Below are 49805 nucleotides of genomic sequence, written 5' to 3' on the forward strand. Positions count from 1 at the left end.
TGAGAGTATGGCTGCGGCAACTACGGCATCAACACTCGCTCAGGCTGCGGCAGCACAAACAGCATGGGCACCTGCGGCATTAAGTGCGTCTATAGCGACATTAGGGGCGGCAGTAGCGACGGGAACCTCATCATATGCGGCGGCTATGGCGGCAAGTAAGACTATGGGTCTTGCTGGTGCTAGATATAACGGTGGTCCTGTAAATGCTGGCTCTATGTATCGCGTCGGCGAAAATGGCAAGCCAGAAATATTCAAAGCATCTAATGGTAATCAATACATGATACCGGGTGATAATGGTCGAGTTATCAGTAATCGACAAATGGGTAAAGGTGGTAACGGTGTCAGCATGGGTGATATGCACTTTACATTCCAAGTTCAGGCACCAAATGGCATCACTCAAAAGGAAGCACAACAAATACAGCAAATGGTGAGAGGTACGGTTTATGACGTACTTGGCACCGAAATGCGTAGTGGCGGTGCTTTGGAAAAATCAAGAAGTTGGTAATTAAGAGAGGTAGTTATGAGCAATCAAAACTTAGAAGTGTTAGTTAGTACATTGTCAGCACAAGTAGTAAAGCAAGAGCATCAAATAGCAGAGTTACAAAAACAGCTCGCGGATATGCAAAAGGCAACGAGCTGTTATTTTCAAATAAAAAATAATGAGATTTTCATCAAAGAGGCAGTGATTAGCGAACCTTTATTGAGTTCATTAGACCAATCATAGCCTCTTTTTGCTCTTGTAAAAATTCCTTAGAAAATTGCTTATCATCAGTATCATATAGATTGATTATATTTTCAATAGCATCTCTATTTAATGCTCCGGTAGCAATTAATGCGGAAAATATAGAGCCTAGCATTTCTAATCTAATGGTTTGAATTTTATCATTATTGCTTAATCCAGCAACAGCGACCTTTAGCTCATTAACCGAGTTTGCTAGTTCTTTCACAGAAAATGATTCTGACATTTCAAATCCTCACACCGAAGTAAATCAGCCATTCCTTCGGTAAGTTTCTCTGGGCTGAATATATAAAATAACCTAATGGATATTTATTAATATCCTGATATTTGATCAGGCGGCTTTGTGTCGCCTTTTTTATTGGAGTAACCAATGGAAGAGTTTAAATGGCGACCTGAAACAGCTTATCAGGTGGGTAATGAGCCTAAAGTGAAGGTGGCCAAGTTTGGTAACGGTTATGAGCAAAGAGTCAAAGACGGGATCAACAACCAACTAAAGACTTATCAACTCTCATTTGTTAAGCGTACTGATATTGGGAAACAGATTGATGAGTTTCTTAAGGCTCGAGGTGCAGTTGAATCATTCTTATGGCTAACCAGTGATGATAACTCTAAACGTAAATTTGTTTGCCGAGGCTGGCAGGTGACACCGAGAACATCAGTATGGCAGATAGATTGTACATTTGAGGAGGTTGTTGCATGAGAGATATACCTCAAGAGATGCGCATAGACGTTGCAGACTTACAGCAAAATTCAATGTTAGATCTATATGAGGTCGATTTAAGTCGTTTTGGGGGAGGTGTTTACCGGTTTCATGACGGCATGAATGGATTATTAAAACCTATTATCTGGCAGGGATTGCGCTATGAGCCTTACCCAGTTCATGTTACCGGTTTTAGCGTAACAGCACAGGGTGCGTCAGATAGACCCAAAATGACATTTGCCAATTTTGACGGAATGCTAACCGCCATTAACAACGACTACGATGATGCGCTAGGCGCTGTCGTTACTCGCAGGCAGGTTTTAGAGCAATATCTCGATGCTGTTAATTTTCCCAAAGGAAACCCGCAAGCAGATCCAACAAGAGAGGTTGTTCAAAAATACGTTATCGAACAACGAGAAAGTTCAGACTCTGATTTTGTGACGTATATATTAGCGCTTCCAACAGAAACAGATAACGCCTTGATACCTAGACGGGTTATTCAGGCTGATATCTGCTCGTGGCGATACCGAGGATTTGATTGTGGTTATGATGGACCACCTGTTGCAGATGAAAAAGACCAGCCAACAACCGATCCTGTTAAAGATAGGTGCTCTCATAAATACAGTGGGTGCAAACTCAGATTTAAATCAGTCATGCCATTTGGCGGGTATTTAGGCTCAAACAAATTAGGTTAACTCATGATTGAGAAAGACATTATCGCTCACGCGAAAGCGGAAGGAGTGAGGGAGTCTTGTGGCTTAATTTCGGGTGACAGGTATTTCCCTTGCAGAAACATACATCCCGATCCGCAAAACTATTTTGAAATTAACCCAGGCGATTGGATGACGGCAGAGTGCTATTCAGAAATCAAAGCTATTGTTCATAGTCACCCTGACGGAAAGCCTTTCCTGAGCTCTGGCGACAGAACAATACAAAGGAAAACAAATCTGCCTTGGTGGTTGGTATGTGATGGGGTGATCCATAAGTTCAGACCAATAGCGCCACTGTTAGGTAGAGAGTTTAAGCATGGTGAGCAGGATTGTTATTCCATTATACGTGATGCCTATCATCTGTCAGGCATTCAGCTAGATGATTTTATTCGTCCCGATGAATGGTGGTACACAGAACAAAATCTCTATCTTGATAACACGGATAAGCAGGGATTTTATCAAGTAGAAGAGGCTCAAGCAGGCGATATGATATTGATTTGCTTAGGAACATCAAAACCTTGTCACGCTGCATTGTACTTAGGTAATCAAGAGATATTGCATCACAGGCCAGACAGATTGAGCAAGCGAGATACTTACGGTGGTTACTGGTTTAAATACACTCACAGCATTTGGAGGCATAAACAATGGTCAAATTACAGTTTGCAGGCTATTTACGCAGATTTGGACGCAGGTTCGAGCTTGAGGTAAGTAATGCAGGTGAGGCCTTACGCTGTCTTTGCTATCAAATTGATGGGTTGAAAAAAGAGATTAATCAAGGTCAGTTTCGTGTTCGCATTGCAGGTAATGATATGACCGAGGATGGTATTTCTGCGGGATTAAATACGCCATTAAATGAAGGTGATGTTATTACGATCGTCCCTGTTATTGGTGGTGCCAAATCTGGTGGATGGTTAGGCATTATTGGTGGAGCAGCTTTAATTGGTGCGTCGTTTTTAATACCGGGCGGATTTTTGGCAACGATGACATCGACAGCATTATTTGCAGCTGGTGTGGGTGTGGCTGCGGCGGGATTGGCAACCATGTTAACTAAAACACCGCCAGCGCCAAGCATAGAGGGGCGAAACTCAGAAAGTAACCAGTATTTCAGTTCGTTATCAAATAGAGTCGGGCAAGGTTATCCAGTTCCTATTTGTTATGGCGAGATGGTTGTGGGTTCAAATGTAATATCACAAGGCTTGGAGACTGTTTAATGGGTAAAGGTGGCGGTGGAGGCAGCACTCCAAGATTGCTCGATGACAACTTAAAAAATAAACAATTTCTTAATGTCATCGATTTAGTTTCAGAAGGGCCAATAGAAGGCCCTGTAGGTGGTATGTCAGGTTTTCTATTGAATGGAACGCCTGTTGTAGATGAAGATGGCAATCCAAATATTCATGGTGTTGAGGTTCAGTGGCGATCAGGAACGCCGACACAAGAGCCATTAGAGGACTTTCCCTTTGTAGAAAAAGAAATTCCTGTCAATGTAGAGGTGAAAAAGAGTACACCAATCTTACGCACCATTTCAGATCAGGAAACTGACCGAGTTCGGTTTACTTTGGGTGTTTCTGCTCTTGTTAGTCAAGATGACAAGGGAAATCAGCACGATGCTACGGTAGAAATGCTTATTGAAGTTAATGATGGTTCTGGTTGGATGCATGCGGAAAAGGTAACAATAGGACCAGGTAAAATAAGTGGTCAATATCTTGAGTCTCACATCATCGATGCGCCTAAAAAAAAGCCATTCCAAATCAGAGTTTCCCGTATAACTGAAGATAGTAAAAGTGATTTGCTGAAAAACGGAACTGTATGGGCAAGCTACACAGAAATAACCGACGCTAAATTTTCTTATCCTAACTCCGCTGTTGTCGGGATGAAAATTGATAAATCCCAATACGGTGATACACCCAATCGAACATATCATATCAAAGGGATGATTATCCAAGTTCCTGATAACTATGATCCAGAAACGCGAATTTACACTGGAATTTGGACTGGTCGTTTCAAACCGGCATGGACTAATAACCCTGCATGGGTTTTTTATGATTTAGTCACTAATGAGCGATACGGCATAGGAGAGATGATCGGGTCATTTGGCGTTGATAAATTCGCGTTATATGCCATTGCTCGTTACTGTGATGAGCTGGTTGATGATGGGTTTGGTAATAAAGAGCCTCGTTTTACTTTCAATGGCTACATAACCTCTCAACGAAAAGCCAAAGAAGTGCTTGATGACTTGGCGTCTGTATTTCGCGGTATGCCTTTATGGGACGGACAGCAATTAACGTGCTTTCAAGATAGACCATCCGATCCAGTGTGGACGTACACAAACTCAAACGTTATTGATGGTAAATTTAAATACACATCAACCGCGAAATCAGCGAGACACAACGCCATTGAGGTGTCATGGATAAATCCTAGTAATGGCTGGAGTGAAGAAAGAGAGTTCATTCAAGATGATGATCTCATTCAGCGGTTCAGTGGTGTAAACGTCAAGAAAGTCACTGCTTTTGGTTGCACTAGTCGTGGTCAGGCTCACAGAGTAGGTAAATGGATATTACAAACAGAAAAGCTAGAGAAAGATAGTGTTACTTTTACTACTGGGCGCGAGGGGATCAATTGTATCTCTGGCGATATCATTGAAGTTGCAGATGATAGTTTTGCGGGAGTGAAGGTAGGCGGGCGAGTTTTATCAGTTAATGAACGAACTATTATTATCGATGCGCCTATTGAGTGGAAATATGACGATAAAGGCACTTTCTCATTTTTAGGGACGTCAGGTAAGTTTGAAAAAATAGAAATTCAATCTATCGATGGTGATGCTGTTACTTTGCGAGAGATCCCGAACGGGCTGAAACAGTATGGTGTATTTTCTATTTCCAAAAGCACGTTAACTACTAGATTATTTCGTGTGATTTCCATTGCTGAGGATAATGAAGAAAATTACCTATACAACTGCATTCAGCATGAACCGAAAAAGGAAAGCATTGTTGATAATGGAGTTGATTTTACTGGAAACCCGCCAACACAGAATGTTATTCGAATTCCTAATATAGAGCATCTTTCTATTGCTTACGTTGATGACAGCTCACAAGTTCAAGCTAGAGCCATGTGGGCAACAACAACCATCAATAGAAGCATATCATTTAATGTCAACCTCTATAAAGACGGAAAGGTTGTATCTACTGGAAATGCCACAGATTTAGAATACTACTTTAACGGGCTTGAATCTGGCGAATATCTTGTTGGAGTACGAGGCAAAGATGCTAATGGGATGCTTGGTAACGAATCAAAAGTGCAGATGGTTATTGGAACACCTAGCGCACCTAGCTCAATAACTGTTGAGTCTGGTTTTTTTGAAATAAAACTGATCCCTCACATTTCCACACCACACACTTTAAATACTGAGTTTGAGTTCTGGTTTTCTGGTGAAAACAGAATAGGTAATATTAATGAAATAGAGTCAAAAGCTGACTTTTTAGGTAGAGCTAAATTCTGGACCAAAGGACAGCTAAAAGCAGGTCGTGATTACTGGTTTTATGTGCGAAGCGTCAATGAATATGGAAAATCTCATTTCGTGGAAGCGAAAGGGCAGGCTGATGACAACACGGAGGCTATTCTCGATGAACTAGACGGCCACTTCATGACAACTGATGCTGGCAAGCAACTCAGTGAACGCTTGGATTGGAATTCCGAGACAGCAATTATTCTTAGTAATGCAAACCATCGTAATTTAAGACAGCTACTAGTCAAACATGCTGAATCACAAGCTGGCATCAAAGAACTATGGCAAGTTCGTGCTACTGACAATGAATCATGGGCCCAAACCGTTACTCAGCTCTATTCTTCAATTGATAACGCAGAGAACACGTTTAACTCTGAAATTAAAGAAGTTAAAACATCAATCTCTAAACTCGACCAGGCGTTTGGTCAAACGACAACTGAAATTAGAACTGAGATAACGACAACTAACAGTGCGACAAATCAACGTATTGATAGCACGAATAACAATTTGGCTGGCACCAATAAAAACCTCGGTATCACTAATCAGAACTTAGATAAAACTAATCAAAACCTCGACAAAACTAATCGCTCATTGCAAATGACGGATGAAGAGGTTGTGCGCATTGCTGCAGATGTGGTGACAAACAAGGAGGCAATATCTAAAACAGATAAGGCGCTAGCGAAATCTGAAGAACAAATTCAGGTGAAATTTGGTCAGCAGGAAGGATTGATTCAGCAAAAAATGCAGGCTGAATTCAGTCAAACAGGCGACGGTGTTGTCACACACTCAATTAACATTACAATTGTTCATAACAATGTGAAATATAACGCAGCAGGTCAGGTCATTAGTGCTCAGGTTAAGAACGGCAAGTTGGAGTCTTATATCGGCTATAACGCTAATAATTTCGCTTGGTACAATCCAGTAAACGGCAAGATGGAGCTGTTTATGGCGGTTAAAAATGGACAGTTATTTGTTAAAGAGGCATTTATTGGTGATGCCACTATCACCAGTGCGAAAATTGCTGATGTATTGCAATCAACTAATTTCAGCAATGATAAAAAAATTGGCTATCAATTAAATATGCGCACAGGGGAGGAAATAAAATACGGAAATAATGCACAGGGGTATTGGATTGAAACTAACGTATTAAAACGTCTGTTTGATAAAAACGGCACAATGCGTATCAGAATGGGGATGTGGTAATGGGAATGGGATTAGAGATTTATGATGAAAAAGGTCGGTTAATTATTGGTGAAGATACCATCATTCCTCGTTATTTAGGAAAGTTTGATTTGCCCTTATCACAGTATGGTTCATTGGTTATTCCTGAAATAGCGTATGGCGGGGAGATAGTTTGCCACTTTTGGATTCGATACCGCAGTCGTTTCGGCGGAGGATTTTCAGTTATGGGGCCGAATGAGCGCACAGAACATTCGGTTTCAGGAACAACTCTGAATTATCGGTCTGACTATAATATAAATAGATGGGAGCATGACGGCGCTGGTACTGGGGGAACTCAGCTACACGACTCATTTTCCAATCATGTCGTGGTTTGGGCGGTTTAAATGGTAGGCTTTGAGGCATATACAAATAATCGGTTAATGCAATTAACTGATAGCTTAGAGACAATGTGTGTATTAAAAAAGCTAGAACCAGGGGAATTAACTACATTATCAGGCCCGTATGATGAGTATCCTCGTATATATGCGCTAAGTGGGCAATGGTTAGTCGCTCCAATATCGAAAGTGGAGATACTCAAGCATGGGGCAGGGTTAGAAATCTATGATGAAAAAGGTAATATAAAATTCTCATCACTGGCTAAATTTGTCTCATTTGAAAAATATTTTGATATTAATATGTCTACTGCGGGGAAAGGGAAGCTAAGAATAGAAGGAAAGCCCGGACATAGATATGGAATGATACAAACTCGCTCATTGAGTTATACACACAATAAAAACATCAGGTCATATATTGACCCATTTACTTATGATGAAGTATGGGAGTTTGATATATATTCAGAAACCTACCAGGTCATTGATGATATTGGAGGTTTAACATTTGAATATAAATATGAATATATTGGCTATATTGACGGATATATTGATAGACCGCCAGATAGAGAAGGCTCTGGATTAATGCAACAGGGTCTAATGATAGATGTCTCAATGCTCGAAGATTAAACACCGCATACTGCGGTTTTTTTATATCTAAATTTCAGGAATAAATCATGATATACACAACAGGCACTGTTAATACAGCGTCAGGGTCTGCTATTGTCAAAGGCACTGGCACTAAATTTAAAAATAATAATCCAGCTATTAATATTGGAATGACTATTTTAATTAAATCGGGAACAACAAATATTCCCTACATGATTAAATCCGTTAATTCAGACACTGAATTAGTATTAGCACAACCCGCATTAGCAACAGCAACGAATACCACATTCTCAATTCATATTACTGAGCCAGATAATAATAGTGATGCAGCTAGAACGATGGTTGCCATAAATGCATACGCACAATATTTCCTTGATGCAATGAATACATGGATGAGTGAAACAGGACAGACAAAAATTGAGATACCAAATGGTGAAGTTATCACACTCGATAGCATTAAGAAGATGCAGGGGGATATTAGTAGTAAAGCAGATTTAACTTTATCAAAAACACAATCATTCACATCAGCGATAGAAGCAACAACGAAGCTAATTTCAAAATCAGCGGATGGTAAAACATCAATATCATTAACGACCAGTAATGCAGGTGGGACTAACATTGAGCTCAATTCTGTATCAGGTTATAACGGAATCCAAATACCAAAATTATCAGGCACAATGATGTTGATTGGTGATTACGGTATTGGTGGTGCAGGTCTTAGCGAACCATCATTAGTCTCATGTTTTTATGGCTCATCTTCTGGTTCACCAGGGTTTCCAAGTAATGGTGCCGGCTGGCAATCTACATATAACGGAAATCGCCGAGCTATGTTATTTATGAATACATCTGGCATATTAATGAGTCGTTTCAGTTCATCAAATGATGTTGTTGATACTACGACACCTTGGAATGCGATATGGAGCGCCAAAAACACAACGGTAGACAGTAATGGTTTTATTAAACGTGCATCTCCAATTATCGACATTAACCCTGATGGCACATTTACCACTAACGATGAATCAGAAGGCGCTACTGTTACTCGAGTAGCTCAGGGCGAATACCTTATCGAGGGTGTATTAGGTTTTAATGCTGATGCAGGCTGGGGCGGTGTCGATGGTGGTATTGAAATTCCGCTAGATGTCAATAAACAACCACTGATATGGGTTAACTCTAAAATCAACAAAGACGGCTCTATTCTCGTTAAAACGTATCATCGCACTCCCCCTAACGCACCTGAGTTTGCTAATAATGAAATTGACGGTTTCAATGATGGTGACCCAATTGATATTCCTGATGGTCGTTTTATTTCCGTTCGTGTGCAGATGCCAGAGCAATCAATCTATAACGTGAGAATGCGTGAGATGGAAGAAGCGCAGAAAGCGGAAGAGGAGCGCAGACAAAAAGAAGAGGAAGAAAATCAGGACACCAATAGCGCACCAGAAATTGATAACTGATTGATTATATAACTCGGTCGGTTCCATCTAGCATTGGCACTACTCTGTTTTCAAATACTGCACTGAATTTCCGTCCGGTAACTTCTTACTTCTCTCACGATAAAACGCTAATCGTTCATTAAAGTACGCTCTCAAATGTACTGGTTGTTGTCGTTCAACTTCGGACGCAACAACTGGCATATTGAGTCGTTCTTTATATGCGACACCTGAAGCGGCCAAATCGACATTAATCTTGTCTTTTTCTTCTTGAGGTAAGTTTGCTAAGTTCATAATGGATCCGGTTGGTAGTTTTTGGAGAGTATAGCAGGGTGTGGAATAGGTGGGGACATATAGGGGGCAAAAAATTACCGCAAACTTTCTCGAACTCACTCACGCTTGAGAAAATAATTTGCGGTAATCGTCTGCTAATCTTGAACTAACTCGAACTTTTTAGATTTGTGATATCTGTACTCCCATATTATGAGTATGCAGGTGTAGCGCCTTATCATTTGATAAAGGTGGCTTTTCTTTTATATAGCTAATATATCGCTGTATAAGAAATACCTAATCAAAACAGAACGGGGTATCTCGCTCAATGTCATTGCATAGATGATATAAGCTTTCGAATGTAATTAAATATTCGAATACTTATACTATTACCTGTTATTTATGATAATGAGTGCCCCGATTTGAATTAAAATAATAAACACATCATTTTATAGATGTGCGCTTTTACACATCTATATCAAAGCAATTCACTCTTTTATATTTTTTTAATATTTAAAACGGATAAAAGCGATTATTAAATAAGTGAATTAATCCATCATTCTATGAAACAGTAATGTCATAAATAATATTGGAGAATATTATTGTGGTTGAAGTTATTTTTTCTGTCTATTCAGAATCAAGTACACCTAGAAATGTCACTGGCCAAATATTGATTAAAGAGTATGGTTTACTTTCAGATTTTGAATTAGCAAAAATAGATAAAATGATCTGTCTTCAATATGACAAGGATGAAAAGAAATTTCATTATGGAAAGTGAAAAATGTAAAACGTATTATCCGAAAAAATAAAGATATTTATATCGTTTCTTGTTTTTTACTTTGAGTTTAATTAAATATAATAAAAAGCTTATTATTGTGATCTTTCAAGTAAAAGAGAATGTTTTATTTAATAATATGTATGATATCTAACCTTATAAATTAGAATGATAAGGTTTTATTTTGTTGTTTTTTAATGTCTTTTGTTAATTATTTGATCCTCGTGTTAATCTCTTTGTTTTTTTTTGTTTGATTAGTGCGTTTAAAAATATTTTTATAAAATATTCATTTGTTTTATGGATAGGAGATCAAGTATAACAAAATAGAAACAAAAAATAGGAATATCATAATGACAGCAAACAAAGCACACAAATTTAAATTTGGTCTTGGGTGGCAAATTATTACCGCCCTTATTTTAGGGATCATTGTCGGTGCAATTTTGCACGATAATGAAAATAAAGATTGGTTAATTGCTAATATTTTATCTCCCGCAGGTAAAATATTTATTCAATTAATTAAAATGATTGTGGTACCGATAGTTATTTCAACGCTGGTGGTAGGAATAGCAGGTGTTGGAAATACCAAACGATTAGGTAAGTTAGGATTTAAAACAATCCTCTATTTTGAAGTTATTACGACGATAGCCATTATTGTCGGGATAAGCCTTGCAAATATATTTCAACCCGGTGTAGGTATTGATATGTCAACACTTAGCCAAGTTGATATATCGCAGTATGAAAAGACAACTCAGCAAGTTGAAAGCCAATCACATGGTATTATGGCTACGATCTTATCATTGGTACCTTCAAATATTTTTGCAGCTATGGCAAGCGGTGAAATGCTACCTGTGATCTTTTTTGCAGTTATTTTTGGTATGGGATTATCTTCTTTACCTGTGGAGAAAAGAGAACCCTTGCTTGTGGTATTGCAAACCTTCTCAGAAACGATGTTCCGTGTAACGCATATGATTATGATGTATGCACCTATTGGGGTATTCGGTCTTATCTCTGTTACGGTGGCTAGTTTTGGTTTTACTTCATTAATCCCATTAATTAAATTAGTATTACTTGTTCATGTCGCTATTCTATTTTTTGCGATCGTAGTACTAGGTTTAGTTGCAAAATATTGTGGAATAAATATTTTTACGCTGATTAAGATTTTAAAAGATGAATTGATATTAGCTTATTCTACTGCAAGCTCTGAAACCGTATTACCTCGAATAATGGATAAAATGGAAAAATATGGGGCTTCTAAATCAGTAACTAGTTTCGTTATTCCAATAGGGTATTCATTTAATCTTGATGGTTCTACACTTTATCAAAGTATTGCGGCTATTTTTATTGCGCAATTATATGGTATTGATCTCTCTATCTGGCAAGAAATAACGCTTGTGGTGACCTTAATGATCACCTCGAAAGGGATTGCTGGCGTGCCCGGTGTTTCATTTGTCGTGTTATTAGCCACATTAGGTAGTGTCGGTATTCCTCTTGAAGGACTCGCCTTTATTGCGGGTATCGACCGAATATTGGATATGGCAAGAACAGCATTAAATGTGATTGGTAATGCATTGGCCGCTTTAGTGATCGCAAAATGGGAGCACCAATTTGATAAGAATAAATCCAAAGAATATGAAGCAACTTTTTAATATTTAATCAATAGTGACCAAATAAGATAAGGCTGGTTTAATTAAAAACTAGCCTTATTTTTATATTAAATAAAAAATCTATATTAGATTTTCTCTTAAAGTAAGCATAGTTTTTTATCATTCGATTTTTCAAGTTTTAGCTTCAATCAGTTTCTAATGATGCATTACATTGCTTTCTGATCTCTTTGATATTTCTTAATAAATCGTCGCTATATATCTCAGGGTAAAAGAAGTAACTTACTGAAATATCATAATTTCCTTCCTTATTTTTCTTATATTGAACTTTCTGATCTTGGTTTATGATATCTCTAGAGCTAAAATAAGCACGTTGAATATTATTTGTATCATAAGTAATAAATCCACCATTAGTAATAGCTACTTTTTTATATTGACTATATTGAGAGTCAAGACTTTTGATAATATTATTATCTTTAATTTTGAATTTATTTAAATCATTTGTTTCATAGGAGTAGACAACACCATACAATCCTGTAAACTTTAATTCTTTGAATTTTTTATAAAAATAAACCTTATAATTTCCTTCTTTTTTTCCATCAATAATTTCATCAAAGGTTATTGCCGTCATTGGACAGGTTGAGGGATATTTATCGATAGGTTTTATTGCGAAATTTGTTTTCTTCTGAAAATCATTAAATGACATTCCCCATGTTAATCCCAATGGAGCTGGCTCGTTATAAATAGCGGTTTCTGCACAGGCGCCAAAACTAATTAACGTCATACAGCCTATAATCATTTTCTTTTTCATAGCTATCTCATATTTATTGATATCTATGTTTTGAGCATAGATATAGAAAAATAACATCGATTAATCATCTGTTATTACAGGTTATTATCACCCAATACACCTTATATTCTTATTTTGAAATATATTTACGGTATATTGGGTAAGAAATTCCATAGATACATAGATTATTGGGGGTAATCCGACAGCTTTAATAAATCCTGTTCAAGGCAATCCGCACGAGAGTCTTGATTGTAATCGAGATCTGCTCCAGTTTTCCCGTATAACTGTTTTTTTGAAATATAATACTCCATATCAAATAGGTACGGATTATCGCGCCATTCCTTATAATCTTTACCTGATTCATAACTTTTCCACACTGATGGGCTAACTTTTTTTAGCTGGTCAAAAGGTGGATCTTTAATTAATTTCTGGATATCTGCTGGTAATATAGCTTGTTGTGCTGAAGGTAGAGCTCCTAATCGCCATAACGCCAGAAAACTACCCTGTCGTACTGCTGTAATAAGATATTGCATTTTCTGTGTGGGATCACTGGTTAAATCGGCTAGATACACACCGGCTAATGGGGCGTTACCTTTAGCAAGAGCTTGCTGATACAGCTTTATTCGTTCATCAACAGAAAATATCAATTCATGATCTTTGTATGTAGCCGCTTGATAACAGTATGCTGGACCATAGTCATTAGCGAGTGCTTTGTTTAGCCAGAAAGTACGAGTTTCTGGATCATGATTGCTGGCATACCATAAATTTTTGAATCCATAGCGCGTGATATAACTGCTTTTTGCCAGAAAAAGCTGAGCAGCAGGATTATTTTTATTGGCTTCTTTCTTCGCCAGTGCTAATTCCCGTTCATAATTTTCCTGATTAATCTCAGGCTCAGGTTTGGGTAGCGTGATCACTTGAGTATCAGATGGCATAACACCAGAATCACTGATTTTTTCTACATTTATTATCTTGATAGATAAATGTAGAGGTAAAATAAATATATGATCGCCAGTAAATTTTTCATCAGATTGTGGATCTGGCGGTGAGCGAAGAATGGAAGTGTATGGTTCGCCCTTTTTCACTTCGCGGAGTACACCCACTCCGTTTACCCCCAGCGAACAGTTCGGTATTATGATACTATCTTTATTTTCTTCATTATATTTTATAAGAATTGCTTTTTTTTCAATATATCGTTTATTACCAATCCCATAAAAAAAGAGGTAATCAGAAGCATCATCTTTTGCTTTCTGAATATAAAAGGATGGTACCTGTGTTTCAGTAGAGATGTAAGTACCGACGAGGGAAGGGCAGGATAAGTATGATTGATGAGTACAACCTGTGAGGCTGATAATACCTGCCAACGCTACTAGTGAAAATAATAAGTGTTCGTTAAATTTCCAGTTATACACAGTGATATCCTTAAATAAAAAATAATTATAAATACATCTAACCACAATAACTTGAAGTGCAGGTTGCTTTAATAAGAATGTAAAATGGTGCTATCAAAATAAGAGTCATCGCTTGTAGTGGCATTACTGCGATTGTTTTCAATGTATCTGATGGCTTTAAATGTTTGGAATAATAATTAACTTTGGCAAAAACAGGTTTAGGTAAGGAATATTTTTCTAATAGTTCATCTTTATTGGATAAATTAACCATCTCTCCATTAGCATAAAATTTTCCAATAATAAAAAATCTATTTTCATAATTAGGTATCTGATTTTTAATCATTTTTTCATCATTGTTAGACTGATAGTTGCTTCTATAAAAATGATAATTAGTGGCAAGATCATCGATTTCATCTATAGTAAAATCTTTAGGATCTAAATAAATCATATAGCTACCGTTAACAATACTCCCCGTTATTCCTAGGCTAGCGCTAAAATAAATCACTTTTTCATTATATTTAGATGTGGCAAATTTTTTCAATGCAGTAATAGCCTCACCTTTAAAATGATAATTAGTAGAATCACTAAGGATATATAAATTATCATCTTCGATAAGTGCTGATTTAACCTTAATTATATCTCCACTTTTGTTGCTATCAATTTTTGTATATGAAGAACAGGCATTAAGAAATAAAACCATCAATAGTATTTTTAAAAATATTTTCATTGAAACCTCCATGTTAAATAAGTTTTTAAATCTTATTAGCGACTTATAGTAAACAATACTTAAATATATTTAAAGTATAGCAGGGGGTGAATAAAGTTGAATTTTATAAGAGAGTTATTGTGAAGAAGCTCAAATTAAGGTGCGGAAAGGTAATTGACAAAAATACGGATTAAATAACAAATCCATACTAGACCTTCCTCTTAGAGTAAGCCCTATCATCTTTTAAATCGTGATTTAAGGAGATGATTATGTGGGAACTTCTAAGAGATAATTGGTTTATTTTGATGTTATTACTTTGCCCGTTAATGCATTTCTTTATGCATAAACATCATCATGGTGAAAATAGTTCACACGATTGCTGTAAGAATAAAGATGAAACAACGACAATAGACAAAAAGAAAACACATTTAGATGCTTAAATAGGTTATTAAATATTGCTATTGAGCTAAATAATCAGATTTAGCTCAATGCTATTTCTTAAGATGCGCATTAATCCTCCGATTTAGCTGTGCCTTGATGAAACCGTAGTTGCCAATCACCATGAGAGTTTTTTATCCAGAGGGATGAACGGTAAGTCTGCTTTATTTTTCTGTTATCTTCTACTTGATAGCTGACGTAAGTTAACAGCACTACATCATCACTTAGCTGTGATCCCTGATAATTTTCTGAATAAATCTCTATATTGCGATTGTCGTTTGTCAGGCTGCTAATTGTGTCTGCTTTATTAACGCAAATACCAGAGCGACAAAACTCCATAAACTCATTATGTAAAAGTTGAATAAGTACATCTGTATTTTTTCGATGGGTACTTTTGTGAAGTGTTTTTTCTTGTTGGATTAGTTTTTTATAAAGTTCGATCATGTTTATCTTTATTTTATAGTGAGGTGCACAGCATCGTGGGTTTTATCATCATCAAAAGTATCATACTATCTTAAACCACAGAAAATAAAATTAGCTCACATACAGATGTTAGCTTGTATGATAGAACTAAGGTTTTTATAACTTGATGAAAAAATAATGGGATTACTGGTTAAAGCATTAATTGGTGCATTGGTGGTGGTATTAATTGCGATTTTATCAAAGTCTCGCCATTACTATATTGCGGGGTTGATTCCACTATTTCCGACTTTTGCGCTAATAGCTCACTATATTGTGGGCTCTGAACGCTCTATTGAAGCGTTACGCACCACCATTATTTTTAGTCTATGGGCTGTGATTCCTTATCTGGTTTATCTAATTTCACTTTATGTGATGATTAACTATGTAAAATTATTTACGGCACTGGCTACGGCAGTGATTTGCTGGGTTATTGCTGCTTGGTTACTTATTCAACTATGGAACAAATTTCATGGATAGAGCATTTGTTCTTTTCTATTTATTCCCATGTTGAAAAATAAAAATAGAGAGAAGATGAGAAAATTATTACAACAAAAAATAATTCAAATATGTAATGACAAGATTTCGGCCAAAGGAGTGGGCGTGGGATTATCCTTTTATGCTTTTTTTGCAAATAAAAATGACAACCCTGAATTATTAATGGAAGCCGCAACATGGTGGATAATGACGCATAAATTGGATCACTTTGAAAAAGCTGTAAAAATAAAAAAATTAGTGCAATCAGAAATGGAATATCACGCCTAATTTTCCTACGATGTGGTTCATTTTTTTATAAAACAATTTTTATTAAACTAAAATTTATTGATTATTATCACATTAAAGCAAGTCATAAACCGCTATGGTAATTACATGATTAATAACGTAAACGGTGATGATATGGAATATTGGTTTATTGCGTATAAAGTGCGTTCCAGAAATGGTGATACCTACGCCGGACATAAAATTGTAGAAACAGAAAGTGGGATCACACCCCATATTGCGTTAGATAAAGCATGTCAGGAAGTTGCTGAAGGGGCACAAGCTGATATTCCTGCTGTGAGAGTAGTCGCTTTTAATCGTTTATAAGAAATTCTATCTACCTAATAGAAATCCTACATTTAATTATGTGGGATTTTTTATATTAAAATACCATTCTAGTCATGTTTATTCAGAACATTACTTCATATATTTATTCCCAATTAAAAATAATTAAAAACTAGAATATTTACTTATATTATTTAATTATGTTGATCCAACAACGTTTTTTCATTTTTATTATTTAAATAAAATTCAATTATGTGATCTCAACTCTGTTAATTCGTTTTTTATAATTGAATTTAAAAAGGCTTATGGGTAATGTGCTAGTGGGCTAAGGAATAGCTCAATACAAGGAAATAAAAATCATTATTTTGGTTTTTTAGTTATGATTAAAAGGAAATTTACACTATGACAGTATTAACCGTTTATTTATGTGGTACCGGCTCTAACTCATTTGATAATAATAATTCTACTTTCTGGCAAGGGGAATTAGTTGCCACTTTGGCGCAAAACAACCAAGGACGAGAATTCGCACAGTGGTTTATTGTTGATGGCCCTGGTAGTGGTAATCTGCAAGAAGATGATTTATGGGTTGAAAGCCCAAATTACTCTGATATCAAAGGTTCACTCTTTGGTAATGGTTGGGAAGAAAACGTCAACCATGCACTTTGCTTAATGAAAGGTAACTTTGATTGGCAACGTGAAAAATTGACAGAAGAGCAGTATAACCAACTGAAAAAAGCTGGCATTCCTATTGAAGATGTTAAAGTAACAGGCTCTTTTTTATGGCGTAAATATGACTATGGCGATCGTCATGTCACTCAGCAACAACTCCAACAGCAAATTATTCGTATTTTTCGCAAAGATGGCATTATTCCAACACAAGTTAACTTAGTGGGGTGGAGTCGTGGGGGTATTACTTGTCATATGTTAGCGAATGCAATGTTGGCAGATCCTCAATTAAAAGATATTCCAGTAAATATTTTTGCGATTGACCCTGTTCCGGGTCCACTGAATTTCCAACCAGAAAAAGTGACGCTTGGTAAAAACGTCAAAGAATATGTTGGGTTTTATGCAAAAGATGAGCGCTCTAAAGGATTTACTTGTGTGATCCCAACTGTCGCTACTGATACTAAAATGCATATCTTCCCTATTTCAGGACGTCACGCCACATTAGTGGGTAATGCGTCTATTGATGGTAGTGAAGGTGAAAATGCATTATACGCACCAGGTTTACTGGTACGCCATTTTGCAGAAGTCTGTTTAACTCGCTGGGGTTGTGATTTAGCAAATAAACTAGCTTTAACGGATACACAAATTACGGGCTACCACACCGATATTGCTAATGATGCAGATAAATATACCGCAATGCGTCGTAAAACCTATTCTATCCATGAAAGCACAGGTAAGGACGAACGCAAAGTTTCACTAGGTAAAGAGGGTAAAGCATTCTCTGAGATCGTTGGCGTACCATATAATCCATCAGCCGGTTTAACAGCGGATTATTTATCAAATCAGCAACTCTATGATGTGATTAAATAAATTATTATTTATCGGATTATTATGAACTAATAGGTCGCCCACCGTGAAGTGGGCGATTTCTATTGTTCTATTTTAGTTAAATAATAAAAAGTCATATATGTGATATAACGTATTACTTTAATACTACTTTAAACACGGAATAAAGTGCATGAATTGGATTTTAAAATCATTTTCACAACTAACGACTGATGAACTGTACGCTATTTTAGCCTTAAGAAATCAAGTTTTTATTTGTGAACAGCAATGTGCTTATCAAGATGTTGATGGGGTAGACCAAAATACCTTGCACCTGTTTGTCAAAGAGGAAGAGAGTCAGCAAATTATTGCCTATGCACGCTTATTGCCTCAAGGTATTGCATTTAAAGAAGCGTCGATAGGGCGGGTGATTGTTGCTCAAAATCAGCGGGGAAGTGGTATTGCGCATCAGTTAATAAAAGAGGCGATTGCAACTACATGTTGTCAATTTAATACCCATACAATCAAAATAATGGCACAGGCTTATTTAGTCTCATTTTATCAATCACATGGTTTTGTTATCGATTCAGAAACGTATCTTGAAGATAACATTCCACATATTGATATGGTTTTAGTGCAATCTGTGTAATAAAAAACAAAAAAGTAAACGTTTATCCTGACGTTACCGATAACAAATTAAGCTGAATAATAAGAGTGACTTTTTTTAAGTAAAGACGCCATTAGCTAATAAAACCGCTTTTGGCGCAGAGGAGAGTTATTTAAGATTGAGATCAGGATAATAACTATGTTCTGTAAACTGACCATAGCTATTTTGTACCCTCTGCTCTTGTTCAGTCTGTCTAATTAACACGCCGAGCTCATCTAGACGAGCCCGTAATAAATTTCGCGTCTCATTTTCGTTTTCTAAGATTTTCTTTAGCATATCTGTGAGGCGTTGTTGTAGTCTCAGCTCACCATCTGCAGGTTTTATCATCTTAGTGATATTTTCTACGCTTTTTAAATAATCCATTTCCATTTCTATCAGCTTGTCCCATTGCTGATCTTTGGCAAGCGTTAACATTTGCTCACTTGATTTTAAAACCTGCTCGTAAGCCACCATAATATCCATATTGTTGTCCACTCTAATTTAATAAGAATTAATCTGTGTGCCGATTTGTTGCCAAGCATCAGAAATTTCAGTTAAGAGCTTGATGACTTCATGAATTTTTTCTGGGTTATTTTTTAAGTTGGCATCGAGTAGCTGATTAACCATATAGTCATAAAGGAGCTCCAGGTTCTCTGCAAGCTCGCCACCTTTTTCTTTATCCAGACCTTGTTTTAATCCATTACCAATAATATTAATGGCTTTAGAAATATTTTCGCCCTTACCGGCGATATTTCCTTGTTCCATTAATATTAAGGCACGGCGAAGGGCGCTAAGCGCCCCATTAAATAGGATCTGGATCAGCTGGTAAGGCGTGGCATTTAAAATCTCGCTTTCAACGTCGATTTGAGCATACATTTTACTGGCTGATTGTTGATACATAGTGTCCTACTTTTAAAAATTACATTAATAAACGGTCGATTGAGGCACTGGAGTTAGCCATGGAGTTGACCATTTTATCTAACTGTTGGAACTGTTTTTTATAGCGTTCCATCGTGGCTGCAATATTACGTTCCGTGTTTTTAATTTGGCTATCTAATGTTTTCTTGCGTTTTTTCACGCCATCAGTGGCAACATCTAAAGTACCATCATTAGATTGCAGGGTTTTTTTCAGGTAATTATAGGTTTGAGTACCAAAACCAGTTTCTTTACCGTCACCCATAAAAAACTCTTTCACGTTAGCGGGTTTTTCCTTTAACGCTTCATCCAGTTTTTTGCTATCGATATCTAAAGAGCCATCAACCTTAAATTTAATACCCATTTTATTCAGGGTATCCATATCTGAGGTGCTTTGTGAGCTAGTTACAAAGCTTTTTAGTTCAGACATAATCATACGGCTGGTGGTATCACCGAGTAATACACCATTATCTTTTGATGCCGCTTCACCTTTCTCAACTTGCGTATATTTAGTGAGTGATTTGTAAGTACTGTTTAATTCGTTATAAGCGTCTGTCCAAGCTTGAATTGCTTTTTTCATTGGCTCAATATCACGAGCAACGTTTATAATTTCAGGCTTATCTGCTTTGTCTTTATTATCAAAGGTCGTTTTCTTTAGATTTAAAGTGATCCCTTCTGGTGCATCTTTAATCTCATTCGTCTGGCGCTCAATATCAATACCATTAATATTGACAATAGAGTTTTGAGCTTTAACAACCTGTGTCATTTTGGAGGATTTATCAACCAAGTTAGAATCAGGATTGGATGGATCAGACAGTTCAGTATTTTTAGGATCATAATTAAGGTATGAAGCGAGATCATCGTCACCAATTACCTCAATTTTCATTTCAGATTTTGTACCTTCTTTGCGAGAAGTTAGTGTTAAATAGTTTTCACCATCTTTCGCTTTAACAATACTTGCTGAAACATTACCTTCTTTTTTATTAATCGCATCACGTAATTCAAGAATAGATGTTTGACTATCGTTTAATTCAATACGTAATGGCTCTTTTTCACCTTCTTGTGTGATGATAAGAGTGCGCTTATTACCTTCACCTAATGTTTTACCTAATGATTTTTTAATATCATCAACAGGTTGTGTTTTTAAAGATTGTGACTTAGCTAACTGTTCAACAGAAACAGTATAGTTACCCACACTGGCTTTACCATCCGTCGTCACTTTAAAAGCATCAAACTCATCGTCTACTTTGGTTGCAACTATCTTGTCGAATTTCTTTAAATCTTCTGATGCTTTTTGTAACTTATCAAGTTGGCTACGAATTTTACCGTAAGCGGTAATTTGCGCTTCGTAGCTTTTCATCTGTTTATCTAGGGGTTCAAGGCGTTTATTTTCCGCCGCCTCTAATTGTGCCAATGTTTGGCTAAGAGGCATCCCTGAGCCCACGCCTAGTGAAGCAATACCAGCCATACCGGTCTCCTTTCTGTGTTCGTAAAATAATCCTCAAAAAACGTTATCGGTAGAATCGGCGAAAAGTTTACGTCTATTTGGTATTTTTGATGAGTGAAACAGGCTGCCATATAGAAGCCTTTTATTGCCATTGGTGACTAAAGTCGAATTTAGAAGGGGAGAAAAAGGATTGAGACGAAAATTGATAAAAATTGAATAAAAAAATAATAAATTAATTTCTTTGTTTATCATTGACTTGATATTAATTCTATAAAAAAACGCAGAAATATTTGTAGGAAAAGTTAAAGGTTGTATGTGGGGTGCCGATAAACTTGTTGCCGGTGATTAACACCGAAAATGAATAGGCAAACTTTTATTTTATCGACTTGATTTTAAAGGAATCTAGCTATGGCACAAGTCATTAATACCAACTATCTATCTCTGGTAACTCAAAACAACCTGAACAAATCTCAGGGAGCTTTAGGAAGTGCAATCGAGCGTCTGTCTTCTGGTCTGCGTATCAACAGCGCTAAAGACGATGCAGCAGGTCAAGCGATTGCTAACCGTTTCACTTCTAACATCAATGGTTTAACTCAAGCTTCACGTAATGCGAACGATGGTATCTCTATCGCTCAAACTACTGAAGGCGCACTGAACGAAATCAACAACAACTTACAACGTATCCGTGAGTTAACAGTTCAAGCTAAAAACGGTACTAACTCTGACTCAGATATCACTTCAATCCAAAACGAAGTTACTGAACGTTTAGATGAAATCACTCGTATCTCCGGACAAACTCAGTTTAACGGCGTTAAAGTACTGAGTGGCGAAAAGTCAACGATGACTATTCAAGTGGGTACTAATGATAATGAAGTTATCGAGTTTAACTTAGATAAAGTTGATAACGACACTTTAGGCGTTTCAAAAGAAAAACTGTTTGAAAAAACAGCAGCAGGTACTGCAAAAGCTAAAGGTGATGCAGTCACAGCTGCTGATATCAAAGCAGGTTCAGCTTTTGATACTGGTATTAAATCAGCAACTAAATACATAGAAGGTGGTGTTGAATCTACTGATAAATATGTAATTACTAAAGATGATGGTACTCAAGTTGTTGCTGGCCTGAAAGATGATGGTGCTAACGTAGTTAAAATTGATGGTACTGAAGAAGCATTCAAAGCGACTGATGGTAAAGCGAAATTAGACGTTAAAGATGATGCACTGGCTACTTTAGACGAAGCTATCAATAAAATTGATGAAAGCCGTTCTAAATTAGGTGCGATTCAAAACCGTTTTGAATCTACTATCAACAACCTGAACAACACTGTTAACAACTTATCTGCTTCACGTAGCCGTATCTTAGATGCTGACTACGCAACAGAAGTGTCTAACATGAGTCGTGGTCAAATTCTGCAACAAGCGGGTACTTCTGTACTTGCTCAAGCAAACCAAGTACCACAATCAGTTCTGTCTCTGTTACGTTAATTCGTACTCTGACACAAAAGATACCTTTCTATATCCAAAAGGTCCTCGTAAGAGGGCCTTTTTTTGTTTGTGTGTTTTATCTTTAAACCCACTCTTTTTTAGTTTTATTTTTTCTCTCAACTTATTTCTCTTTTCTTTTAAATAAATTATTTCTTAAAAATTAATTGTCTGGCTTTTATTGCTATTTTCGCGACGCCAAAAATCGTAAAACCTTCGAAATTGATGACGATAGTGTCTAGGCAAGGTTATTACAGAGACGTAATAACAAGCCTATTCATTTAAAAACATTTTAAAATCAAGTCGAAGGAATATTGTATGGCACAAGTTATTAATACAAACTATCTGTCTTTAGTGACCCAAAATAATTTAAATAAATCACAAGGCTCGTTAGGTACTGCAATTGAACGTTTATCTTCTGGTATGCGTATCAATAGCGCAAAAGATGATGCCGCAGGTCAAGCGATTGCGAACCGTTTTACTTCAAATATTAACGGTTTAACACAGGCTTCTCGTAATGCGAATGATGGTATTTCTGTTGCTCAAACCACAGAAGGGGCATTAAACGAAATTAATACCAATCTACAACGTATTCGTGAACTTACCGTTCAAGCTAAAAATGGCACTAATTCAGATTCTGATATTTCGTCCATTCAAAATGAAGTAACAGAACGTTTTGCTGAAATTGATCGTATTTCTGAACAAACTCAATTTAATGGTGTGAAAGTATTGAGTGGTGATACAGAAATGACCATTCAAGTGGGTACGAATGATAAAGAAGCAATTAAATTCAAATTGGATAAAATCGATAATGTTACTTTAGCAGTTGGAAACGATAAGTTATATACCGAATCAACAGTTAAAAAAGGGGAAACAAAAGCAGGTGCTACAGTTGCCGCGGATAAATTGGGTGTTAGTGGTGTAACAGCTTATAAAAGCGGTCTAAGCGTTAAAGAATATGAAGTCGATGGTAAAGTTGTAAAAGATAAATATATTGCAACATCAGGTAATAAAGAGTATTTAGTTTCTTCTTCAGATTTCGAAGCTGATGCGACAACTCCAACCGAAGTAACATTAAAAGCTGGGGTAGCTGTTACTGCTAACGAATTTATTGCAAAAGCAGGTACTGATGTTAAAGTATTAAGTGTTAATGCTGATGCACTTGAAACATTAGATTCTGCAATCAATAGAGTGGATGAAGCGCGATCTAAATTAGGTGCTGTACAAAATCGTTTTGAATCTACTATTACTAACTTAAATAATACAGTCAATAATTTATCGGCTTCACGTAGCCGTATTTTAGATGCAGATTATGCAACTGAAGTATCGAATATGAGCAAAGGCCAAATTCTGCAACAAGCGGGTACTTCTGTACTTGCGCAAGCAAATCAAGTACCGAAATCAGTTCTTTCGTTATTACGTTAATCCTATTTTTAAATAATCCTCAAATTACACCCACTACACTATTTTGTAGTGGGTGTTTTTTCATCAAAACAATCGTTTTTTTAATTAATCATTTATGAGTATTTCAACTCGCTAATTAGACGCTAAAATCTCACAAAATAAAATACTATGATTTATATGTTATTTTTTTATGAACTAAATGCATATTCAATGCGTCGATTTCTTTTAATGAGATAAATTATCAATTTAATTAACGGTTTTTCTAAGGATTAGCGGTGGATGTTTTAAGGTAAAGTAGTTCTCGTAATGCAATGACAAATTAATTTACCAATGAAAACCCAATTTTTGCTGAAAATTTGGCATAGGTGAAAAAGAGGCGCTTTTGCTTCACTGTTCAACCGATTGCTAAATTTATTTCGCCAGATAATGGTTTCCGGTCTTTTATCCAAAGGTGTCTTTTGTTGTGAGTGATTTGTATACCGCCGAAGGCGTGATGGACAAAAATAGCCTCTGGGAGCGATATGTCCCGTTGGTTCGCCATGAAGCATTACGATTACAGGTCAAGTTACCTGCGAGTGTTGAATTGGATGATCTTTTGCAAGCGGGTGGAATTGGGTTATTAAACGCTGTTGAGCGTTTTGACTCAATGCAAGGTGCTGCCTTTACCACTTACGCTGTTCAACGTATCCGTGGCTCTATGCTAGATGAGCTACGCAGTCGAGATTGGGCGCCACGTAGTGTGCGTCGCAATGCAAGAGAAGTTACACATTCTATTCATCAATTAGAGCAGGATCTAGGACGACCCCCATTAGAACAGGAAGTTGCTGATCATTTGCAGATTGAGTTAGCAGAATACCGGCAGATCCTATTGGATACGAATAATAGCCAATTGTTCTCTTATGACGAATGGCATGAAATATACGGTGAAAGCTGTGAACCGTCTCAAGACGAAGATCATGATGACAATCCATTACAGATGTTATTAGAAAGTGATATTCGCCAAAGAGTCATAGACGCGATAGAATTGCTTCCCGAAAGGGAAAAAATGGTTCTTACTCTGTATTATCAGGAAGAACTTAATTTGAAAGAAATAGGCGCAGTGCTTAATGTCGGGGAATCCCGCGTGAGCCAGCTACACAGCCAAGCCATAAAAAGGCTGCGAGCACGCTTAAACCCAGAGAAATAGAAGTTTTGCTTATTTTTGTTTTTGTTTATTAAGACTACAACACAGGGCTTTATCTCTTATGTCTGTTTCAACACAAAAGAAACGGCCGCTAAGCCGTTACATTAAAGACTATAAACACAGCCAGACTCATTGTCTACATTGCCACAAGGCGCTTGATCGGATCTCTCTCGTATTCAATCGCCAAGTTATCAATAAAGAAGCCATTTCTGAAATGACGGATTTAATTGATGATGAAACGTGGGAAACGTTACAAGAGAAATTCTCTGCGCTATGCCGTTTTTGTAGTGAGATTTACTGTAATAGTGAAACTGACTACTTTGACATTATGTCTTTTAAGCAGTATTTGTTTGAACAAACGGAGATGAGCCACAGTACTGTTCGTGAGTATGTGGTTCGTTTACGTCGGCTCGATGAATTACTGACTTCAACTAATTTTCCTCGTCAAGAATTTACGACAGAGAAAATTCAGTCAGACCTGAGTAAAAAGCTCACTCCCTCGGCATTTAGTAATTACAATATTGCGCTACGTAAGTACGAGCAATATCTTGATTGGTGTCAAGAACCACCATCAATGAATAGTAGTCACTAATTGCGCTCAAGAGAGACCTTAAAAGGAGTAGCTTAGCCTACTCCTTTTTCTTTTGACTTAATTCAAAATTCTTTCTGTTTTTTCTTACTTAATCTCTTCGTTGTTTTTCAATTTCTTTATTTATCGATGATTAAATACAATATTGTGTTTATGGCATGACATTAATATGGCATTAACATGGGAATTAATAAGTAAAAAAAACGCCCCGAAGGGCGTAACTTTTAAGGTATACATAACGATATAATTCAATCAACTTCTAGGCTTTGGTTGACTTGGCGACAAGTATATTTACTAATTCAATAGTCGGCGATGGATAAATATAAAAAGAGTGAGAACAGTCACAGCATTAAGATAAATACCTATCTTAGCTATTTTTTATAACTAATAGATTAATAAAAGAAAAAACCACCTTTAATTAAATAGTTCTTAAAGGTGGTCTCAAAATAAAAAGAGAAAAAGAGGAGAGCTAATTAACTAATGGTCATTAAACTTGCGTTACCACCTGCGGCTGCGGTATTAATGCTTAATGCTCTTTCATGTAATAAACGTTCTAACAATAAGCCCGTTTCACCTCGTGAAAATCCTTGAACAGAGATTATTGCCCCTTTGCGTTGAGCAATTTTCTGGCAAGTTTCACGTAATTGATCACCATCACCATGATAAATAACCGCATTTATTTTCAATGGATCATCAGTCCAATTTTCAGTGACCGTAATTGCTTTTCTAACAATATCAGGTAATTCACGGTATGTTTTTTGTGAGAACGACCTATTGACGATAACGGCATGGCAACCCGAAGCGAGAACACCCGCTATTTGAGTTAGCGCATCTTGTTCATTATCTGAAATACAAAGCACATTACCGCAAGGAACTAATTGGTAAGTATTACGTTCGCCAGTAGGACCAGGTAATACACGTAATGTTCCTGCTTGGGACGCAAACGCATATTTTTCTAAGGCTTCATAGTGTGATTTGTCTGCTTTGTTTGATAACCATTCCATATACTTATTATAAGTTTGTAAGTTACGCATAGAAGTATCAAGCGGGAATGTTTCATCTTGACGGGCTAGTGTTTGTGTTGCTGCATTTTCAGGGCGTTTAGATAATAAGCGATACAGATAAATAGGGCCCCCGGCTTTCGGGCCTGTACCAGATAATCCTTCACCACCAAAGGGTTGAACACCCACCACTGCACCAACCATATTACGATTTACATATAAATTCCCCACTTTGGCATTTGATGCAACATAAGCAATAGTCTCATCAATACGCGTATGAACGCCCATCGTTAAGCCATAGCCTGTCGCATTAATTTCTTCGAGTAATGCAGGTAAATCTTGGCTTGCATAACGCACAACATGTAATACAGGGCCAAAAATCTCTCTTTTTAGAGAACTGACTTTATCTAATTCAATTAAAGTCGGTTGAACAAAGGTACTGTTATTTTCAATTTGTTTTGGCAGACTATTGTGTGAGGCTTGATAAATATCGTAACCCGCTGTGCGCATAACTTGAATATGCTTCTCAATACCTTTTTTCGCTTCTTTATCGATAACAGGGCCAATATCAGTGGATAATAAACTAGGATCACCTATTACTGCTTGTGCCATAGCTCCTTTAAGCATCTCAATGGTGTGATCTGCCACTTCTTCTTGAATACATAACAGTCGTAACGCAGAACAACGTTGACCAGCACTATCATAAGCTGAAGCCATAACATCCGTAACGACCTGTTCAGTTAATGCAGAAGAATCCACAATCATGGCATTTAAGCCACCCGTTTCTGCAATTAAAGGAACAGGGTGACCTTCGCTATCTAATCGGCCAGCTAAGGTTTTTTGTAAAATATGGGCAACGTCTGTCGAGCCTGTAAACATCACACCACGAACACGTTCATCAGCCACTAAACGTGCGCCAATAGTTTCGCCTTGACCTGGTAAAAGTTGTAATGCAAAGCGAGGAACACCAGCTTGATGGAAGAGTTCAACTGCTTTTGAAGCAATTAAAGGTGTTTGCTCAGCAGGTTTAGCAAGTACGGTATTACCTGCGGCTAACGCTGCGGCAATCTGTCCACTAAAAATAGCTAACGGGAAGTTCCAGGGGCTGATACAAACCACAGGCCCTAAAGGGCGATGTGTATTGTTATCAAAGTCTTGTGCAACTTGTGCCGCATAATAATAGAGAAAATCAATCGCTTCTCGTACTTCTGCAATGGCATTGCTATAAGTTTTACCCGCTTCACGTACTAAAGTTCCCATTAATGGACCCATTTGTTGTTCCATTAATTCCGCAGTACGAATTAAGAAAGAGGCTCTTTGTGTCGGGGGCGTTGCAAACCATATTTCTCCATTTTCTTGAGCAACAGTTAAAGCAAAATCCACTTCAGCTTCAGTGGCTTCCCTTACTGTACCCACGGTATCAGCATGATTTGCTGGGTTTAAAACAGATTGAGGATTTTGTGTTTTTTCTGAAGAATTAAACGTATCACCTAACAATGGCTCACAATGTCTATTTTCAGTGGCAGAGGTTAATAATGCACTAGAGAGTGATGCCAAACGGTGCTCATTTGACATATCAATACCCGGTGAATTTTTACGCTCATTACCATAAAGCTGATGAGGAAGTGGAATTTTAGGGTGTGAAAGTCCAATTTGCCCCTCAGCCTGTGCCATTTTATTGACTTCTTTAACCGGATCAGCGACCAATTCATCAAGGGAAATCGTGGTATCTGCGATTCGATTTACAAATGAGGTGTTTGCACCATTTTCAAGTAAACGGCGCACTAAATAGGCGAGTAACGTTTCGTGTGTTCCTACAGGTGCATAAATGCGACAAGGACGACCTAACTTCCCATCTGCAATTTTCCCTACAACTTGTGCATAAAGAGGCTCACCCATGCCATGTAAACACTGGAATTCATATTGTCCTGGGTAATAGTTCTGTCCTGCCAAATGATAAATTGCAGAAAGTGTGTGTGCGTTATGCGTTGCAAATTGAGGATAAATAAAGTTAGTTGATGCAAGTAGTTTCTTCGCACAAGCCAAATAGGAAACATCAGTATACACTTTACGAGTATAAACAGGGTAATCCTCAAGACCATCAATTTGAGCGCGTTTTACTTCGCTATCCCAATATGCACCTTTAACTAAACGGATCATTAAGCGACGACGGCTCCGACGAGCTAAATCGATGACATAATCAATCACTAATGGACAACGCTTTTGATAGGCTTGAATTACAAAACCAATCCCATTCCAACCCGCTAATTCAGGTTCAAAACAGAGTTTTTCAAGCAAATCAAGTGAAATCTCAAGTCTATCCGCTTCTTCTGCATCAATATTAATACCGATATCATATTGTTTTGCTTGTAATGTTAATGAGAGCAGGCGTGGGTAAAGTTCTGACATAACACGTTCATATTGTGCACGACTGTAGCGAGGGTGTAATGCCGAAAGCTTGATAGATATTCCTGGGCCTTCATAAATACCTCTGCCGTTAGAGGCTTTACCAATGGCGTGGATAGCTTGCTGATAAGAAACTAAATAATCTTGCGCATCTTTTTCTGTTAGTGCAGCTTCTCCTAACATATCATAAGAGTAGCTAAAGCCTTTTTCTTCAAGCTTACGTGCATTCGCTAATGCTTGAGAAATAGTTTCACCTGTGACGAATTGCTCACCCATCAAACGCATCGCCATATCAACGCCTTTACGTACTAATGGCTCACCACTTTTGGTTAAGATACGATTTAAAGAGTTAGAAAGTTTTTCTTCATTATGAGTAGAAACTAATTTACCTGTGAATAATAAGCCCCACGTAGCCGCATTCACGAACATCGATTGGCTTTGCCCTAAGTGTGAGCGCCAATTACCATGACTAATTTTGTCACGAATAAGGGCATCACGCGTGGCTTTATCTGGAATACGCAGTAACGCTTCCGCTAAACACATTAAAGCCACGCCTTCTTGTGAAGAAAGTGAAAATTCTTGTAATAAGCCTTGTACAAGTCCTGAACGCCCGATGCCATTTTTTTGTTTACGTAATTTATCGGCAATGGAATAGGCTAATTTATGCGTTGCTTGAGCTTCATTTTCGGGTAATGTCGCTTGTTGCAACAGCATAGGAACAGCTTGTATCTCAGGTGTACGATATGCAGAGGTAATGGCAGAGCGTAAAACAGATTGAGGGTGAATATGTTCAGCAAACTCCAAGAAAGGCTGATAATGAGCGGTTGGTGTTTCAGTGCTTTCATCAATATCTTGTTCTACAAATGTTGAGTTACCAAGATTAACCTGATCATTTTCAATTTGTTCTAGATAATTGAAAATAGCCTGTTTAATTAACCAATGCGATGTCCTATCTAATTTTTGTGCAGCCTCTTTTAATCTATTGCGGGTATCTTCATCAAGTCTAACACCCATTGTTGTGCTACTCATGCAGTGCTCCTCATATTCTATTTCTCATTTACAAGTACTATTACCCGTTATTTTTATTAATATCATTCATGTTGCAACTTTGTGCAACATTGTTAACAGTTTATTTATAAATAATGTGAAAGTGGTCAGGTTTTGTGCGTAATGAAAAAGAGCGTAATTTATCTATTCTATATATCTATATATAAATCAATTGATTATATTTATGTTGTTGATATTTACATTTATAATGACCCCTCGAATTAAGACAAATAGTGTGAAGTCATAAACAAAATTTAAACATTAAAACGTTAATTTCTTGTTAAATGTAGTTAACCTATTCTAGGATTGATGTGAATGCTTTATCTGTTGCTGTAAGAAATTATTTTAATTAAAAACTGAAAAGATCATTAATGCGCAACGAAGTGCAACGTTCCTGTACAAGTCAAAAGCATACCGATGATCGGAAACAGATTTATGGAGAACTGCAATTATGGCCTTAACTTCGCCAATGCTAATTACATTTACGATCTATATTCTGGGTATGCTTTTTATTGGCTACCTTGCTTATCGTTCAACAAAAAATTTTGATGATTATATTCTTGGCGGTCGGCGACTGGGCAGTGTAGTGACTGCGCTGTCAGCGGGTGCTTCAGATATGAGTGGATGGCTATTAATGGGATTACCAGGTGTGGTTTTTTTTGCTGGTATTTCTGAAAGTTGGATAGCTATCGGACTTTGTTTGGGTGCATGGCTAAACTGGCGCTTAGTGGCAGGGCGTTTACGTTTGCAAACTGAAAAAATAATAATGCATTAACGTTACCTGATTATCTGACATCGCGTTTTGATGATAAAAGCAAAATGCTACGTATTATTTCAGCATTAGTTATTCTTACTTTTTTTACTATCTATTGTGCATCTGGTGTGGTTGCTGGTGGAATGCTATTTGAATCAACCTTCCATATTCCTTACCACGAAGCGATGATTTATGGTGCACTTGCAACAATTGCTTATACTTTTTTAGGTGGTTTTCTTGCAGTAAGCTGGACTGATACCGTTCAGGCAACACTAATGATTTTTGCTCTGATCCTGACACCGATTATTGTGATTTTCTCCATTGGTGGTATTGATACTTCTATTGCGATTATTAAAGCTAAAGATCCGTCTTATCTTGATATGTTTAAAGGTCTTGATTTTATCGCCATTATCTCTTTATTGGCATGGGGATTAGGTTACTTTGGGCAACCTCATATCTTAGCGCGTTTTATGGCGGCTGATTCGAATCAAACAATTCGCAAAGCACGCCGTATCGGTATGACGTGGATGATCCTTTGTTTGGGCGGAACGGTTGCGGTAGGATTCTTCGGTATTGCTTATTTTGAAATGAATCCGGCACAAGCAGGGGCTGTGACGGCGAAAAATGAACGTATTTTTATGGAGCTGGCATCGTTACTGTTTAACCCATGGATTGCCGGTATTTTATTATCCGCCATTCTAGCCGCCGTAATGAGTACATTAAGCTGTCAGTTATTAGTGTGTGCAAGTGCCTTGACAGAAGACTTATACAAGCCTTTCATCCGTAAAGGTGCAAGTCAAAAAGAGCTGGTTTGGGTAGGACGTGGTATGGTGTTATTAGTTGCAATTATTGCAATTTTCTTAGCACGTGATCCTAATAATAAAGTTCTCGATTTAGTAAGTAACGCATGGGCAGGATTTGGTGCTGCTTTTGGCCCTGTTATTCTAATCTCTGTGATGTGGAAACGTATGACACGTAATGGTGCTTTTGCAGGAATGTTGATTGGTGCTTTAACGGTATTAGTGTGGATGCAATATAAATGGTTCGGATTGTATGAAATTATTCCTGGCTTTATTTTTGCCTCTATTGCGATTGTTGCCATTAGTTTAATGGGCAAAGAACCCAGTAAAGAGAACCAACAACGCTTTGATGAAGCTGAAACTCAATATCGTAATACATAATCGCTAAAATATTTAATATAGAGTTTATAAGTATAAATTTAATTAAAGGTCACTGAGCTAAATAAAGTGGCCTTTATTTTTTTGATAACAGGAGACATTTAAAAGGAAATTAATAAAATCTAACTTATTCATAATATTCTAACTTATAATATACAGTAGCCGTACTGGTATCGATTAATTTGCCTCGTTGTTTAATTGTAGTAACCATGTCCCATATCACACAATTATTATATTTATCCCATTCTTTGCATGTTTTATCATACTCCCTTATATCATCGTATAAACTCGTATATATCTGTATATGCTGTAATATTTTACCATCTTTTCCATAACGGAATTCTGACATTACATCATTATTATTGTTTACTGTTTTTAATAGGCGGCCTTGCTCATCGTAATGATAACGAATGACATTTCCTTTATTATTAGAATTAGAGTCAGTAATTGTTGATAATACAATTTTATTATCTTGGTATGAAAATTGACTTCTATCAATACCCATTAATGAACCATCATTATCGTAAAAATAAGATGTTTTTCCTATTAACTGATTTTGCTTGTTTTTGTTATAAAATTCACTGAGGTAGAGAGTATGAGTTCGATGGCGGTTTTTTAATTGGTATATCTGCTTTATATTATCAGGTGTTGGCATTCTTAATAGGTTAGTCTCAATATTTTCATGGATATACTCTTGTGTAGAGAAACTGTATTTGGTGAGAAAGCCACATTCATCAAATTGAGTTTCACCTTTAAATGCTTTTAACCGACCGTTCTCAGGTAACTTGCTGGTAATGTTAATTGACTTGACTGGGCCATATGTAAAGTTAATTGTAATAAATACGTTATTAGTGATATTTATCTGTTTTTGTGACCCATCACAAGAGTGCTGTATCGCAAAAGTAGAGGGCGTAATAAAGAATGTGCAGAGAGAAAAGGTAAAAACTAATGGTAATTTCATGTAATGAGTCATCTTAAATTATCTTAAAAGAGAACATGCTATAGGGCACATTCGTCATTAATTGACTTAGGTAGTTTTACATAAAAATTTTTTTAATAAAAGTATCATAGAAAACTATTTAGCATGTGCAGAAAAATATAGAGTTAATATATTAAAAATAGGTCTATTTTTGATGATATTAAATTTTTTCATCTCAAGAAAAAATGAGCGCACACTCTAAATGTGATGATTGATAAATGATTTTTCATATAAAGGATGCGTTATTAATATCAATTTATTCTTATCAACCTATTTTGATTTAAATCATTTTATGACATTGTTAATTGCAACCTAAAAAATAATTAAATATGCTTTTAGTTAATTGATTTATAATAGGTTTTATCTCATGTCTTTTTTAGCGTTCTTTGTAGATAAAATAATGCATAAAAAGCCTTGGTTTTTGACAATGTAAGATACTTAAATTGAGATTTTTTCATCTGAAAAATTGACAACTTATTCATAATATTCATATTGATGATAGACAGTCGCAGTGCTAGTATCGATTATTACACCATCTTTTCTTACTTCGCTTACCATATCCCAGATTAAGCAATTATTATATTTATCCCATTCCCGACAGGTATTGTCATATTCTCTTATATCGTCATATAGACTCGTAAATATTTGCATTTGACGTAAAATTTTACCATCATTTCCATAGTGATATTCTAAAGTAATCTCATTATTATCAATCGCTTTTAAAAGACGTCCTTGCTTATCGTAATAGTACTGAATTGAATTACCTTTATTTTCGGCAGTAGATTCAACAATAGTTTCTGCCACAATTTTTTTATCCTTGTATATTAATTCAGCAAAATCAGTACCGATTAATGATCCCTCATCATCATAAAAATAAGATGTTTTATCTACTAACTGATTTTGAATATTTTTTTCATAAAATTCAACAAGATAAAGAGTATGCGTTCTATGTCTATTTTTTAACTGATATTTATACTTAATGTTATAAGGTGTAGACATTCTTAAAAGGTTAGTCTCAATGTGTTCATGAATATACTCTTGTGTAGAAAAATCATATTTAGTCAAAACTCCACATTCATCAAATTGAGTTTCTCCCTGAAAAGCTTTTAATCGGCCTTGGTCTGGTAATTTACTGGTAGTAGTGATTTTTTTTATTGGCCCATAGTTAAAATCGATCGTAATAAACATATTGTTGTATTTATTCACCTGTTTTTGTGATTGATCGCAAGAGAGGGGCGTGGCAAATGCAGGTAATGTAATAAAAAGTGTGTATAGAGAAAAAATAAAGAGTAATGGTAATTTCATGTAATGAGTCATCTTAAATTTTATTAAAAGAGAATGTGCTAAAGAGCATATTCGTCATTAATTGATTTAAGTAGTTTTACACAAATTGTTTTTTAATGAAAGTATCACTTAGTTTAATAGTAGATAAATGATAGAGAAGAAAATATAAAAACCAGTCTATTTTTGATAGTCTGATTTTTATATTAATAGTTTGCACCAAGAATAATAAAGTATTTTTATATTATTCGTAGTAAGTAAACTCGTTATGAAGCACTGCTTTACTGTAATTAATCATTTCATCATCAAATTTTATAGTGCTTTCGAGTTGCTCTTTCGTACAGTTATCAAATTTATCCCATTCAAGGCAAGTAGTGATAAAGGCTTTGTCTTCTCCATTAACGCCTTTAATATAGTTTGATTGAGTAACAATTTTTCCTTCTGGATCATACTGATACTCTACATTTACTTTTCCGTCTTCTAATACGGATTGTAGTTTTCCTTGAGGATTATAGGTGTACTCTGTTGTGATAATCTCAGTTGTAGGATCAGACGATTTGCTAGTTTCTTTAATAATGCGCCCGTCTTTATAGTCGAATTGGCTAGTGAGTGTATCTATCAACTCGCCATTATTAGCATAGTATTGAGTGATCTTTTTATTGAGTCGATTTTGCTGATCTTTACTATAGTTTTCCTGCATATATATAGAATGCGAACCATAGGAATTTTTTAGTTGGAATTGATACCGAATAACTAAAGGATTATCAGGAGTTGTTCTTATTAAATTAGTTTCTACGTTGCCTTCAATATATTCCTGCATTGATGTGCTATCTTTCAGTAAGTTGCCACATTCATCAAGATGAATTTCTCCTTTGAGCGCTTTAAAACGGCCATCATTTGGCAACGTACTTGTCATCGTGACTGATTTCACAGGGCCATTAAAGGAACTGAGTAACATAATCGTAGTATTGGAAATGTTTTTTTGTTTTTCAGTCGCAGTGCATTGTGTTGAAGCTGCGATCGCAGAAGATGAAGAAAATGCATATAGTGAAAGAGAGAGAAGGAATAATTGTGATTTCATAAGTCCGTCCATGTATATACTTGCCATACTTTAAGCTACAGCGCTACTCGTCATACTTCAAGTCGCAGTGTTGTTGCCTGCGTTTATTCGTACTAGTCACTTGTCGCTTAGCTGTAACTTTATTTATTAAGAGTACCTGTATTCAAGTTATCGTCTAGCTACATATTGATTCATAAAATAGAGATTTAGTATAGGCAATTGGTTTACTAAATAGTATAGATAAAATCCTATATAATTAACCGATATATAAAGAGAAGAAAAATATTTTGGTACGATCAGAACTGTTTTTTGGAGCATTAAGATGTCAAACGTGTTTTCTTTTATGACAGATACGGCAACTCTCGTTGTTTTTGATTTACAAGCAATCCAACATCGAAAATCAGATACAGCAGATTGGTGGAGTATACCTGATGATGCGTTAGATGAAATGAACAAAGGCAATATTGCATTTATTGGCCTAGGTAATGATGGTTTTTACACAATTAAGCTATGCAATAAAATTGAAGATCCAGATGTAAAAATAAACATAAGCTGTCCATCTGGTGAAGTTTTTATTGGTGCAGGAGAGGATACAACTGGCGGTGATTTAGAGCCAGATGACCCACAATATCGTGCAGGAGAAATTGTTTTTCTTCCAGTAGGAACTTATGAAGTTTCATTAAAAAAGCAAACAGCATACTTTTTATTATTATCATTTTCTGTAAGGTGAAAAAAATAATTTTGAGAATATTTTACGTTTAAATTAAAGGCGTATATAAATGGTAATATAAAATATAATAATGAGTAAAAAGATACTATTATTTAAAGTGTTATTTGTATACTTTATTAATAAGTTAATGAATATAAGTTGAGTAATTTATGTTTGCATTTAGATGATATAACGAATGTACTGATTATTAATAAATTTAATCAATTAACAAAATATTAATTGATTAATCTAGTTTAAATATCACTGAAGAGAAATAGCGATACAAATAATTATTCAATAATAAAGAATGGGGGATTTTTTTTTAAATTTAAAGGCGATTAATAAATTGTTGACCTTGTTTTATTAAAAATGATAAATATCAATTTAAACTAAAATAATATTATTTTTAATATTAATCCTAATAAAATTAACGTTTTTTTGCTAAAAAATGCTTAATAGTCATATTTTGACTATAAGAATATGCTTAAAATCAAAAAATATATACGTATTAACCTCTATACGAAGTGAATATAGTTGCATTTTTTGAGTAAATAAGCTGATAATTATACATACTCAAATATTAGTACGTAATAAACATGAAATAAGGTTATTAAAGCCATTTTATTTCGTGTGTGCCTTTTCATTTATTCAAACCCAAAAATAAACTTATTTAGATATATTACCGGAGAGAGTCTTATTATGAATAAAATGCTTCTTGCTGCGATGATCACAGGTATTTTTTCATCAACAGTTTATGCGGCTTCTGATAATACCATTCGTTTTCAAGGCGAAGTTTCTGATGAAACTTGTACTGTAACTGTTAATGGTAATTCAGCACTTCCAGTTGTTTTATTACCAACAGTACCAGTAACAGCCTTAGATACTGCGGGTAAAACGGCAGGTCAAACACCATTTACTATTGCAGTGAGTGGTTGTACGGGTTCTAAACCAACAGATACAAATATTAAAACCATTTTTATTGCTAATAATCTGACAACAGAAGGTCGTATTGGTAATACAGCAGCAAATAACAACGTTAGCTTAGAAATTATTGATCCTGCGAAAACAGGTACCAAAATTGATTTAACTGGTGTAGGTAACGAAGGTTTAGTGTTAAAAGCAAACGAAAAATCAGCATCTTATGATTATGCTGTACGTTATTATGCTGATGATGTTGCAACAGCAGGCAAAGTAGAAGGTAGCGTGCAGTACTCTATCTCTTATCAATAATACTTATATGTCTCCTTTATATAAAGGAGACATTTTTCTATTTATATAAGAGGAAGATAAGTAATGAAAAAAATAATAATGTTAATTGCCGTATTTTTCTTAAGTTATAGCACAGCATCGTATTCTAGTGTCACTATGCTAAAAACACGTATTGTTTATTCATCAGATTCACGCTTTGAAGTTTTAAAGTTTATGAATAACGATGAAATCCCTTACATTATGCAAATATGGGCAGATAAAAATAATCCTAACTCAACCCCAGATAATGCAGATGCGCCTTTTGTTGTTCAGCCACCCGTTTTTCGTATTGATCCTAAAACAGGGAGAGACGCTAGATTAATTTATACTGGTGAAGGTTTACCACAAGATAAAGAATCCATTTTCTATTTAAATGTAGCGCAAATTCCACCTAAAGACCTAAATAAAGATATAAAAGAAGGAAATAGCTTTACTGTTATTGTGCATCATCGATTAAAAATATTTTATCGCCCAACAGCGATTGCCTCAAAGCTAAATAGTATCGAGAAGCAAATATCATTCTCAAAAGAAAGTAATGGCGATATAAAAATTAAAAATGACTCACCTTTCTTTGTGTCATTTTCACAACTTGAAGCCACTAATGCTTCGGGACAAAAATTTATATTTAAATCAACTATGGTTTCTCCGTTATCAACGGAAGTATTAGTTGCTGAGAATGGTGGGAAGCCTTTATTTTCACCCGATAAAATGACCTATAAATACCTTAATGATCTAGGTGGGCAGAATAACGCGACAGCTTTAATTCATTAATAAAAATGGCATTGAAATGAAATTCATAGAAAAAAGCACAGCACAACTAAATAAGAGAATAAAAGTCGTATTCTTAATCGGCTCATTTTCTCTATTTATGCAATCAATACCTTCTGCATTTGCTGATGACTATGAATTTGATCCTTCTTTATTATTAGGTAGCAAAAATAATATCAACATTAATCAGCTTCATGATAGTAATTATGTAGAGCCTGGTGATTATGAAGTTGACATCTACATTAATAATCGTTTTTTTGAAAGAAAAACAGTGAGTTTTCAATCAAATGATAAAGGTAAAGTGACGCCTTGTTTTAATCAACAACAGATTGATGAAATGGGGATATTACTTGATAACGAGGTCAGTCAAGGTAATAGTCAATGTTTAGTATTAAGCAAAATTAATAAAAATATTGTAGATTCGTTTGATGCTTCTAATTTTAGAATAATGATTGCAGTGCCTCAAATCTTATTAAAACGAAGACCACAAGGCTATGTCAATGAAGATGATTTAGATGCAGGCAACACCATGTTGTTTACTAATTATTCTGGTAATTACTATAAGAATAAATCGAACGGACAAACTTCAGACTATGGTTTTGGTAGTGTCAACATGGGTGTAAATCTGGGAACTTGGCAATTTCGCCAACAAGCATCTTACTCTTATAATTCATCAAAATCGGGAAGTAATAGTGAATTTAATTGGATAAGAACTTATCTACAAAAACCGTTACTGACGTTAAAGTCGATGTTAGTTATCGGCGATATTTATACAACAGGTGCACAATTTTCAAGTCTAGCATTTAAAGGTATCCAATTAACGTCTGATGAAAGAATGTTACCAGATTCTCAAAAAGGCTATGCGCCTGTTATTCGTGGTATTGCGACTACTACTGCCCGTGTAGTGATAAAACAAAATGGCACTGAAATTTATCAAACGACGGTATCACCCGGACAATTTGAAATAAATGACCTTTATCCAACCAGTTATGAAGGGGATTTATTAGTCGAAATTCACGAAAGCAATGACAAAGTATCTTCTTTCACAGTGCCATTTACCGCATTACCTGAGTCAGTAAGGGCAGGTCGTTTTAAATATAACTTTACTGCGGGCGAAGTGAATAACTTTGGTTCAGAAAATAGTTATTTTTCAGATATCGCTTTGCAATATGGTGTGAATAATACGGTAACGCTAAATACAGGGATGCGTGTAGGACATCAATACCAGGCAGTATTTGCCGGTTCTGTTATTGCTACAAAATTAGGGGCAATAGGTTTTAATTCAGCATTTTCAAATGCTGAAGTGGGTGGTAAAAATTATCAAGGTGGGCGATTAGGCGTTAGTTATAGCCGTACTTTTAGCCCAACCAATACCGTTATTACACTCGCAGGTTATAAATATTCAACAGAAAATTTCCGCGAATATAATGATGTCTTGGGATTGAGAAAAAGTGCAAGTAATGACATGGAATGGAATTCTAGCAGCTATAACCAAGAAAGCCAGTTTACACTTAGTGTTAACCAGTCTCTTGATAAGTGGGGACAACTTTATATTTCAGGCTCTATCAGTAACTATTATGGCAATAAAGGGCATGATGCTCAGTATCAAATCGGTTATTCAAATACCTATAAAGATATTGCTTATAGCCTCGCCTATAGCCGTCAAAAAACGGGACAAATGACGGCGAATAATACTTTTACACCAATAACAACCGATCCGATATCGGAAGATATGGTGATGTTATCGGTTTCTATGCCATTAGGACGCTCTGATTATTCACCAATGTTATCACTATCTTCTAGTCATTCTAGTGATGATTCGAGTTATCAAACGAATTTATCAGGACTTTTAGGGGAAGATAAAACACTTTCTTATAGTGTAAATGCAGATTACGACACACAAAATAGATCGATAGGCAGTGGCTTACATTTAATTAAACAGCTTCCTTTTACCACGTTATCAGGCAGTATCTCTAATGGTAAACATTACACTCAAGGCAGTGTCGGTATTCAAGGTGCGTTAGTTGCACACAGTGGCGGGGTAACATTAGGGCCTCGTATTAGTGATTCTTTTGCTTTAGTGGAAGCAAAAGGCGCAAGTGGCGCGAGTGTGAGTAATGGTATGGGCGCACGCATTGATCCTTTTGGTTACGCTATTGTGCCTTCTCTTGTCCCTTATCAATATAACAATGTTAGCTTGGATGGGAAAAATATTAAAAATAACAATATTGAGCTACTGGAAAATACTAAGCAAATAGCACCATATTCAGGTTCAAGTACTAAAATCATTTTTAAAACTCAAGTCGGATATCCTGTATTGATTTCAGTTAAGCCTGAAAATGCATTGGTATTAGGTGAAAATGTTTACGATAAAGATAGGCATATTGTTGGTATGGTAGGGCAAAGTAACCAGATTTATGTCAGGGTTGAAAATAGAAAAGGGATAGTGACAGTCGGCAAGGATGCAGATAGTTGTCAAATCGCTTACTCAATACCAGAAGAAAAAGAAGCCGACAAACTCATTTTATTATCAGGGCAATGCTTATGAAATTGAATCGCCGTTTACTTTCTCATCAGTTTTCTATTTTATTGGCGTTGATGCTATTTCCTTCTTTAGCTTTGGCAACATGTTATAAAATAACGACGACGACGACGAACCCTAATAGCGTATATTATACCGAGCCAGGTAAAGGTTCTGCGAAAAATTGGCAAGGTGCGAGAGATGATTCAGGCTCAATGGGAAGTACCCCAAAAGTAATTAATGTTAATAACGATCAGTTTCAAATACCGGGTACATTAGTGGCGAGTGGTTTTGTCTCTTTTTTTGAAGCCGGTTATGAAGTCTATGATCCGGAACAAATATTGTTTCGGTGTACAGCCGATGAAGAGGGTAAATTAAGAGAATTTTATTCAACTAATGGTGACTATAACTATGGTGGGAAAAATTTAGTTAATCCGGCATTAGGTTTAAATGATACTTATATTAGTCTGGCAAGAGGGTTAGGCATTCGTATTAAAAATACCATTACAGGAGAATATTATAGTCGTTATTGGAAATCTCGTGCTTTAAATAATTTAGAAAGAGATAGTCAAGGTTGGATTTTAGTAAAAGCAAAAGATTTCTCTAATATGGAAGTGGAGTTATTTAAGATTAACTATGAAAGAACAAATGATATGCCACCTGCTCAATCAAGTAGTGGGTTAATTACTTTTATTAATCAACCAGCAGGTTATATTGCCTTTCAAAGCTCTAACATCTCTTATTTATTAAAAGATGGTTCAGATCATGCTACAAATTATCATGGTTTTTATGCTTATTGGCCTGCTGCGGTGAACATGTCTCGCCGTATTTATATCCGCAATGCATCAACTTGTTTTGTGAGAAATGTTACGCCTTATGTTTCATTTCCATTGGTCACTATTAATGAGCTAGCAAGTGGCAAAAAAGTGACTTTACCGATCACGATTGATTTTTATTGTCAATTAACACCACCTGCGAGCGATGGCATGAGTAATATTTCCAGCGGAACGGGAGCAGGACAAACCGCAATGGGATTTTTACCTAGACCTGAAAATGTTAATAAGGCAATTGAATTAGGATTAAAAGTACCTAATGGTGCCGCAATTACCCATTTAGTGACAGATGGTTATGGTACTGACTCAAGTATGGCAAAAGGGGTTGGTGTAAGAATATATCGCCCATCAGGTGCGGCATTAAATTTATTATCAACACTAGCTAATGAAGGGCAAGGCGAGGGTTATGGTTGGTATCCTATTTATGATGATTCTAGTTCAGTTTCATTTAATAATGGTATTGCCGATTTAACCAAAACATTATATGCCTCATTAGAAGCATTACCGAGAGAGAAAATAACTGCCGGTAAATTTAATGCGACATTACAAGTGATTATACTGGTGCAATAAATATGAAAAGGAGCAGTATTTTTCTTCTGTTACTGTGTTTTTCGTTTATTGCTAAAGCTAATTTAGCATTAGATGGTTCAAGGGTGGTTCTTTATCATTCAGACAGAGAAGCATCATTGAATATAAAAAATGATGGTGAGTTTCCTGTGGTGATTCAAACATGGGTGGATGATGGTAATCCAGAAAATACCCCAGAAACCATAACTAATGTTTCTGCTTTATCATTACCGCCAGTATTGCAATTAAAGCCGAGCGAATCACAACGGGTACGAGTGATTAATAAATTTACCAATACAGATAAAGAGAAAGAGACGCTTTATTGGCTTAATTTATATGAAATTATGCCTAAGCCAGTGAACAAAAAATATGATGAAGGCTTAATTAATGTCGTTGTCAGATTACAAGTAAAAGTGTTTTATCGTCCTGATGACTTAATTATGGCGATTTCTGATGTTAGTGGCGATCTTATTTTTACGAAATCAGATAAACAATTAACAATTGAAAATCCAACACCTTTTTATGTCACTATTAAATCAGCATCTGGCGAAAATAATCCTAATATTTTTGTGCCTATGATAGCGCCATTTTCCAAACAGCAAATCAATCTACTGGATAGTAAAATAAATACCATTAGCTATGTTTTAATTGATGATTTTGGCGGGGAATTTAAAGATAAGAAAGAGATAAAGTCAGGTTTATAGAATTTTATGTTGAGTTATCCAATAAAATTAGATTAATTGTTTTCCTATTAATTTCATTAATTATAAAAATCGAATGAAATATAAGCAGATATGGTTTTCTTTAATTGGCGTATTATTTTGAGTTTTTAGCTTAAGGTAAATGCGCCACTTTGTCGCCACTTATTAATAAAAACAAAAAAAACACTTATCTCTAAGTGGCTTATCTGCCTGATTTCTCAGCGTAAAATTGGTGGGTCGTGGGGGGTTCGAACCCCCGACCAATTGATTAAGAGTCAACTGCTCTACCGACTGAGCTAACAACCCGATGTGCAGATTATTCTCCTCTCAAAAGCGATGGTCAAGCCCTTATTTTAATTTTTTTTCAAATGGATAAAATGTCGCCAAATAAATTGAAGAAAGGATCTTATCTGGTTATCAAAGCATCATTCATTTTACTAAAAGTGATCTTTTCATTACTTATACTGAGATTTGTGTCACAATAATTTCGCAAACACATTGCCACGTCAAAAAATAAAATAGTGGCAAAACAACATCAAAAATATGAACACATTTCAGGTATGGTATGGAAGAGCAAACAGAAATTTCTCCTCCCGCTAGAGTAAAAAATGCCACTCTACAACGCGGGTTAACAAATCGTCATATTCAATTAATTGCTATTGGTGGAGCTATTGGTACCGGTCTATTTATGGGCTCAGGGAAAACTATTTCATTAGCTGGGCCGTCAATTATTTTTGTTTATATGATAATCGGCTTTGTCTTGTTCTTTGTTATGAGAGCTATGGGCGAGTTGTTATTATCAAATTTAGAATATAAATCATTTAGTGATTTTGCTGGTGATTTATTAGGGCCTTGGGCTGGTTTTTTTGTCGGCTGGACTTATTGGTTTTGTTGGGTTATTACAGGTATTGCGGATATTGTTGCCATAACGTCTTATATTAGTTATTGGGCACCTAATTTTCCTGAATGGGGAACATCCTTTATTTGTGTGCTGACACTGCTTATTTTGAACTTAGCGACAGTAAAACTGTTTGGGGAAATGGAATTTTGGTTCTCCATGATAAAAATAACAGCTATTGTCTCTTTGATCATTGTGGGTATTGTTCTTATCAGTATTGGATTTGAATCACCTGCGGGCCATACAGCAGCACTAGAGAACATCTGGAATGATGGGGGAATGTTTCCTAAAGGACTCAGTGGATTTTTTGCTGGCTTCCAAATCGCTATTTTTGCTTTTGTCGGAATAGAATTAGTAGGAACCGCCGCTGCCGAAACACGTAATCCAGAAAAATCATTACCGAAAGCGATTAATGCTATTCCCATTCGTATTATTACTTTTTACGTATTGGCCTTAGCAATTATTATGTCGGTGACACCATGGCGCTCAATTTTGGCTGATAAAAGCCCATTTGTTGAACTATTTGTTATGATAGGAATACCCGCAGCAGCAAGTTTGGTGAACTTTGTTGTATTAACGGCCGCAGCGTCTTCTGCTAATAGTGGTATATTCTCCACAAGCCGTATGTTATTCGGTTTATCAAAAGAAGGTGAAGCACCAAAGCAGTTTAGTCAATTATCTAAACGGGCTGTACCTGCTAATGGGCTGTTATTCACTAGCTTATGTTTATCATGCGGAATTGTGTTAATTTACTTTATTCCCGATGTCATGCATGTATTTACCTTGGTAACAACAGTGTCGGCATTATTATTTATGTTTATTTGGAGTATGATTTTATGCTCTTATTTAGCTTATCGTAAAAAACGTCCACTGTTGCATGAAAAATCTATTTATAAAATGCCATTGGGTATTATTATGTCATGGCTATGCCTTGCTTTTTTTGCCTTTATGACAGTGTTATTAGCTTTCGAACATGATACTCGTCAAGCGTTAAGTGTGACACCATTGTGGTTTATTGCACTAGCAATAGGCTATCAATATGTTAAAAAGAACAAACAGAATAAGAACGTTCAAAAATAATGTATTAATTACATAATAAAAGAGGAAAGCCTTATTTAATTAAATAAGGCTTTTTTTTGTATTTTTTATTAATGATAAAATAATAACTTTATAAAAAAATATGTCTAAAATAAAGATATTATAATTATATATTAATAATTCTTTAATGGTTACAGTTATTAATTTAACAAGTTTATGTCCTGTTGTTTTTTGAGTGAAAAATATACATTACTTAGGCACAATAAAATATTTTTAAAATATGTTAACTACATCCGGTAATTTTTTAAAAATACACTATCCTACAATTAAAATAAAAGGAGGCGGTATGTATAAGAATATTTTGGTTCCCATTGATATTGATGAAGATAACCTGATGAACAAAGCAATTCCGTTAGTGGAAGACATTGCAAAAAATGAAGATCCTTATGTTCATTTTTTGTATGTACTCCCAAAACTTCCACAATCTTCTTATTATCGACTTGTTATGAATGGTGATCAATTAGATCAAGGATGCCTAAAAACGTCTGCTGAGAAAGAACTAAAAAAAATTATTGAACGGTTTGATTTACCTGAAGATAGAATGCAAACACATATTTGCATAGGAACGCCACGAGATGCCATATTGCAGGTCGCAGATGAAGTAAACGCAGATTTAATTGTGATTGGCTCTCATAACCCCGAAGATGATTCTTATCATATTGGCTCAACAGCTGCTGATATTACACGCTATGCTAAACGCTCTGTTATGGTGGTGAGATAAAACTTAGCATACTGGTATATTTGCATAAGAGTAACTGCAAGTTATAACAATTTCGCTGTTATATTTGATTTTAATATAACAGCGGTTGTGTAACGAGATAGAGAGGATCGCACAAATCAATTGTTTTTATATTTGGAACACTTCCTTTTTTTAATTACTATAGGCCATCTTCTAATAACGATAATCATCAGAACCCATGTTAACAATCACTGCATTACTAGAAAATAAATCAGTCAATCCCGAGCTTAACTACTATCCTGGCTTGTCATTATTATTAGAAGATGATGAGTGCCAAACTAAAATACTCTTTGATACAGGAAAAGATCTTACCTTTATTTCAAATGCCAAAAAGATGGGGATTGATTTAACCACATTAAAAACTATTGTCGTGTCACATGGTCATTATGATCATTTTGGTGGTTTAACACATTTACCCGTAGATTTTTTTACTCATAAACCGCGAATTGTTGCTCATCCTCACTTATTTTCAGTTCGTTATTCAGCGCTTTTTTTAGGCAATAAAAATATTAAATTTAAACGATTAGCCCCTTTTTTTGATCGCAAAAAGCTTGAAACACAATTTTCTTTTGAATTAACAGATGCTCCTCTAACAATTGAAAAGAATTTCATTTATTCAGGGCAGGTGACACAGCGCCAAGTAAATAAACGTTATGGTGTTATTATTCATGAGTTAGGCGAAGAAGATGATTACGTTCTTGATGATAGCTTTCTTATTTGGCAAGGAAACAAAGGCCTAGTGATTATTACGGGCTGTAGTCACTCTGGTATTGGATCTATAGTTGAACATGCGAAAAAAATAACAGGTAATCATCAAATTCAAGCAATTGTGGGAGGCTTACATTTGCGCTGTGCAAACCCTTTTGCATTACAACGCGCTAAAAAAGCAATAGATAAAAATATTGATGTGTATGGATGTCATTGCACAGGTGTATTAGGGCGAAAATACCTTAATGCGAAAGATTTTAATGCAGGGCAATCTTTATCTTTTGAGTAGGATTAATGTAAAAATTGAACCTAAAATAGATATAAAAATTTTGTTTTTTGAACTGAATTTTAACAAATTAACGTATTAAAACAAAAAAATTAAAGCACATTTAGTGCTATTTATAACGTAGAGAATCACAGAGCTCTTTTGGCAATAAATAATCTAGTATTATTGCCAAAAAAAGAGGGCTAGTGATTTTATTTACGTATAACCATTACTGAGCGTGAGGTGTTATTGACAATATAATCAGCAGTAGATCCGAGTAATATATTATGTTGATTACGCGAGCTCGACCCAATAATAATGGTATCTACATCCACTTTTTCTGCTAATTCTAGAATGTTGTAATTAGGCGTACCAATAACGGCATGACATTGGTATTGTTCTTTGGGTAAGTTAAATTGTTGTTTTACACATAGCTCTAATTTTTCAGTTAATAGAACTAAAGCTTGTTGCTTTTTCTCAACGACAGACGAGCTATCACAATTAAGTCCATAAGCTTCTAAAGAGCGTAAATTAGGCATAACTGTAATGAAATGGAAATAATTTTCTGGTTTCCTAGCTAGGAAGCGAATATCTTCGATCATGCGCTGAATTCTGCTATCTTCTAATAAATCAATTGCAACGAGGTATTTGTTAGCCATAGTGTGCCTTTTCAATAAATTAGCTCTTAAATTAAGTATAAGTAAACCCGCTTACAAGTTGAAATTTAAAAGTGAATATTGCGATTATTGCATCATTATTCTTGGTTTTTTGGCTCTAAAAGATAAAAAATAGTGTGATGAATGCATAAATCTATTAAAATTTAGCCAAATTGCCTAATAGGCCTTTTATCATTTTTTACACATCCATGGAATGATCTCACTAGGTTATAGTTTATATGAGAAAATCAAGCGAAGACTTACTTAAATGTATTGCCACTATATTGCAGTGGGTGCTTAATATTGGGTTGCTTATTTTAGCAATTGTATTAGTCAGTTTTCTTATCAAAGAAACTTATGTCATTGCTTCATTATTATTTAATTTAGGTGCACAAGAGTCATCTTATCAATTACTAGAAGGTATTTTGATCTACTTTCTTTATTTTGAATTTATTGCGCTTATTGTTAAATATTTTTTATCTGGTGGGCATTTTCCGCTTAGATATTTTATCTATATCGGTATTACTGCAATTGTACGTTTGATTATTGTTGAACACAAAGATTCTGTGGATACTTTAATCCAATCAGGCGCAATTTTACTGTTAGTTATCGCATTATTTATTGCCAATACTGAAAAATTAAAACGGACTTAAAAATCGATAAGTTATGTTTGCTTAGTCATTGAGCATAAAAAACCGTCTTAAAAAATAAAAATAAGGTTTCCGCAAGATTGAGAGAGGTATGTTATTATCTCTCTCAATTTTATTCGGGGTTATACAAAAATATTACTATGTCCTATCAATGTCCATTATGTAATCAGGCTCTTTCTCTTCGAACTCACAGTTGGGTATGTGAAAATAATCATCAGTTTGATTGTGCGAAAGAAGGGTATGTAAATTTGCTACCAGTGCAATTTAAACGCTCGAAGGAGCCAGGTGATAGCGCTGAAATGATAAATGCTCGCCGTGAGTTTTTAGATGCAGGTTTTTATCAGCCAATGAGAGATAAAGTGGCTGATTTACTACAAACATTGTTGCCTATAGATAATAGCGTTGTATTGGATATTGGTTGCGGTGAAGGCTATTACACCCACCAGTTTTATCAAAATCTAAAATTACATAACCCACAAGTATATGGCTTAGATGTTTCTAAAGTTGCTATAAGATATGCAGCTAAACGTTATTCATCTATCCATTTTTGTGTGGCTTCAAGTCAGCGTTTGCCCTTTTGTGATGCTTCTTTAAATGCTGTTATTCGTATTTATGCTCCTTGTAATAGTGATGAATTAGCAAGAGTCATTGTAAATAATGGATATATTATTACGGTCACTCCTGCACCTCGTCACCTCTACCAGCTAAAAGCACTGATTTATTCAGAAGTACATCTTCATCCATTAAAAGAAGAACAATTTGATGGTTTTAATAAAGTGGCTGAACATCAAGTTGCTTATATGATGCATTTAAACGGTAAACAGGCTTTTGATTTATTACAAATGACACCATTTGCATGGCGAGCAAGTGAAGAAGTGAAACAAGTATTAGCTGAAAGTGAATGTTTTGAATGTGAAACGGACTTTTTAATTCGTGTTTATCAACGTTATGCTTAATAACGATAAATAATAAACAATTTATGATGTAAATAAAAAAAGCTTAGGCATTATATTCAAACCTAAGCTTTTTATTGTGTTCTGTTGAATTAGCGATTATTTAGCGTACATAAATAATTCAAGGTGTTCGAATACAATATTAAAGCCGATAGCAATTAATACGATCCCACCAATAATTTCTGCTTTTTTCCCAAGCACTGGGCCAATATAACGACCAATTAGCATACCTAGTGTTGCCATGATCATCGTCATCATACCAATGGTCATCGCAGTATGAACAATATTCACTTGAAGGAATGCTAAACCAACACCAATTGCCATTGCATCAAGGCTGGTGGCAATACCGGTTGCAATTAAAGAAAGCGAGCCATGGCGTTGTGGAGCGGCTTCTTCGCAAGGACATTCATCACCACGTTTTACGCTTTGGTAAATCATACGGCTACCAAGAATAAACAGTAATCCAAAGGCAACCCAGTGATCCCATTGAATAATATATTGGCTAGTATATAAACCTAATGCCCAACCAATAACTGGTGTGCTGGCTTCAATAATACCAAATATAAATCCAGTGCGGAGTGCTTCACGAAAGCGAGGTTTGTGTAATGTGGCACCTTTACAGACTGCAACAGCAAATGCATCCATAGAAAGGGCAAGGGCGAGGATGATAGTAGCGTAGAAACTCATAATAAAGCCTCGGTTGGGGTATTTCCATATACACACAATTGACCCCCAACCAAAGAAGTACAATCATGTGTCTATGGTCTTGCCAACCGTATTACATTACGGCATCTGCACCACGCTAAATAAAAATAAGCGAGCATGTTGATACAGATTTCTTAAAATAATAATTAATTTTTATTTTAAGACAGGCTACTCCCCAATGACTTGATGCAGAAGATAACATATTATTTCTG

Annotated in this window: 48 protein-coding genes, 1 tRNA gene, 1 pseudogene and 1 riboswitch (1 of these 51 cut by a window edge); of the genes and pseudogenes, 34 read left to right on the plus strand and 16 right to left on the minus strand. The window is 35.7% G+C overall.

The annotated features are described in order from the left end of the window. Positions 1 to 505 carry the 3' end of a tape measure protein gene (locus JEP40_RS08160; protein ID WP_198623139.1) on the plus strand. The gene continues 2834 nt to the left of window position 1, outside the view, so only the last 505 of its 3339 coding nucleotides appear in the window; the start codon falls outside the window, past its left edge; it ends in the stop codon at positions 503 to 505. A 15-nt stretch (positions 506 to 520) separates the two neighbouring features. Further along, entirely contained in the window at positions 521 to 724 is a 204-nt protein-coding gene (locus JEP40_RS08165; protein WP_198623185.1) for a hypothetical protein, read from the plus strand. Here JEP40_RS08165 and JEP40_RS08170 read toward each other — a convergent pair. Continuing rightward, positions 687 to 965: a hypothetical protein gene (locus tag JEP40_RS08170; RefSeq protein WP_198623140.1), complete on the minus strand. Its 279-nt coding sequence runs from the start codon at positions 963 to 965 to the stop codon at positions 687 to 689. The two genes, JEP40_RS08165 and JEP40_RS08170, sit on opposite strands and share 38 nt — an antisense overlap. 144 nt (positions 966 to 1109) lie before the next feature. Between JEP40_RS08170 and JEP40_RS08175 the strand changes: the two genes are divergently transcribed. The 8 genes from JEP40_RS08175 to JEP40_RS08210 are packed head-to-tail and all read left to right on the plus strand — an operon-like array spanning position 1110 to position 9264. Beyond that, the gene (locus tag JEP40_RS08175; RefSeq protein ID WP_198623141.1) at positions 1110 to 1439 is read left to right on the plus strand and encodes a phage tail protein; all 330 of its coding nucleotides are present in this window, start codon (positions 1110 to 1112) and stop codon (positions 1437 to 1439) included. Then, complete coding sequence (locus JEP40_RS08180) at positions 1436 to 2134, plus strand: phage minor tail protein L (RefSeq protein ID WP_198623142.1); 699 nt, start codon at positions 1436 to 1438, stop codon at positions 2132 to 2134. The genes JEP40_RS08175 and JEP40_RS08180 overlap by 4 nt, the downstream gene beginning before the upstream one ends. A gap of 3 nt (positions 2135 to 2137) precedes the next feature. Next, complete coding sequence (locus JEP40_RS08185) at positions 2138 to 2857, plus strand: C40 family peptidase (protein WP_198623143.1); 720 nt, start codon at positions 2138 to 2140, stop codon at positions 2855 to 2857. Continuing rightward, positions 2794 to 3360 (plus strand): tail assembly protein, encoded by a 567-nt coding sequence (locus JEP40_RS08190; RefSeq protein WP_198623144.1) that lies wholly within the window; start codon positions 2794 to 2796, stop codon positions 3358 to 3360. Before JEP40_RS08185 ends, JEP40_RS08190 begins: the two co-directional genes overlap by 64 nt. Positions 3361 to 3395: 35 nt before the next feature. Then, positions 3396 to 6854: a TipJ family phage tail tip protein gene (gpJ, locus tag JEP40_RS08195; protein WP_232799205.1), complete on the plus strand. Its 3459-nt coding sequence runs from the start codon at positions 3396 to 3398 to the stop codon at positions 6852 to 6854. Further along, entirely contained in the window at positions 6854 to 7216 is a 363-nt protein-coding gene (locus JEP40_RS08200) for a hypothetical protein (RefSeq protein WP_232799206.1), read from the plus strand. Before gpJ ends, JEP40_RS08200 begins: the two co-directional genes overlap by 1 nt. Then, positions 7217 to 7831 (plus strand): hypothetical protein, encoded by a 615-nt coding sequence (locus tag JEP40_RS08205; RefSeq protein ID WP_198623147.1) that lies wholly within the window; start codon positions 7217 to 7219, stop codon positions 7829 to 7831. Positions 7832 to 7878: 47 nt separating this feature from the next. Next, positions 7879 to 9264, plus strand: a complete 1386-nt coding sequence (locus JEP40_RS08210) for a hypothetical protein (RefSeq protein WP_198623148.1) — start codon at positions 7879 to 7881, stop codon at positions 9262 to 9264. A gap of 39 nt (positions 9265 to 9303) precedes the next feature. Here the strand turns inward: JEP40_RS08210 and JEP40_RS08215 are convergent, their stop codons facing one another. Further along, on the minus strand, positions 9304 to 9534 hold the full coding sequence (locus tag JEP40_RS08215; protein WP_198623149.1) for a DNA polymerase III subunit theta: 231 nt from the start codon (positions 9532 to 9534) through the stop codon (positions 9304 to 9306). Positions 9535 to 10114: 580 nt separating this feature from the next. On the opposite strand from JEP40_RS08215, the gene JEP40_RS08220 reads away from it, so the two are divergent. After that, entirely contained in the window at positions 10115 to 10288 is a 174-nt protein-coding gene (locus JEP40_RS08220) for a hypothetical protein (protein ID WP_198623150.1), read from the plus strand. Between the two features lie 347 nt (positions 10289 to 10635). Beyond that, positions 10636 to 11931 carry a glutamate/aspartate:proton symporter GltP gene (gene gltP, locus JEP40_RS08225; RefSeq protein WP_198623151.1) on the plus strand — a complete coding sequence of 432 codons (1296 nt, stop codon included), beginning with the start codon at positions 10636 to 10638 and terminating at the stop codon, positions 11929 to 11931. Between the two features lie 142 nt (positions 11932 to 12073). Here the strand turns inward: gltP and JEP40_RS08230 are convergent, their stop codons facing one another. The 3 genes from JEP40_RS08230 to JEP40_RS08240 all read right to left on the minus strand — a co-directional run bounded on the left by JEP40_RS08230 (position 12074) and on the right by JEP40_RS08240 (position 14794). Further along, complete coding sequence (locus JEP40_RS08230) at positions 12074 to 12697, minus strand: hypothetical protein (protein WP_198623152.1); 624 nt, start codon at positions 12695 to 12697, stop codon at positions 12074 to 12076. Positions 12698 to 12861: 164 nt separating this feature from the next. After that, positions 12862 to 14088, minus strand: a complete 1227-nt coding sequence (locus JEP40_RS08235; protein ID WP_198623153.1) for a hypothetical protein — start codon at positions 14086 to 14088, stop codon at positions 12862 to 12864. 37 nt (positions 14089 to 14125) lie between these two features. Then, positions 14126 to 14794, minus strand: coding sequence for a hypothetical protein (locus JEP40_RS08240; protein WP_198623154.1), 669 nt, complete (start codon positions 14792 to 14794; stop codon positions 14126 to 14128). A 248-nt stretch (positions 14795 to 15042) separates the two neighbouring features. Between JEP40_RS08240 and JEP40_RS08245 the strand changes: the two genes are divergently transcribed. Beyond that, positions 15043 to 15213: a DUF2933 domain-containing protein gene (locus tag JEP40_RS08245; protein ID WP_198623155.1), complete on the plus strand. Its 171-nt coding sequence runs from the start codon at positions 15043 to 15045 to the stop codon at positions 15211 to 15213. Between the two features lie 70 nt (positions 15214 to 15283). Here the strand turns inward: JEP40_RS08245 and JEP40_RS08250 are convergent, their stop codons facing one another. After that, complete coding sequence (locus JEP40_RS08250) at positions 15284 to 15655, minus strand: DUF4440 domain-containing protein (RefSeq protein WP_198623156.1); 372 nt, start codon at positions 15653 to 15655, stop codon at positions 15284 to 15286. 156 nt (positions 15656 to 15811) lie between these two features. On the opposite strand from JEP40_RS08250, the gene JEP40_RS08255 reads away from it, so the two are divergent. The 5 genes from JEP40_RS08255 (at position 15812) to JEP40_RS08275 (ending at position 18854) form a co-directional block, all read left to right on the plus strand. Then, positions 15812 to 16150 (plus strand): GlpM family protein, encoded by a 339-nt coding sequence (locus JEP40_RS08255; RefSeq protein WP_198623157.1) that lies wholly within the window; start codon positions 15812 to 15814, stop codon positions 16148 to 16150. A gap of 54 nt (positions 16151 to 16204) precedes the next feature. Beyond that, on the plus strand, positions 16205 to 16435 hold the full coding sequence (locus tag JEP40_RS08260) for a DUF6500 family protein (RefSeq protein ID WP_198623158.1): 231 nt from the start codon (positions 16205 to 16207) through the stop codon (positions 16433 to 16435). Positions 16436 to 16540: 105 nt separating this feature from the next. Then, positions 16541 to 16756 carry a hypothetical protein gene (locus tag JEP40_RS08265; protein WP_006533140.1) on the plus strand — a complete coding sequence of 72 codons (216 nt, stop codon included), beginning with the start codon at positions 16541 to 16543 and terminating at the stop codon, positions 16754 to 16756. 360 nt (positions 16757 to 17116) lie between these two features. Further along, the gene (locus JEP40_RS08270) at positions 17117 to 18250 is read left to right on the plus strand and encodes a hypothetical protein (RefSeq protein ID WP_198623159.1); all 1134 of its coding nucleotides are present in this window, start codon (positions 17117 to 17119) and stop codon (positions 18248 to 18250) included. A gap of 148 nt (positions 18251 to 18398) precedes the next feature. Next, complete coding sequence (locus JEP40_RS08275) at positions 18399 to 18854, plus strand: GNAT family N-acetyltransferase (protein WP_198623160.1); 456 nt, start codon at positions 18399 to 18401, stop codon at positions 18852 to 18854. A gap of 126 nt (positions 18855 to 18980) precedes the next feature. Here the strand turns inward: JEP40_RS08275 and fliT are convergent, their stop codons facing one another. From fliT to fliD, 3 genes are read right to left on the minus strand one after another with little or no spacing between them, the layout of a single operon-like run. Continuing rightward, entirely contained in the window at positions 18981 to 19334 is a 354-nt protein-coding gene (gene fliT / locus JEP40_RS08280; protein ID WP_072068502.1) for a flagellar protein FliT, read from the minus strand. 18 nt (positions 19335 to 19352) lie between these two features. Continuing rightward, complete coding sequence (gene fliS / locus JEP40_RS08285; RefSeq protein WP_023581844.1) at positions 19353 to 19751, minus strand: flagellar export chaperone FliS; 399 nt, start codon at positions 19749 to 19751, stop codon at positions 19353 to 19355. Between the two features lie 19 nt (positions 19752 to 19770). Continuing rightward, entirely contained in the window at positions 19771 to 21234 is a 1464-nt protein-coding gene (fliD, locus tag JEP40_RS08290) for a flagellar filament capping protein FliD (protein ID WP_198623161.1), read from the minus strand. Positions 21235 to 21621: 387 nt separating this feature from the next. Between fliD and JEP40_RS08295 the strand changes: the two genes are divergently transcribed. From JEP40_RS08295 to fliZ, 4 genes are all read left to right on the plus strand, one after another. Continuing rightward, entirely contained in the window at positions 21622 to 22695 is a 1074-nt protein-coding gene (locus JEP40_RS08295; protein ID WP_198623162.1) for a FliC/FljB family flagellin, read from the plus strand. A gap of 315 nt (positions 22696 to 23010) precedes the next feature. Further along, the gene (locus JEP40_RS08300) at positions 23011 to 24117 is read left to right on the plus strand and encodes a FliC/FljB family flagellin (protein WP_198623163.1); all 1107 of its coding nucleotides are present in this window, start codon (positions 23011 to 23013) and stop codon (positions 24115 to 24117) included. 442 nt (positions 24118 to 24559) lie between these two features. Further along, complete coding sequence (locus tag JEP40_RS08305; RefSeq protein ID WP_198623164.1) at positions 24560 to 25282, plus strand: RNA polymerase sigma factor FliA; 723 nt, start codon at positions 24560 to 24562, stop codon at positions 25280 to 25282. Between the two features lie 58 nt (positions 25283 to 25340). Further along, complete coding sequence (gene fliZ, locus JEP40_RS08310) at positions 25341 to 25871, plus strand: flagella biosynthesis regulatory protein FliZ (protein ID WP_006533125.1); 531 nt, start codon at positions 25341 to 25343, stop codon at positions 25869 to 25871. A 470-nt stretch (positions 25872 to 26341) separates the two neighbouring features. On the opposite strand, the gene putA is transcribed toward fliZ, so the two are convergent. After that, entirely contained in the window at positions 26342 to 30304 is a 3963-nt protein-coding gene (gene putA, locus JEP40_RS08315) for a trifunctional transcriptional regulator/proline dehydrogenase/L-glutamate gamma-semialdehyde dehydrogenase (RefSeq protein WP_198623165.1), read from the minus strand. A gap of 469 nt (positions 30305 to 30773) precedes the next feature. Between putA and putP the strand changes: the two are divergent. After that, positions 30774 to 32257 (plus strand): annotated as a pseudogene (gene putP, locus JEP40_RS08320) (sodium/proline symporter PutP). Positions 32258 to 32381: 124 nt separating this feature from the next. Here the strand turns inward: putP and JEP40_RS08325 are convergent. The 3 genes from JEP40_RS08325 to JEP40_RS08335 all read right to left on the minus strand — a co-directional run bounded on the left by JEP40_RS08325 (position 32382) and on the right by JEP40_RS08335 (position 35595). Beyond that, positions 32382 to 33215 carry a hypothetical protein gene (locus JEP40_RS08325; protein ID WP_198623166.1) on the minus strand — a complete coding sequence of 278 codons (834 nt, stop codon included), beginning with the start codon at positions 33213 to 33215 and terminating at the stop codon, positions 32382 to 32384. 492 nt (positions 33216 to 33707) lie between these two features. Next, on the minus strand, positions 33708 to 34538 hold the full coding sequence (locus JEP40_RS08330; protein WP_198623167.1) for a hypothetical protein: 831 nt from the start codon (positions 34536 to 34538) through the stop codon (positions 33708 to 33710). Positions 34539 to 34758: 220 nt separating this feature from the next. Then, positions 34759 to 35595 carry a hypothetical protein gene (locus JEP40_RS08335; protein WP_198623168.1) on the minus strand — a complete coding sequence of 279 codons (837 nt, stop codon included), beginning with the start codon at positions 35593 to 35595 and terminating at the stop codon, positions 34759 to 34761. A 301-nt stretch (positions 35596 to 35896) separates the two neighbouring features. Here JEP40_RS08335 and JEP40_RS08340 point away from each other — a divergent pair, with 301 nt between their 5' ends. The 6 genes from JEP40_RS08340 (at position 35897) to JEP40_RS08365 (ending at position 42924) form a co-directional block, all read left to right on the plus strand. Continuing rightward, positions 35897 to 36304, plus strand: a complete 408-nt coding sequence (locus tag JEP40_RS08340) for a DUF6386 family protein (protein WP_198623169.1) — start codon at positions 35897 to 35899, stop codon at positions 36302 to 36304. 678 nt (positions 36305 to 36982) lie between these two features. Beyond that, positions 36983 to 37513, plus strand: coding sequence for a fimbrial protein (locus JEP40_RS08345; protein WP_198623170.1), 531 nt, complete (start codon positions 36983 to 36985; stop codon positions 37511 to 37513). Positions 37514 to 37576: 63 nt separating this feature from the next. After that, entirely contained in the window at positions 37577 to 38302 is a 726-nt protein-coding gene (locus JEP40_RS08350) for a molecular chaperone (protein ID WP_198623171.1), read from the plus strand. Between the two features lie 16 nt (positions 38303 to 38318). Continuing rightward, positions 38319 to 40847, plus strand: a complete 2529-nt coding sequence (locus tag JEP40_RS08355; RefSeq protein ID WP_198623172.1) for a fimbria/pilus outer membrane usher protein — start codon at positions 38319 to 38321, stop codon at positions 40845 to 40847. After that, positions 40844 to 42223 carry a fimbrial protein gene (locus JEP40_RS08360; RefSeq protein WP_198623173.1) on the plus strand — a complete coding sequence of 460 codons (1380 nt, stop codon included), beginning with the start codon at positions 40844 to 40846 and terminating at the stop codon, positions 42221 to 42223. The genes JEP40_RS08355 and JEP40_RS08360 overlap by 4 nt, the downstream gene beginning before the upstream one ends. Before the next feature lie 2 nt (positions 42224 to 42225). Further along, the gene (locus JEP40_RS08365; RefSeq protein WP_198623174.1) at positions 42226 to 42924 is read left to right on the plus strand and encodes a molecular chaperone; all 699 of its coding nucleotides are present in this window, start codon (positions 42226 to 42228) and stop codon (positions 42922 to 42924) included. A gap of 227 nt (positions 42925 to 43151) precedes the next feature. On the opposite strand, the gene JEP40_RS08370 is transcribed toward JEP40_RS08365, so the two are convergent. After that, positions 43152 to 43227, minus strand: a tRNA-Lys gene (locus JEP40_RS08370). A gap of 259 nt (positions 43228 to 43486) precedes the next feature. Here JEP40_RS08370 and cycA point away from each other — a divergent pair. From cycA to JEP40_RS08385, 3 genes are all read left to right on the plus strand, one after another. Further along, a complete protein-coding gene (gene cycA, locus JEP40_RS08375; RefSeq protein ID WP_198623175.1) occupies positions 43487 to 44899 on the plus strand; it encodes a D-serine/D-alanine/glycine transporter in 1413 nt (470 codons plus the stop codon). 304 nt (positions 44900 to 45203) lie between these two features. Next, positions 45204 to 45638 (plus strand): universal stress protein, encoded by a 435-nt coding sequence (locus tag JEP40_RS08380; RefSeq protein WP_109407759.1) that lies wholly within the window; start codon positions 45204 to 45206, stop codon positions 45636 to 45638. Positions 45639 to 45834: 196 nt separating this feature from the next. Beyond that, positions 45835 to 46653 (plus strand): MBL fold metallo-hydrolase, encoded by an 819-nt coding sequence (locus tag JEP40_RS08385; RefSeq protein WP_198623176.1) that lies wholly within the window; start codon positions 45835 to 45837, stop codon positions 46651 to 46653. A gap of 188 nt (positions 46654 to 46841) precedes the next feature. Here JEP40_RS08385 and JEP40_RS08390 read toward each other — a convergent pair whose 3' ends face one another. Further along, positions 46842 to 47288, minus strand: coding sequence for a universal stress protein (locus JEP40_RS08390; protein ID WP_198623177.1), 447 nt, complete (start codon positions 47286 to 47288; stop codon positions 46842 to 46844). Between the two features lie 236 nt (positions 47289 to 47524). Here JEP40_RS08390 and psiE point away from each other — a divergent pair, with 236 nt between their 5' ends. Together psiE and rlmA are read left to right on the plus strand one after the other, a co-directional pair. After that, positions 47525 to 47938 carry a phosphate-starvation-inducible protein PsiE gene (gene psiE, locus JEP40_RS08395; protein ID WP_072068485.1) on the plus strand — a complete coding sequence of 138 codons (414 nt, stop codon included), beginning with the start codon at positions 47525 to 47527 and terminating at the stop codon, positions 47936 to 47938. Between the two features lie 137 nt (positions 47939 to 48075). Then, on the plus strand, positions 48076 to 48891 hold the full coding sequence (gene rlmA, locus JEP40_RS08400) for a 23S rRNA (guanine(745)-N(1))-methyltransferase (protein WP_198623178.1): 816 nt from the start codon (positions 48076 to 48078) through the stop codon (positions 48889 to 48891). A 96-nt stretch (positions 48892 to 48987) separates the two neighbouring features. Here the strand turns inward: rlmA and mntP are convergent, their stop codons facing one another. Further along, complete coding sequence (gene mntP, locus JEP40_RS08405; protein ID WP_198623179.1) at positions 48988 to 49575, minus strand: manganese efflux pump MntP; 588 nt, start codon at positions 49573 to 49575, stop codon at positions 48988 to 48990. A gap of 85 nt (positions 49576 to 49660) precedes the next feature. Then, positions 49661 to 49782, minus strand: a riboswitch (yybP-ykoY riboswitch). Between the last annotated feature and the right edge of the window lie 23 nt (positions 49783 to 49805).

The organism is Proteus vulgaris (assembly GCF_016239305.1).
Taxonomy (GTDB): Bacteria; Pseudomonadota; Gammaproteobacteria; order Enterobacterales; family Enterobacteriaceae; genus Proteus; species Proteus vulgaris_C.

Coding starts and splice junctions, on each gene's coding strand:
- JEP40_RS08165 (WP_198623185.1), top strand. CDS start 521: ATGAGCAATCAAAACTTAGAAGTGTTAGTTAGTACATTGTCAGCACAA.
- JEP40_RS08170 (WP_198623140.1), bottom strand. CDS start 965: ATGTCAGAATCATTTTCTGTGAAAGAACTAGCAAACTCGGTTAATGAG.
- JEP40_RS08175 (WP_198623141.1), top strand. CDS start 1,110: ATGGAAGAGTTTAAATGGCGACCTGAAACAGCTTATCAGGTGGGTAAT.
- JEP40_RS08180 (WP_198623142.1), top strand. CDS start 1,436: ATGAGAGATATACCTCAAGAGATGCGCATAGACGTTGCAGACTTACAG.
- JEP40_RS08185 (WP_198623143.1), top strand. CDS start 2,138: ATGATTGAGAAAGACATTATCGCTCACGCGAAAGCGGAAGGAGTGAGG.
- JEP40_RS08190 (WP_198623144.1), top strand. CDS start 2,794: ATGGTCAAATTACAGTTTGCAGGCTATTTACGCAGATTTGGACGCAGG.
- JEP40_RS08200 (WP_232799206.1), top strand. CDS start 6,854: ATGGGAATGGGATTAGAGATTTATGATGAAAAAGGTCGGTTAATTATT.
- JEP40_RS08205 (WP_198623147.1), top strand. CDS start 7,217: ATGGTAGGCTTTGAGGCATATACAAATAATCGGTTAATGCAATTAACT.
- JEP40_RS08210 (WP_198623148.1), top strand. CDS start 7,879: ATGATATACACAACAGGCACTGTTAATACAGCGTCAGGGTCTGCTATT.
- JEP40_RS08215 (WP_198623149.1), bottom strand. CDS start 9,534: ATGAACTTAGCAAACTTACCTCAAGAAGAAAAAGACAAGATTAATGTC.
- gltP (WP_198623151.1), top strand. CDS start 10,636: ATGACAGCAAACAAAGCACACAAATTTAAATTTGGTCTTGGGTGGCAA.
- JEP40_RS08230 (WP_198623152.1), bottom strand. CDS start 12,697: ATGAAAAAGAAAATGATTATAGGCTGTATGACGTTAATTAGTTTTGGC.
- JEP40_RS08240 (WP_198623154.1), bottom strand. CDS start 14,794: ATGAAAATATTTTTAAAAATACTATTGATGGTTTTATTTCTTAATGCC.
- JEP40_RS08245 (WP_198623155.1), top strand. CDS start 15,043: ATGTGGGAACTTCTAAGAGATAATTGGTTTATTTTGATGTTATTACTT.
- JEP40_RS08250 (WP_198623156.1), bottom strand. CDS start 15,655: ATGATCGAACTTTATAAAAAACTAATCCAACAAGAAAAAACACTTCAC.
- JEP40_RS08255 (WP_198623157.1), top strand. CDS start 15,812: ATGGGATTACTGGTTAAAGCATTAATTGGTGCATTGGTGGTGGTATTA.
- JEP40_RS08260 (WP_198623158.1), top strand. CDS start 16,205: ATGAGAAAATTATTACAACAAAAAATAATTCAAATATGTAATGACAAG.
- JEP40_RS08265 (WP_006533140.1), top strand. CDS start 16,541: ATGATTAATAACGTAAACGGTGATGATATGGAATATTGGTTTATTGCG.
- JEP40_RS08270 (WP_198623159.1), top strand. CDS start 17,117: ATGACAGTATTAACCGTTTATTTATGTGGTACCGGCTCTAACTCATTT.
- JEP40_RS08275 (WP_198623160.1), top strand. CDS start 18,399: ATGAATTGGATTTTAAAATCATTTTCACAACTAACGACTGATGAACTG.
- fliT (WP_072068502.1), bottom strand. CDS start 19,334: ATGGATATTATGGTGGCTTACGAGCAGGTTTTAAAATCAAGTGAGCAA.
- fliS (WP_023581844.1), bottom strand. CDS start 19,751: ATGTATCAACAATCAGCCAGTAAAATGTATGCTCAAATCGACGTTGAA.
- fliD (WP_198623161.1), bottom strand. CDS start 21,234: ATGGCTGGTATTGCTTCACTAGGCGTGGGCTCAGGGATGCCTCTTAGC.
- JEP40_RS08295 (WP_198623162.1), top strand. CDS start 21,622: ATGGCACAAGTCATTAATACCAACTATCTATCTCTGGTAACTCAAAAC.
- JEP40_RS08300 (WP_198623163.1), top strand. CDS start 23,011: ATGGCACAAGTTATTAATACAAACTATCTGTCTTTAGTGACCCAAAAT.
- fliZ (WP_006533125.1), top strand. CDS start 25,341: ATGTCTGTTTCAACACAAAAGAAACGGCCGCTAAGCCGTTACATTAAA.
- putA (WP_198623165.1), bottom strand. CDS start 30,304: ATGAGTAGCACAACAATGGGTGTTAGACTTGATGAAGATACCCGCAAT.
- JEP40_RS08325 (WP_198623166.1), bottom strand. CDS start 33,215: ATGAAATTACCATTAGTTTTTACCTTTTCTCTCTGCACATTCTTTATT.
- JEP40_RS08330 (WP_198623167.1), bottom strand. CDS start 34,538: ATGAAATTACCATTACTCTTTATTTTTTCTCTATACACACTTTTTATT.
- JEP40_RS08335 (WP_198623168.1), bottom strand. CDS start 35,595: ATGAAATCACAATTATTCCTTCTCTCTCTTTCACTATATGCATTTTCT.
- JEP40_RS08340 (WP_198623169.1), top strand. CDS start 35,897: ATGTCAAACGTGTTTTCTTTTATGACAGATACGGCAACTCTCGTTGTT.
- JEP40_RS08345 (WP_198623170.1), top strand. CDS start 36,983: ATGAATAAAATGCTTCTTGCTGCGATGATCACAGGTATTTTTTCATCA.
- JEP40_RS08350 (WP_198623171.1), top strand. CDS start 37,577: ATGAAAAAAATAATAATGTTAATTGCCGTATTTTTCTTAAGTTATAGC.
- JEP40_RS08355 (WP_198623172.1), top strand. CDS start 38,319: ATGAAATTCATAGAAAAAAGCACAGCACAACTAAATAAGAGAATAAAA.
- JEP40_RS08360 (WP_198623173.1), top strand. CDS start 40,844: ATGAAATTGAATCGCCGTTTACTTTCTCATCAGTTTTCTATTTTATTG.
- JEP40_RS08365 (WP_198623174.1), top strand. CDS start 42,226: ATGAAAAGGAGCAGTATTTTTCTTCTGTTACTGTGTTTTTCGTTTATT.
- cycA (WP_198623175.1), top strand. CDS start 43,487: ATGGAAGAGCAAACAGAAATTTCTCCTCCCGCTAGAGTAAAAAATGCC.
- JEP40_RS08380 (WP_109407759.1), top strand. CDS start 45,204: ATGTATAAGAATATTTTGGTTCCCATTGATATTGATGAAGATAACCTG.
- JEP40_RS08385 (WP_198623176.1), top strand. CDS start 45,835: ATGTTAACAATCACTGCATTACTAGAAAATAAATCAGTCAATCCCGAG.
- JEP40_RS08390 (WP_198623177.1), bottom strand. CDS start 47,288: ATGGCTAACAAATACCTCGTTGCAATTGATTTATTAGAAGATAGCAGA.
- psiE (WP_072068485.1), top strand. CDS start 47,525: ATGAGAAAATCAAGCGAAGACTTACTTAAATGTATTGCCACTATATTG.
- rlmA (WP_198623178.1), top strand. CDS start 48,076: ATGTCCTATCAATGTCCATTATGTAATCAGGCTCTTTCTCTTCGAACT.
- mntP (WP_198623179.1), bottom strand. CDS start 49,575: ATGAGTTTCTACGCTACTATCATCCTCGCCCTTGCCCTTTCTATGGAT.